A 57,671-nucleotide genomic window follows, 5' to 3' on the forward strand; every position below is an offset into this window, starting at 1 on the left:
CCCGCCGGACACCTCGACCGAGCCTGGCCGGGCGTCGGCCGTGGCACAAGTCTCTAAGTAGCCGATTATCGAGCGGAGGGTACTAATCGGACGTTGGTATCGTGGGGCAAGCGCTTGGCGGTAGGTGTCCATGGGAGGAGGGCGCGTGTGCCCACAGTGCGCCGGTTCTGGATCGAATTCGATCCAGACCACGGAGCAGAAGCACTCAACCAAGCGTTGCGATGACCGCCTGAACCCGCACCGAGTTGAGGATGTTCAAAGGGCTAGGGGCATGGGTGGCGAGCGCTACGACCCGAACAATCTGCATTCGCTGTGCCGCCCAAGACATGAGGCGAACACCATTGGCGAGGCCCTCGGCCCGCGCTGGGCGTACCTGAATTGCCGCCGATCCTGCTGCACTCGCGACGCCCTCTGAATGGGTTCGGGCTCCGCGACTTCGGAGTCTCCTGCCGGACCCACACGATTTCTCCACACTTGGTAACCGGATCGGACACAACTGGTCGATACAGTGACCGCGTGTTTGCTCGTGATACATCGCGGAATCGCTTGAACCTTCTCGCGTACATATTGCATGTCGTTGCCGTCGGCGCGCTGGCTGTGGCGTGGGTGGCGATCGGGCTCGGACTGTACTCGGAGCCGGGAGCGGATCCACGGTTCGAGCTCGAAGCGGGCGGCCGCTTCGCGGCCAACCTCATGGTCTATTGGCCGTTCCTGTTTGTGATTAGCCCGGTGCTGGTCGTCACTGGCATTTTCGGGCTGATGCCATACCGGTTCGCGCCTGGCGGCACCATCGCGGGTGGGGTAGTTGCCAGTTTGTTCGCTCAGTGGGTGGGAACCGAGCTGTACTTGTCCGATTACAAGCCGGCGTTATCCGGACACCTCGACACGAGCATCGTCGCGGCGTGCTTCGCACTTGCCGCAGCGTTCGCGGCAGCCTTCTTGCACTTGTATGGCAACCGATCCGGTCGGACGCGCGCCGCCTCGATGCGAGGCGGAGCAGTGCTGGTAGTTGCCATTCTCGTCGGTGTGGTGGTCACCATTCCGCCGCTGATCGCGGGCAGCGGCACGCCGTCCGGTGTCCTGGCTCGGCTCGTCACCGACCCCCATTGCGGCAGGAACTTGTCGGACTGGACCGACGAGGGACAGACGACCGTCTACACGGGCGGCGCGACACAGTCGTATCCGCCGAAGGATGTGCCCGACAACGTGTTCGGGGTCGTGGTCACACTGCGTAACGGCACAGGCAGCGTCGAAACTACCCCGCCGACCGCGATCTCGTTCCGAGACGAGCTGCCATTACGGTCGGGTCCGCCGGGAACCGAAGTGATGCTGTATCAGCCTGGTACAGGCAACGAGTTCGCGTTTACTCACCTGCGCGCTCCGAATTGTGAGGCTGGCAGTAGCCGGGTGGTTTCGGCGACCTACAAATATGCGGATTACGGCGGAACGAGCACGTCTCAGATTCAGGGCACGGTATCTCGTAGCGACTAACGCGCTGGCAGGGGTGTTTGATAGCCGTCGCTGATCTGGATGTCCGCACATGCCGCATACCGCGCGTACCTCTTCGCCCTCACTCGGGCAGCGGAGCTAGCTGCACACAAACTCTCGGTCCTACGCGGGTGTCGGGCTGGTGATGCGGTTTTCGGCCGTCCGCTCGCTCCGTCCAACGGGGAGACGAGCGGACGGCCTGCCGCGTGGGTCAGCTTATTTCTGCCGTATGGGGAAGATCCGCGACAGATGTTCCGACATGAATGGTGAAGACTCCGGCCTCGGTTTCCCAGCCGTGCTCGGTCCAGTGCTCGAAAGCGCGCTGTGGCACATCAATGTCGATGGTGCGTGACTGTCCGGGTTCGAGGGTGACGGTAGTGAAGCCGACGAGCCATCGGACCGGGCGGTCGATGGCGCTGTCCGGTCGGGACAGGTATGCCTGGAATACCTGCTTCCCGGTGCGGGCTCCGGTGTTGCGGACGGTGAGGGTGGCTGTGCGGCCGGAGACCGTCAGATCACTGGAGGACCAGGTGGTGTAGCCGAGTCCATGGCCGAAGGGATAGGCGGGTTCGATGCCGGCCCGCAGCCAGGCGCGGTAGCCGATATGGATGCCTTCGGTGTAGTCGAGGACGCCGTTCGTCGGCGTGGTGTCGAGGACGGGGACCTCGGCGACGGTCTTGGGCCAGGTGGTGGGCAGCCGCCCGCCGGGTTCGGCCGCGCCGGTGAGGATTTCGGCGAGTGCGGTGCCGAACTCCTGGCCGGGGAACCAGGCCAGCAGTACGGCGGCGACATCGTTGCGCCACGGCATCTCCACCGGTGCACCGGAATTGACCACCACGACGGTGCGCGGATTCACCGCGGCGACCGCGGCGACGAGTTCGTCCTGGCGGCCGGGCAGGCGCAGTGAGGTGCGGTCGCTGCCTTCGCTCTCGATGTACTCGGTGGTGCCGACCACGACCACCGCGGCCTCGGCGGTGCGTGCCAATTCGATTGCGGCCGTGAACTCTTCATCCTCGGGACGTTGCGGGCGCTTGATGCCGAGGGTGATGCCCATGACGACACCCAGACCCGGGATGGCCCCCTGGACGGTGACGGCGATCCGCACATCGACTTCCTGGCCGACGGTGAGGGTCCGGGTCACCGACCGCTGCGGTGGGTTCAGCAGCGCCGCGGCCGGATCGCCCCCGGTCAGGGTGACGTCTTCTTCGAGCGCCACCGTTGCGTCGATATCCAGTCGCACCGGGCCGGTGCCACCGAAACCGATCTCCCAGTCGCCCGCGACATCGGCGCGCACCCGCGCGTGCAATTCGATCAGCGTCGCCTCGGTAGCCAGGTCGTCACCAAGCATGACCACGGTGCCGGTCGCGCGGTGCCGGGTGCCTATCTCGGCCTCGCCTGCGAAGTACCGCACATTCATTCCCGGCGTTTCGGTTTCCGGGTCGGTGATCAGCTCGAGCGGGGCGGGGATCAATCCCTCGACCAAGCGGTAGCCCGGTGTATGGGTCACCGGGAGTACGGCCGCCAATCCGGCCAGGGGCGTGCTGAGGTGATCCGGGATCACCGTCGCGCTGCCGCCGCCCATGATGCGCGGTTCCGCTGCTGCCGGACCCAGCAATGCGACCGAGGTGTCCTCGCGCAGGGGGAGTGTGCCGTCGTTGTGCACCAGCACCATGGCCTGGGCGGTGATGTTGCGAACCACGTCGCGCACCTGATTGTCGGTGAAATGCATGGTGGGCCGGGGTGATTCGTCCAGCGCGCCGACACGGCCCGCGAATCGCAGGATCCGTCGCACCTTGTCGTCGATCGCGGACTCGGGGACCGCACCGGACCGGATCGCCGCCAGCAGCGGCTCACCCCACAGCATCGGCGGGCCGGGCATGCAGAGATCGGTGCCCCCGGCCGCGCCCTCGGTACTGCGGACGGCCCCCCAATCGGACACCACCACGCCATCGAATCCCCATGCGCCCTTGAGTGGTTCGTCCAGCAGCGGGTTCTCCGACATGGTGACGCCGTTCACGCCGTTGTAGGAGTCCATGATCATCCAGGAGCCGGCCTCGACGGCCCGTTCGAACGGGTACAGGTAGACCTCACGCAGCGCGCGGCCGCTGACACGGACATCGACGGTGAAGCGGTCGGTCTCGGAGTCGTTGGCCACGAAGTGTTTCGGGCACGCGCTGACCCCGTGCTCCTGCACGGCTCTGACATAGGCGGCGGCCATCTCGCCGGTGAGCACCGGGTCCTCGGAGAAGCATTCGAAGTGCCGCCCGCCCACCGGCGACCGGTGCAGGTTGATGGTCGGTCCCAGCACCGCGTACACGTTCTTGCGCCGGGCCTCGGCGGCGATCAGCGCGCCGACCTCGCCGAGCAGCTGCGGATCCCAGGTCGCCGCCATGGCGGTCCCCGAGGGCAGGCTCACCGAGGGATCGCGTTCGTCCCAGTTCTCCCCGCGCACACCCGACGGCCCGTCCGATACCGGCATTTCGGTGAGCCCGATGGCGGGATCACCCGCCAGCCGGAACAAGCTCGCTCCGGAGATCAGTCGTAGCTTGCCGGGCAGATCGAGCTTTGCCAGCAGTTCCTCGATGCGGTCGTCCATATGAAAGTCCTAGTCTTCGGTCAGTTCGTGATGTTGCTGGCCTGATCGGCCCAGTGCGCGTTGCGCAGCATTTCGCCGGTGCCGGAGACGAATGCGCTGTGCGCGTGGGAATCACCGCGCAGCCGGTCCATGAACCATGCGGTGAGGTAGCCGAGGTAGCCGTCGACACCGGCGGTGCACCCGTAGTTCGTGCATCCGGGCTGGCCCTGAATGTCATTGTGGTTGGCGTCCGCCAACGCTGCCTTGGCCTTGGGTAGCCATGCGGGCATCGCGTCGTAATAGCCTTGCATGGATTGCGGGCCGATCTGCTGCTGTGGCGCTATCTGATTCGACGGGGAGACGGGGTCGGCGGTGGCGTTGACCAGCAGCACCGAGCCCGAGGTCAGCGTGGCGGGGTCGATGCAGATGTCTTGTCCGGGCACGAGCGGCATGGCCTTGCAGAGGGCCTGCATCGGCATCTCGACGGTGACCGCAGTGGTGAGCGCGCCCCTCGAACGGGCGAGGGCGTTGAGCGCGCCCAATCCGCCCTGGGAGTGGCCCATCGCGCCCGCCGACCGGGTATCCAACTTCCCGTAGAAGACGCTGGCCGGATCATGGTTCTGCTCGGTCAGGTAGGTCACCGCGTCGAGCATTTGAGCACCGGTACCGGTGTTGGTCATGTCCGGGGCGATCACCACGAAACCCCAGGAAACCAGATGCGAAAGCAGGTAGTCGTATTCGCGAGGGTGCGCGTTCGTGCCGTTTCCCCAGGTGATGATCGGATAGCGAGTCCCGTTCGCGCCGAGATTCGCCGGGTGCCAGATGTCGTAGGCATCGCGGGTGGAGGTGCAGCAGTCGGTGCCGGTCCGTATTGCCACCGGATGCGGACCCGCCTGGTAGTACGTGGCTTCGACCGGTCCGGCGGGTTGATAGCCGGGAGCGGCGCTGGCCGGCGCCACGGCGGAGATCGCGGCGCAGGACAGCGCGATTGCCGCCACGACGCCATGGACACGGCTGCGCTGCCGTGTGGATTGTTGACTACGGTCTTTCACGATCCAAGACGTTAGGGCGGTCGCCTCCGATTCGAGGCCGTCCACATCGTTCTGCAGACAGTTGCAGACGGGTGCCGTCGACGGCGCAATCTGGCGAAAAAGCTCGACCGGGCATGACCGCCAGTGTGTGACCTGGACAATGGCGAAATAATGTAACAGGTTACTATGTAATGATGACCTCGGATGCTCAGCCACGTCCCGGGCGGCCGCGTGATGCTGATAAGGACCTCGCGGTGCTCGTCGCCGCCCGCCATCTGCTCGCCGAGGTCGGATACCCGCAGACGACCGTGGTGGCGATCGCCAAGCGCGCCGGGGTGAACACTCCGGCGATCTATCGGCGCTGGCCCACCCGGCAGGCGTTGCTCGAAGAAGCCATCCATGGGCCGGGGGGTCACGCCCTGCCCGAGCCGACCGGTGATTTGCGCGCCGATCTGGCCACCTGGGTGCGGATCTTCCTGGTCCGCGCCGAAAGCCCCGCCGCACGGGCCGGTGTACCCGGGTTGCTCGCCGATTCGCAGACCGAGGAGGCGCGCCGCCGGTTGCTCGCCATCGGCGCTCCGATACGCAAAGCGTTTGCCGAACTGCTCGGCGGCGCTGTGGACGATGGCCGGATCCCGCCGGGCGCCGACACTGGTTTGATCTTTGAAATCCTTTCCGGAACAACAACATTCCATGCGTTGGTGCGCGGCGGGGATAGTGGGTCGTTCGTGGGCGATTTGGCGGATGCCCTATATGTCATGGCGTCCCACGGGTCGCCGAATGGTCCGATATCGCGTTGACGTAACCCGCCGGTCGCGTTCCGGATATGCAACCCGAAGTTGGCGCGAGCTCGGGCGGCTGGCAATAACGTAACATGCTACTATGTAATTATGAGCTGGGAGTTCGAGCCATGTCAGCTGTTCGCCGAAGTCGAATGAAAGTCGATCTGCAGCTGGACGCACGGCCTGGCGAGATAGCGTCTCGGGCGAGCGAATTGGTTGCCTGCGGTGCCGATGGGTTGTTCACCTTCGAGGGTGCGCACGATCCTTTTCTGCCGCTCGCCTTGGCGGCGGGCGCGGAACCGGTCGACCTGATGACCAATGTCGCCATCGCGCTACCGCGCAGCCCGCTGCATCTGGCACATGCGTCCTACGATCTGCACTTGCTCAGCGGTGGCCGGTTCCGGCTGGGGCTGGGCTCGCAGACCCGACCGCACATCGAAAAGCGTTACGGCGGTGAGTGGTCGCGGCCGGCAGCGCGGATGCGGGAAGTGGTGCTGGCGGTCAAGGCGATCCTCAGTGCCTGGCAACACGGCACGGCACTGCGCTTCGAGGGGGAATTCACCCGGCACACCCTGATGCCGCCCACCTTCGACCCCGGACCCAATCCCTATGGGCTGCCGAAGATCTGCCTCGGTGCGCTCGGTCCGAGCATGACCCGGGTGGCCGCCGAAGTCGCTGACGGACTGCTGGTCATGCCGTTCAACAGCGCCCGCCACTTCCGGGAGCGCACTCGGCCCGCTATCGACGAGGGCCTCGAACGCGCCGGTCGTGACGCCGCGGAGCTGTCGATATATCCGCAGGTGGTCGTCGCGACCGGCCGGACCGCGGCCGAACTTGACGCCGCGGCCCGCGGCGCTCGTCGACTGCTTGCCTTCTACGGATCGACTCCGGCCTACCGTCCGGTCCTCGACGTGGAGGGGTGGGGAGATCTGCAACCGGAATTGAACGTCCTGTCCAAGCAGGGCGCGGTCACCGCGATGACCGCGCTCATCGACGACCGGATGCTCCGGACGCTGGCCGTCCATGGCACCCCCGAAGACTGCGCCGCCGAGATCGTGGCTCGCTTCGGTGGCCACGCCGACCGGATCTGCTGTTATTTCCCCGGATATGAGATCGCCAGCGAACACGTCATGGACCTGATCGCCGCGCTGCTGGCCAATTCATGAGCGACCTGCGCATCGAAATCGACGGCGGTGTAGCGGTTTTGACCCTGGACCGCCCGCAACGCCGCAATGCCTTCACCGGCGCGATGGGTCGCGCGCTCGGGCAGGCATACCGCGACCTCGACGCCGACGACGCGGTCCGGGTTCTCGTACTGACCGGGGCCTCTGCGGCCTTCTGCGCAGGAGCGGACCTGTCCGGCGGCGCGGACACCTTCGAAAGTCCGGATCACACCACCTTCTCCGCCTCCCCGGTCGATCCGCCTGCCTTCGCGCTACGGAAACCGGTGATCGCCGCGGTGAACGGCCATGCCATCGGCATCGGCATGACGCTGGCCATGCAAGCAGACATCCGTATCGTCGCCGCCGACGCGCGCTACGCCATCCCGCAGGTGCGGCTGGGCGTCCTGCCCGATGCCATGGCGCATTGGACGGTGGCCCAGGTCGCGGGCCTGGCGGTGGCAGCAGACATTCTGTTGTCCGGCAGGGCATTCGACGGCCGCGAGGCGGTTCGCCTCGGACTGGCCAGTCGCTGCCTGCCCGCTGCTGAAGTACTCCCGGCCGCGCTCGAACTGGCGCAAGACATGGCGGTCAATGTCGCCCCCATGTCCGCCGCGCTGAGCAAAAGACTGCTGTGGGACACCGCGATTCGCGGCTACCACCCCACCCGCGTCGCCGATCTCGAAACCGAACTGCACCTACAGGTCATGGGCCGCCCCGACGCCGCCGAAGGCGTGCGCGCCCGTCTCGAACATCGCGAACCGGTCTGGTCGGCGCGACTGTCGACCGAATGGAAGGACCTACCAGAAACATGATGATCTCTTCCGATCCTGGCGCAGCAACGCGGACTACCGACGAGGTGCTCGACGGCGTCGACCTCACCGGGCGCACAGCTTTGGTGACCGGGGCGACCAGCGGGATCGGGGCCGAGACTGCCCGTTCCCTGGCTGCCGCCGGGGCCACCGTCGTGCTCGCCGCCCGCGATTTCGACGCCGCGGTCGATCGCGCTTGCCGCATCCGCGAGCTATACCCGAACGCTGACCTGGACGTCATAGCTCTGGACCTGACCGATCTGAACAGCGTGCGCGCCGCCGCGGGCATTCTCGCGCTACGGCGCACCGGTCTCGATCTGCTCATCAATAACGCCGGGGTGATGTACCCGCCACTCATTCGGACCGAAAAAGGATTCGAATTGCAGTTCGCCACAAATCATCTCGGACACTTCCTACTCACCGCCCAACTGCTCCCGGTGCTGGCGGCCACCGGCGTGCGGACCGGACGTCCGGCGCGGGTGATCACCCTCTCCTCCGACGCGCACCGTGCCTATCCGATCGACCTGCAGGACCCGCACTGCTGGCAGCGCCCGTACGACAAGTTCGTCGCCTACGCCCAATCGAAGGCGGCGAATGTGCTGATGACCGCCGAATTGCAGCGGCGGCTGGCCGCGGCTCCGGTCGCCGCCTACACCGTGCACCCGGGTGTCTGCGTGACGGGGTTGGCCCGCTTCATGTCTCGCGGCGACTTCGCTGAGATGCGTCGGCTCAGTGCCGGCAGTCCGGATCGGCTGGCCAACCCGAAATCGGTCGAGCAGGCCGCCGCAACGTCGGTGTGGGCCGCGACGGCGACGGAACTCGATGCGCATCGGGGCGCGTACCTGACCGATTGCTCGATCGGCCAGGCGGCCGACCACGCCACCGATCCGGACACGGCCGTTGCGTTGTGGGAACTGTCCACCCGGCTGACTGCCTCGCATTGACGACGAGAGCGCTTCCAGTGCTTGCGAATTCAGATTTCAGGAGCCCTTCGATGTCCCTTGCTGTAGACGCCGATCAGCGCGCGCTGGCCGAGTCCGTCGCCGCGTTCGCCCGCAAGATCGCCCCACTGTCGCGGACCCGCGATCACCTTCATCATTACGCGGTCGGGAAAATGCCCGCCGAAGTCTGGGACGCGCTGTGCGAGCAGGGCTTGCACAATCTGCACCTGTCCGCGGCATATGGGGGCGACGAGTGCGGACTGGCCACGCTCGCGGTCGTCGTCGAGCAATTGAGCGCGGCATTGTTCCCCGGCCCGTACCTGTCCACCGTGACCGCGAGCGCGCTGACAATGCTCGCGCAGGCCGGCTCGAAACGGCTGCTGGAGGACTTCAGTGCCGGCATGACCGGCACGGTGGTTACCGGGTCCGCGCTGCGGGCAACCCGGCATCCGGACGGCTGGGTGGTGTCCGGGCTTTCCGATCCGGCACTCGGATTGCCGGGCGCACGACGTCTGGTAGTACGCGCCGAGATCGACGGCAATCCCGGTGTGACCATGTGGTTCTGGCTCACATCCGCCGAGGCGAACACCTCGGTACCGGTGATCGGGGCCGAAGTGGTCGACCTGACCCGTTCGGTCGGCCGCGCCGAATTCGGCGCCTACCCGGTGCCCGCGGCACAGGTGCTGGAGGGTATCGATACGGCCACGGCGGAGTTGTGGATGACCGCGCTGCTGGCGGCCGAAGCCACTGGCGTCTGCACTTGGTTCCTGGATACCGCCGTCGAATACGTCCGCATGCGACAGCAATTCGGCCGTCCGATCGGTAGCTTCCAGGCCGTCCAGCACAAGGCTGCGCTCATGCTGGTCCGCGCCGAAGTGACCGCTGCGGTCACCTGGGACGCGGCGCGCGCCGAAACCCAGTCCACCGATCAGCAGCGCCTCGCCGCCGCGCACACCGCAGTGACCGCCCTGCCCGCCGGAGTCGACCAGGCGTTGGAGTGCATCAGCCTGCTCGGCGGCATCGGATTCACCTGGGAACACGACGCGCACCTGTACTGGCGACGGGCGATCAGCCTCGCTGCGGCCGGCGGTGGCGAGGACCACTGGGCCCGCGAACTGGGGGAGCGGTCGCTCAGTGCCGAGCGTGACTTCTCCTTCGTCACACCGGAATCGCTGCCTGAGCTGCGCGCCAGGGCCGGATCCGTCCTTGACGAGGTGGCCGCCATGCTCGATGACGAAATGCCCTCCGCCGGTTGGGCGCCGGCGCGGGGCGCGGCTCGCCGGGCCCGGCTGGCAGCCGACGGCTTGGTCGCACCGCATTACGCGCACCCGTACGGACTCGGCGCGGGCCCGGCCGAACAGGCAGTAATCGCCGAGGAATTCGCCCGCCGCGATCTCACCCAGCCCGAACTGGCGATCGGTGGCTGGGTGCTGCCGACCCTGATCGAATACGGCAGTGCCGAGCAGCGTGACCGGTTCGTCTCCGACACCCTGTGCGGCCGCATCATCTGGTGTCAACTGTTCTCAGAACCCGGTGCGGGATCGGATCTGGCTGGATTGTCCACTGCCGCACGAAAAGTGGAAGGTGGTTGGCTGCTCACCGGCCAAAAGGTATGGAACTCCCAAGCGCAAGAAGCGGATTGGGCCGTCTGCCTGGCCCGCACCGACCCTACCGCGCCGAAACACGCCGGTCTGACCTATTTTGTGGTCCGTATGAACAGCGAAGGCATCGACGTACGACCGCTTCGGCAGGCCACCGGTATCTGGGAATTCAACGAGGTATTCCTCGACGAAGTGTTCGTGCCCGACCGCGACGTCGTCGCCAACCCCGGCGACGGCTGGCGAATCGCCGTCACCACCCTCTCCAACGAACGACTCACCATGGGATCGGCCACCTTCGGCCACGGCTCGAGCGCGCTGGTGCGCCGTCTGCTCGACTCCGGTGACCACGCGGGCTCCCGCGACGACGCGGTGCGCGTGCTCGGCCGGAATACCGCCCTCGAACTCTCGGTCGCGGCATTGAATCTGCGCAATGCCCTTGCCCGTATCAACGGCGTCGCCGACACCAACAGCGCGCGCACCAGCGTCCGCAAGGTCTGGCACGCTATTGCCCAGCGAGAAGCCTCCCGTGCGCTGATGTCGATCCTCGGTCCGCGCGCCGCCCTCGGCCACCCCGACCAGCCCTACATCTTCGATTTCCTCGGCCTGCCCGCCATCCTGTTCGGCGGCGGCACCATCGAGATTCAGCTCGACATCATCGCGCGACGCGTACTGGGACTGCCCCGATGACAGCGCGTTCAGCGCGTCGTAGTCGCGGCCACCGCGAGCAGGGCGTCGGCGATCTGCTCGCAGAATGCGTCGGCATCATCGGCGCCGTGCGTGAGCGCCCGGAACAGGGTCGCGCCGCGCAGTAGTTCGAACACCGCGTCGGCATCACAGTCGGGCGAGGCCTGACCCGAGGCCGCTGCGACGGACAGCAACTCTCGCAGTGCTTCGCGGGTGGGCAGCTCGCCGCGATCGAGCAGGCGGCGGTAGCTGTCGTGGTCGTTGTGATACTCCGAGAGCAGGCCCGGTATCGCCGAGCGGGCCGCCGGATGCGCGGAAGCGGCCAGGAACAGACGGGTCCAGGCCAGCAGATCCGCGCGCAGGTCCCCGCTCGGCGCGGGGTGGTTGAACTCGTCGAGGGCGAAGATGGCGTCCTCCACCAGTGCCCGCTTGCTCGGCCAGCGGCGGTAGATCGAGGTGGTCACCACGCCCGCCCGGCGTGCCACCGCGGCAATGGTTGTGGCTTGATAACCCGCACTGACCAGCAGCTCCTGCGTGGCGCTGAGCACCTGCTCATCCAGTTGCGGGTCGCGCGGGCGACCCGGACCGGAACGGGTGCGCGAGGGTGCGTTCACCGGAACTCTCCCATCGGGTCGAAAAGAAATTCTGCGATTGAGGTTACATCTAGAACGTGTTTCAAATACGCTATGACCCGTATTCTAAATATGTGGCCGCGGCCACGTGCACCGAGAGGTACTCGCCGATGTTGACGCCACAGGACGAACTGCTCTGCCACCAGCTGCCCACCACCTTCGACCACGTCCAGCAGAGCGATCTGCGCTGGACCGAGCGCGTAGTGATGTACGGCTTCGACACCACCGGCCGCGTGAGCGTGATGACCGGTATGGCGCGCTACCCCAACCGCAATCTCATCGACGCCTACGCGATGATCACCATCGGCGACAAGGCGCACGTGGTGCGCTTGTCCCGGCAGATCGACGGCCGCTACGACGGGCTCGGCTCCTGGCAGGTCGGCCCGTTCACCTACGAGATCGTCGATCCGCTGCACAAGGTGCGCGCCACCCTCGCCGACAATGCGCACGGCATCGAACTGCAGCTCGAATTCGACGCGCAGTTCCCGGCTTACGAGCAGGAGCCCGCCTTCTTCCGCACCCGCGGCCGCGTGCGCGAGGACGCCCGCCGCTACTACCAGAACGGCCGCATCTCCGGCTGGCTGGAGGTCGAGGGCGAGCGCATCGAGATCGATCCCGAAACATGGTGGTTCGGTCGCGATCACTCATGGGGCACCCGGCACGGCGGTGGCGGCGGCGCCATCAATGAGGGCGGCGGCAGCCTGCAACCCAATGAGATTCCTGACGGTGTCCTGTACTACATGGGAATCTTCCAATTCGAGGACGAGCTGGTGCATTTCGCGCAGCGCGAGACTCCCGAAGGGCACCGCTGGCACTTCGAAGGCACGGTGCTCGCACCTTTCGGCTCCGACGCGCAGCCGCAGCCGGTGCGCGACGCCGGGCACGACCTGACCTTCCGCGACGACTTCCGCATTGTCAGCGGCGGCACGTTCACCATCGTGGACGCCGCAGGCAAGACCCGGGAATTCACCATCACCCCCGTCTCCGACTTCTGGCCGGGCATTGCGGGATACGACTTCTACCGCGGCTACGCCTCCGGCCTGTGGAAGGGCGAGGACTGGAGCGACAGCTTCGTCGCCGACCTCACCGACACCAAGGACCTGAAGCAGGCCAGCATGCTCAGCGAGACCTTCTGCCGCATCGAGACCGAAGGCAAGGTCGGCTACGGCCTGGTCGAAATGGTCTTCCTGGGGCGCAACGAGCGCTACGGGTACGAAGGGTACTGAACTTGAGCACTACTCGACTGCCTGCAGAGCAGCTGGCGGCGGCGCTGGAGCCTGCTGTGCACCGGAACCTCCCGCTGTCCGGCGGTGCCCAGGTCCGCAATTTCCATCGCACCGATCGTGGATTCGCCACTGAGACATACACTTTCGAGCTCGTAGACGAAAGCAGGTCGCTGCCACTGGTTTTCCGGCGTCCACCGGAGATGGCGCTGTTTCCCGACTACGATCTGCTGCGGCAGGTGCTGGTCATGCGGCGGCTGGCCGACACCGATATCCCCGTCGCTACGCCGATCTGGCTGGACCGGGAAGGCGACGATCTCGGCGGCCCGTACTTCGTGATGAACCGGCTCACGGGCGAAGCGCCCAGCGACTATCCCTCATATCATGTGGCGGGAAACTACTTCGAGGCCACGCCCGAGCAGCGCGAACGCATGTGGTGGGGGTGCGTCGACACCATCGCCGATATTCACCTGTTGGATTGGCGGGCACTGCGGCTGGACTTTCTTGCGCTGCCACAGCACGGCAGCAGCCCGGTCGAACAGATCGTGAATTACCTGGACTCGGCACTGGGCTGGGCCGCTACGGGCAATCAGCCCGAGACCTATCGGCGGGCCATCGCCTATCTGCGGGCCAACCGCTACGAGCCCGAACACATCACACTCTGCTGGGGTGACGCCCGCATGTCGAACATTCTCTACGACAAGGACTTCCGGGTCAGCGGCGTATTGGACTGGGAGATCGCCTACCTCGGCGATCACGAGGCCGATCTGGCCTGGCTGCTGTTCCTGGACTGGGCAAGCAGCGAATTCGAGGGACGTGCGCCGCTACCCGGCACACCGACCCGTGAGGAGACCATCGCCTACTACGAGAAGCGCGCCGGGATGCCGGTCCGCAATCTCCGCTACAACGAGATCCTGGCCGCCGTGCTGCTGTCGGTTCCCCTGCTGCGCATGGCCAATCGCATACAGCTACCGCCGGAAATGAACATCACCGGCTTCTGCACCACCCGAATCGAGCAGCTGCTGTCCTGATCCGCGGACCGACTATTCGTGGCAAGACTCCGCCCCGGGACCGGCCCGGGGCGGACCCCCGTCTCTCGTGTGGTGACCAGGGGGTAGGAAGGCCCATGAAGAAGCACACAGCAGAGGCCGGAATCGCGCACCACATGCTCGGACTGCCCTGATGGCGACCCCACGGGTAGACACCGGGAAGCAACCCGCTCGGTATGATCCATCGGTGCAATCCGATCCGAGTGGCGACGTCGGCGCGGTGCTGCGCGCCGCTCGGCGCGCGGCCGGAGTCACCCTGGCCGGGATGGCGGCACGCACCTGTTATTCCAAGCCGTATCTCGGTCAGCTCGAAACCGGGGTCCGCACCGTTCGCGAAGAGCACGTCGCCGCCTACCAAACCGCTCTCGGTGTGCGTATCGGCGCGACCACCGCGGCGAGCGTGCTCGATGAGCTCGCGCCCCTGCTACAGGCGGTGTTCGTCCATTCCGCGGACGATTCGCCTGCTCCTGACGGCGCGGAGGCGCTCATCCGGTGGGCCCGCGCGCACCAATGGGACGACGCGACCACTGCCCGCGAAGTCGTCACGGCGTGGTTGGCTCGCCATCGAGGTCGCCTGGACACCGCGTCGGCGCGGGTTCACCTCGCCGCTGCCGAACTGGCCGATATCGCCGCAACGATGGCGTGGGACGTCGAGGACATCGCCGCCGCACACCACTACGGGATCCTCGCCGCGCGCTGGGCGCACGCCGCTGGCGACGACGCATTGGCGGCCGCCGTCCTGGCCTCGCTCGCCTACCAGTACCTGGACCGCAACCGTGCGGCAGAGGCCCTGGAACTGACCCGGTTCGCGCAATACGCGGCCAGGCACTCGCTGGGTCCTGCGTTGCGCGCGGCACTGGCCACCAGGGAGGCGTGGGCGCAACTGATATTGGGTGAGGAGAAGGAATTCCGTCGGCTGACCGCCTTCGCCGAGGACTGCCGACAAGAACCGGATCCGATCCACGCGACCGGCACCCCTGCCGGTCGCAGTCTGCGCGCCGCGGAGCTGGCATCTCTGATCGGCCCGCGCCGCCGGGTGCCAGGACCGGCCGACCTGCACCGGGTCGTCGGTGCGGGCTACCGAGGCCTCGACTGCGGTCGCCCACAGGTGCTGGATCGGGCACAGGACCATGTCGGCCGCTCGTTGCGCGCGTCGACGTCAGGGCGTGAGCAGGTGCTGCAGATGGTCACCATGGCCAGGGTTCAACTCCTGCTCGATGAGCCCGAACAGGCTGCGGGGCTGATCACCGCGTCGGTGCCACAGGTCGAGCCATGGGTGGGGGGTCGAGTTGGTTCACGGTTACGCGACTTTCGTCATGAATCCACCCGGTTCGCCTCGGTTCCCGCGATCCGCGAAGCCAACGATGCGATCGGCGCGCTCGTGCACCGATGACCGGTGTTGCCGGGCAGGTCTGCAAAGGTCTGCTGTTCGGGCCGAATGGCCGAAATGCTCCGTAACGTACGGCCTCATGATCAGACGGCCCATTCAGCGAGCGGTCCTGTCCGCGGCAATCGCGGTGTTGTCAGCGGTGACCTTGTCCGGCACTGTCGCGGGCGCGACGCCAGGGGAGGGGTTGGCGCCGCTGGGGTCGGACTTCCTGTGGGGCGTGGCGTCGGCAGGATTTCAGAACGAGGGCCATGCCCCGGATAGCAACTGGAGTCGGTACGCGGCAGGCGGCGCCGTCGAGTCGTACGGCGATTCGGTCGACTTCTACCATCGCTACCGTGAGGACATCGCGCTCGCCAAAAGCCTTGGCGTGCAGGTCTACCGGCTCAGCATCGAATGGGCGCGCATCCAGCCGCAACCCGGTACCTGGGATAACGATGCTCTCAGCTTCTACGACAATGTCGTCGCCGAGATCCGCGCCGCGGGCATGCGCCCGATGCTCACCCTCGACCACTGGGTCTATCCAGGGTGGGAGGTGGATCGGGGTGGTTGGAGCGCACCGCAGATGCTCGATGACTGGCTTGCCAACGCGCGTGTTGTCGTCGACCGGTATGCCGATGACAACCCGCTGTGGGTGACTCTCAACGAGCCCGTCTTCTACCCGTTGCAGGAGATGCGCGCCTCCGGACTGAGCCCGGCAGCGATGCCCGCGATGGTGGACCGATTGGTGGCCGCGCACAACACCATCTATGACTACATCCACGCCCGCCGACCCGACGCGATGGTGACCAGCAACGTCGCCTACTTCGCCGGTGCCGAGGCACCGCTCGATACCGTTATCGAAGACCGGATCGGACCGAAGCTGGACTTCATCGGTATCGATTACTACTACGGTGCGACACCCGCGACCGCGGGGAGCATCGTGAGTGCGCTGCAGAATGAGCCCTGGAAATCCCAGATCACTCCGGAGGGCATCTACTACGCACTGCGTTTCTATGCCCGGAAGTTCCCTGGGCGTCCCCTCTACATCATCGAGAACGGAATGCCGACGGAGAACGCGAACCCGCGCGCCGACGGCTGGACCCGCGCCGAGGTTCTGCGCGACACCGTCTACTGGTTGCAGCGCGCCAAGGCCGACGGCATGAACCTGATCGGCTACAACTACTGGAGCCTCACCGACAACTACGAATGGGGCAGCTACACACCGCGTTTCGGTCTCTACACGGTCGATGTGAAGACCGACCCCACCCTGACCCGCCGTCCCACCGATGCCGTACCGGTCTACCGCGACATCGTCACCGCCAACGGTGTGCCGAGTGGCTACCTTCCCACCCGCCCACCCGTCGTGTGCTCGATCGTGGACCCGCCGTCGAGCTGCACCGAGCCGGTGACATTTCCACGCTGATACCTGGCATGTGCCGGTTCGGGGCGATCTCGCCATCGGGTGCTCCGGCTGTCCTGCCCTCGATCTTGTCGAAGAACTCAGTAGGAAGGTGCCCTCATAGGCGAGGGCGGAATATGAGATCACTCCCCGTTCACCGCGTCCGGCGGTTCATTGCCCTGATCGCGGCTGCGACGCTGCTCCCGGTGGCCACCGGCGTGGCGCAACCACCCGAAGGCAGTACCGGTTCCATACAGGAACTGCACGACATCGCGAATACTTCCGCCGGACGCGCTGACTGTCGTGGCGACGCTATGCCCGAGCCCGGCCTGCAAGGCGATGTTTCGGCAGCCGACCGCGATAGCGGTCGCAGCACTCAGGGGTATCGCTGCAACATCACTCGCGTGGGCGGGTACGCGGGACGTGGCGGCGGTATCACCTCAACGAGTTTCGATCACTGCGTCTACCTGGGCAGCTTCTTCCCCGGTGATCTACTCGGCCCCTCGACCGGAGTGCAGGTGATCGATGTTTCGGACCCGACCAATCCGGTGTTGACGGCAACGCTGACCGAACCCGCGATGTTGGCCGGGACCTGGGAGAGCCTCAAGGTCAACCCGGTCCGAAAACTATTGGTGGGCACCGGAGCTCCCGCATTCACCGGTGCCGGCCTGATCTCGGTGTACGACGTCTCCGATTGCGCGCACCCGCGCTTGCTCAACCCAGGGCCTGGTACTGACCTGACGTTGCCCGTCCCGATCACAGCCCACGAGGGCGGGTTCTCCCCGGACGGCAACACGTACTGGGCCTCGGGTGTCCTGCCCGGCATCGTCAGCGCCGTCGACCTGACCGACCCGGCCACCCCGCGCGTCATCTGGCAGGGCATGCCCGGTACATCGATGCACGGTATGGGATTGCGTGCCGATGGCAACCGCCTGTACCTGGCGAACAATATGGGCGGACTGACCATTCTCGACACCAGCGCCGTACAGCGGCGCGATCCGGATCCGCAGGTTCCGGTCGTCGCCGAGATGACATGGACCGACGGCTGGGCAACCCAGCAGGCGATCCCCGTCGAATACGGGGGCAGGCCTTATCTTTTCGTTGCCGACGAAGCAGGCTCCGGTGGGGTCAAACTCATCGATATCGTCGACGACACCCACCCTCGGGTGGTGAACTCGATAAAGCTCGAGATAAACCTGTCCGAACATCGGGACAACGCCATCGCCTCCAGCATGGGCGGCTCGATATTCGCCTATGACGCGCACTACTGCGCCGCCGATCGTCCCTCGAATCCGACAGCACTTGCGTGCGGCTGGATCTCTTCTGGGATAAGGGTTTTCGACGTTCGCGATCCATTCCATGTCCGAGAGATCGCCTACTACAATCCGCCTGCAAAGACCGGCCACAACATCGAACTGTGGAATTCGCCGCACGCACTCGCCTCGATCGTCGGCGCTCCTCTGCTGAGCGGACCATCGGTGATGCAGGCACTCAATGACGGCATCTTCGATCCGGCCACCGCAATGAGTTCCCGCACCGGCGATCTGGCGTTCGGCGACATGTCCACCGACTGGTGCTTCTCCGCACCCGAATGGCACGGCACTCAGCTCTGGGCAGCGTGCGCCGACAACGGTTTCTCGACGCTGCAACTCGCGCCCGATGTGTATACCCCGCCTGCCGACCAGCGCTCGACGGGAGGGGCATGAAACGACGCAGCTGGGTCACGGCGGCCGTAGTCGGTTCGCTCGCACTGCTCCTGCTGGTGCTCGGCGCGGCGATCCGCCCACTCGTGATCCCTGATACCCCTTCTCCCACAGTGATTCTCACCGCGACTGAGATCGGGTTCGCACAGGATATGACCGCCCATCACCAGCAAGCGCTTGTCATGGTGCAACGCCTGCGGCAGGCTGACGATCCGACCGTGCTGAGGCTCGCGCAACAGATCGCCGACAGTCAGCGTCTCGAGATCGGCATGATGCTGGGCTGGCTTCGCCTGGCTGGTACCACCTCCACCAACCCACACCCGATGGCCTGGATGCACGATACCGATCATCGGGCGCAGTCCAGCCACCACCAGGCGGTCTCGACCACCACGGCATCCGCTACCGCCACCATGCCGGGAATGGCCTCCCGAGCCGAACTCGACGCATTGTCCGCGGCAACCGGCCGAGATGCGGACACCCTGTTCCTAAAGTTGATGCAACGCCACCACTACGGCGGTATCGCCATGGCTCAGGCAGCCGACGAACAGCTCGACGGTGGCCCCGTCGAACAGATCGCCCGGGACATGATCAGCACACAAAGTCAGGAAGCCGGCCTGATCGGGCTACTGCTCACTCAGCGCAGCACGCAGACCACCGAGTAGGTAGGGACCGGATCGGTGAGTGAGTGCGACTTCCACGGCGGCGGTACGTGCACGTGAAAGCGATGCTGGCCGATCTGTCTCCGCCTGCTACTCGTGGAGCGAGTCAGCGCCGTCAGGGCACATCCAACACGCTGGCCGGAACCCCATAGGGCAGAAATCGCACCCGACGGCGATCATCGGTGTTGTCGCGATGCGCGCGTAAGGCCTCGAGCTCGCTCGGAAAGACCTGGTCAACCCTGGCCTCGCCGGTGTCATCGATGCTGTAGATCGCCCACACCCCGCTGCCGGTCTCACCAGTGGTCTCGCCCTCGGATTTCGGTGGATGTGGCCGTTCCGGTTGGACGAACTGACCGAGCAGCGACGCCAGTGAACTGATGCTCGCATGATCTACGCGATCCAGGTATACGCCGGCTTTCCCGAGCAGGTCGCGGAGCTCGGTTCCCGCCCCACGTAGTGCGCGTTCGAAATCTTCCGGATCGATGCCGAAAGGCCCGTTGATTGGCATCGCATGTGCTCCTGGGGACGAGTTGGGCGCTACGTCCTCAGTGTCCTCGCGAAACGCCGACTTCGCCACGCCGACTTCGTCCGTCCTCGACGCCGTCACGCTTCCCGGTGTGCGGGGCGATCTGTCTCATCGGCCGGACTACCGGCGCGATCCCGGCGCCTGCCGATCAATCTGAAACTCACTGGCGCGCGAGCGGCCTACGCCCTTCAACCGGCTTCCGCACCTGCGAACGTCACGTCGGTTCGGCTGATTTCGGTCGTCGAGCCCGCTGCTATGCCTGCTCATAGGTAGCCGCTGTGCGCCGGCTCTCGCATCGGCCACTATGCCGTTCCGGCTGTCCGAGCAACGCCATATATGACCAGTTCAGGCCGATCGGCGTGCGGTGACCAAGAGGTACTCCCACTCCATCCGCCCGTCGCCCAGGTCGTGTTGGGAAGCGAGATCCGCAAGTTCCTGGTCCAACCGCGCGATCCGGTGGGGTTCCGCGCCAATAGCTTTGTACACGGCGACCGTCGGTCCGTAGTAGGCCTTGAAAAAGTCGCGGAACTCGGCGCCGTCGGCGAAACGATCGATGACCGCGGTTTCGCGTCGCAGCTCCAGGTCAGCGACGCGATCGCCCAAGAGCGACCGGACATGTGTCTCGTCGCCCCACATCGGGGGCGGCAGCGCACCGGGCGGGGGCGGCGGAGCGAACGGTTTCATCGTGGCGAACATCTGCCCGATGAATCCGGTGGGTGTCCAGTTGATGAGCCCGATCGTGCCGCCCGGCTTGGTGACCCGCACCAGTTCGTCCGCGGCCGCCCGGTGGAACGGCGCGAACATGATGCCTACACACGAGATCACAGCGTCGAACTCGGCATCGGCGTAGGGCAATGCCTCGGCGTCGGCTTCCTGCCACTGCAGGTCGACGCCCCGGGCGGCGGCGATACGCCGGCCCGCGTCGAACAGCTCCGGTGTGAGGTCGCTCGCGACGACGTCCGCACCGGTCTCCGCGGCGGGGATCGCTGCATTCCCGGTTCCGGCCGCAATGTCCAGCACGCGCTGACCCGGGCCGATGCGGCAGGCCTCGATGAGACGCCGGCCCAGCCCAGGGATGACTTCGGTGGCGACGGCCGGGTAGTCGCCCAGTGCCCACATTGCGCGATGCCGCGCCTTGAGATCAGCGGGTCCGGATTCGGTCATCTGATGCTCCCTCTATAATCGGGACGGCGGACGCTCCTGAACCTGATTTACAACGCTCCTGAACCTGATCGATTTACAACGCTCCCGAACCTGATCGATTTACAACAAGTCGCGAAGTCGGCTGTTGTGCGGGACAAGTGCGGCTGAACGGTGAGCGTGGTGTGCCAGGGAAAGGCCGCTGTGTTGGAGCGGCCGATGTGCGCGGCTGACACGACCGCCATTTCGGCCTGTGCAGGCCCGGCGTCGCGCTGCCGTGCAGCGGGTTCTGCTCATGCTCTTTCGATGCGGTGCCAGAATCGACAGTCGCCGAGGTCCTCATGCTCAATATGATCAGCACCCGGTTCGATCGAACCCAACCATTCTGCTGGCAAGCCGGTGAAAACGCGCCGGTACGGCCGCAGCTTGTCGTCGGGATCGAATGTGTCCATCTCGATACCGGTAATCTCCATGGCGACATGATCCTCCACGAGGTCCTCGAACAGCGGTAGGTTGCTGTGCACCGTGTTGCTGCCCGGCTTGTCTGATACGTGGTAGTGCCTTTCTCGGGCAATCAAGGCTGAGCATCTCGACATTCCCAAGGTAACGCCGCCGACAGAAGAAGGCGTGGCGCAGGCCACGCCAGGTGTAACCCGGCTGCGCTGGTCCCCGGCGGCGGTGGTGCGGGTGAGTCGTCGCCGGGCGTAGTCGGCAGCTGTTGGGGTCCAGCACGACGCACAGCGCCGACGGGCCTCGCGTTTGGGGTGGTGGACCACGTTCACTCCGGCGCGTTCGGAATCGACGAGTCCGCCGGTTTTACGGAGCTGGCCGACACCGCCGGAAACCTCGTTTGGGTGTCGTCATCGTCCTCGATTGGCGTGTCGGGACACACCGCCACGTCACCCCGTTACCGTGCGGGGGTCGACCACAAAGGATTGCCTGGCGGCTGGCGGGTAAGGGTTCCCTTGGCAGCCGGGTACTGGCGTAGTCCGATTGAGAGGATCTGGACCTTGAGCGATCTTTCTCGCCGTGACCTGCTCAGGACGTCGGCGGCCGCGGGCGTCGGAGCAGTTGTTGTCTCGGGCCTTACGGCCGCAGACACGCCGGATATTGCGGGTGCAAGCGCCCGGGGAATTGTGGCCGCGGACCACCCGAGTAAAAGCCCGGGATGCCCGCCCGCGACGCTGACCGGCCACATCGTCCGCCCCGGTGACGCGTCGTACACGGATGCGCGACTCGGCTGGGACCAGCTCTTTTCTCACTATCCGCTGGTCATCGCCTTCGCGCAGGAAACCCAGGACGTGGTGAACGCCCTGACGTGGGCGCGGCAGCACAACATCGCGCTGCGGGTGCGGAGCGGCCGCCACGCCCTCGAAGGCTGGTCGAACGTCGACAACGGCATCGTAATCGACGTCAGCCAGCTGAAGTCGGTACAGATCGACCCTGGCGCTCGTATCGCGACGGTCGGTGCCGGGCTGAACCAACTGGAAGCGGTGACGACGCTCGCGAAGCAGAACTTTGCGGTCACAACCGGGAGCGAGGGCAGCGTGAGCTTGTGTGGTGCGACGCTTGGCGGTGGCCTCGGGCCTCTCAACCGCTGGCTCGGCATGGCCTGCGACAGTCTGATGGCGGCCGAGGTCGTCGTCCCGTCGGGTCACGACTGCGCCAAGGTGATCAACGCGGACTTGCAGCATCACTCGGACCTGCTCTGGGCGCTCCGTGGGGCGGGAAACGGCAACTTCGGAATCGTCACACAACTCACCTATAAGGTGTATCCGCTCGAGCATCTCGCCTATGTGCAGGCGACATGGGATGGACTTGGGGACCTCTACGGGGTCTTCGAGGCGTGGCAGCGTACGGTACCGTCCGCCGACAGCCGTCTGGGATCCGAGCTCGAGATCCACAAGTCCCAGATCCTGCTGTCCGCGTGGCTTGTGGACGGGGCAGCGGCACAGGCCAGAGAGATGCTGGCTCCGATCCTGTCGGTCGGCAGGCCCGATGTCACGGTGCAGGTCGGTAACTGGGGCGATATCTTTGCGGGAGCCCAGGTCCCGCTCGCGCAGGAGCCCGCGAACTGGAAGTTCTTCTCGGAGTTCGTCAAAGAGCGGTTCCCGAAGGAGGCGATCGACATCATCGGCGACTTCATGCGAAACGCTCCCACAGAGGAGAGCAACTACTTCGTCGATGCCTTCGGTGGGGCGATCGAGCGGGAGCCCTCCGGCGGCACGGCGTTCGCGCATCGCGACGCGCTTTTCTACGGCGAGATCGGCGCAGCCTGGGGGACTCGTTCAACACAACCAGGCGTCGGCGACCCGCTGACCTCGCAGGCCCAGGCCTGGACTGCTGAGTTCAGCCAGGCGCTGCGGCCCTACGCGGACGGCGCCTACGTCAACGTGCCGAACGTCGGAATGCAAGGGTGGCAGACCGCCTACTGGGGGAGCCAGCGCTTCGAGCGGCTGCGCAGGATCAAGGCGAAGTACGACCCCCACAACGTCTTCCAGTACGAGCAGAGCATCCCGCCCGCGTCACACTGATCGACAGTTCGCCGCTGCTCCCCAACCCCGGGTGGCCGTCGGCGGCCCGGAGGGTTCCGGCACGTCATCGCCGGCCTCCGGCCCCTTGCCGACCACGCCACCCACCTTCTACCGCACCACCTCCCCATCACCCACAGCCGACCACGCCATCATGACCGACCTGACTCCGCCGGACGCGCTGCACCCAAACGCTCTAGACAACCCTCAGCAATCCGCATCAAACGCTCGGTACGACGCCACCGACAGGGCTGCAGAGCGCGACCCGGTTCCTGTCGGTGGGCTGTGTCGACACCGGTGAGATAGCATTCACCGGCACTGGCGGCTACACCACTGTTGCGTATGTTCCCGGCAGTGCGAACGCAGGCCGCCCCGCCATCATTCAGCACCCGGTCACCCAGCAGATCATTGGTGCGTACCAGAACGCTACTCACCTGCACTGGATCTCCGCCAGATCCGACGGCACAGGGTGGGTGGACGAGGGCCCAGTGGGCGTCGAGTCCGACATGGCGCCCGCGGTCGCCTACTTCAACGACAAGATCCACCTCGTCTATCGCGACAAGTCGGACGAACAGAATGCCCTATGGTGGATGACCCACAGCGACAACACCAGCAGCTGGTCGAATCCCGTACAGATCCCGAACACCGCCCCGAGCGAATCCGGTCCCGCCTTGGCCGTATTCGGCGACCTGCTCTACTGCGTGTATCGAGGACCTGAGAATTCGCTCTACTACTTGACGCTCGACAAGGGCAACGCGACGTGGAGCGCGCGGAGATATATCTACGGGGCCGCGTCCACGAGCTCGCCCAGTCTCGTTGTCTACAAGGGGAAGCTGTACTGCCCGTACACCCCGCCGTGGGACTGAACCCGGTTTTCGTTCACCGAGGGTTTGACGGACACACGGTCCAACGCTCAGTAGTGGGCGGAACCAGCGGGCCATCACTGGACCATATGCCGATGCCTGCCTCCCGACCCCGCGCCAGCCGATAGCCTCAGCCGCTGAGGGTGAGGCGGCTGGTGATGTTCAGCTTGACTTCGCCGTAGGACAGCACGTGCTCCCAGAACAGCGGGGTCACACCGCGTGGCCGCTCGAGTGGCGCTACAGCTGACCCTCCTGCGCGGTCCGAACTTCGGTTTCTCGTCGCCGACGTCTGCTGCCCCTTCGGGACTAAACGGGGGTGAGGGAGAACGGCCCTGAGGGCGCGGGTCTCGGTCATGGCGCGGAGTGTAGGAGAAACCAACAGGACTTGTTGAACACCAACCATTTTCGACACGTTTCATCGACACCGCATCGGCGCGGCCGTGCTAGCGATTCCGTTCCGGAGGGGTACCGGTAAAACGAACGATTATCAACACCCGTGTAGCGAAGGACGCTGGAGCCTGGCGCCGCCACGGTAAGAGCCAGGAGAGTCATCTCGAATCAAGCCGTTCCGGCGCGCTTACCGCCTGCTTGGGGACGTGATCGGCAGTACACCGTTGGCAACAGAGTGAGTACCAGGATCGTCCTCGGCGGGTCGGCCGAGGTCGAATGCATAATCCGATTACCGTAGTGGGGCAGGCGCTTTCGAAGGAGATGACGCATGGGCACAGGGGGTATGTCATCGCGGCGCGGTCCGGTCGCAGGCCGAGCCCGCTCGCTGAGACCCCCCACGCCCCCAGCATCCCGAGCTAGTCGATTGCTGCTTTGGCCGGGGTGGACAAGAGTAGCGGCAATGGCAACGACAGTGGCCACGCTCGGCGCGACGATCACCGCCACTGGTGCCCTGTGGTTCACAGCTCAGTCTCTGCGCGCGACGAACAGCCAGCATTCCCTATCGCAGCAAACAGCGGTGACCGACCGCTTCCGCCTGGCGGCCGAACAACTCGCCTCCGACAAGATCGATGTCCGCCTGTCGGGTATCTACCTGCTCGAGCGCCTCGCCAAAGACTCCCCCGCCGATCACCCGACCGTCTTCGCGCTGCTTTCAGCGTTCCTGCGCACCCACACGAACGCAAGCGAATGCCGGGCACAAAGCCCACTCCAACCGATACCCGCCGACATCCAGGCTGTACTGACTGTCATCACACGTCGCGTCCTCGGTCCCGAGGGCCTCGCCGACAAACTGGACTTACGTCTGACCTGCCTGGCGGAGGGCGATCTCGCCGACGTGATCCTCTCCCACGCGGACTTCACCCGCGCGAACCTCACAACGGTGAACCTCACCCGCGCCTTCATCCCGTACGCGAATCTCACCGATGCCGACCTCACCGGCGCGAAACTCACCGACACCGTCCTCGGCGCTGCGAACCTCACTGGCGCGAAACTCATCGGGGCCGATCTCACCGGCGCGGATCTTAGAAACGCGAACCTCACCCGCACGGACCTCGCCCGCACCACCCATGACCTCACTACACAATGGCCAGACGGCTTCACGCCGCCCTAGGCAGCGCCAGCCTCGCTGCTAACTGTCGATAAAGCGATCGATTCTCAATATCCACCTTCCGGCAGGGGCTATGACGCAGCCACAGCGGGTGGCAGGCTGCGTTACGAAAGGTGCTCACTCCCTCGGTAGGCCTCTGAACTGCGATACATTCGTCGACGATCCCCACTAGGGCTGCTATTCTGGTCGGCAGCGGGGCTGTTCGCGCCCTGGATGCCTTCGATCAGAGGATCGGGGGCATTTGTCGTTTCAGTCCCTCGATCACCTCGAGCCCCGGGCGTCGCCCCCGGGGCTTTTTCTATGTCCTGAAGGATCCGTCATGATCGTGCTCTCCTCTCTTATGCCGCTGGGGATTTGGCCGCTGCTGGCCATGATCCTGGCCGTCACCTCCGTGACGCTCATGGCATTGCTCAGGGCCAAACGTGAAGACATCCCCGGCGTGTTCGCCTCTTTCGCACGAGGTTTCGGTTTGCACCGAAGCGCAAACCGGAGTCCTTGCGGGGCATTGGAGGGCCGCGCGGACACCGACGGCGGTAGCGGCGGTCATCCTGGAGGGAGCAACCCTCACCAGGAGGAGTCGTGAACAAGCGCGGTGAGCACCCGGACCCGGTGCAGCGTCGTGGAACCAGTCAGGTGGCTCGCGATCAGCTGGCCGCGGCGATGCGCGATGCGCTCGACACCATTCCCGCCCCGGCTCGTGCGGCATTTGTCCTGATGGATATCGAGTACCTGACGACGCAGGAAGTGGCCGCGACGCTGGGGGTCTCCGCTGCGAGCGTCCGTCGACGGCGGGCGCAGGCGCTATCGATCCTGAGGACCCCGAGCCCCGTCCACAACCTCGCACAGTACCGAGTGGACTTGGCGGCCTACCTGCACGATGTCGACCTGAGCGCACTGCTAGGGCAACCGCTCGGCGGCGGAGCTCGTCGGTGCGATCAATGTGAACAATCGTTCGGGCGGCGCGCTAGATCGGGTCGTCCACCACGATATTGCAGCAACGCGTGCCGTCAGCGTGCCTACCGCCGCCGCACCGAGCAGCCACGCTGAGCTCACCGGTGTGTTGCCGCTGCACGTCTTGGCTGCCCACTGTGCGGCCGTTGCGGTATCGCTTGGCCTGCAACACGATCCGGCGTCCGTCCGGCGTCCGCGCGATCACGTCGGCGCCCAGATCGCCGGATCCGCCGACCACCTTGACATCGGTGCAGCCGTCCCGGCGACACAACGCGGCCAGCGCCTCTTCGAACTCGGAGGGACTCAGTGCGTTTTGCCGCAGCGCCAGTACTCGCGCGTCATCGCGAGCACGCACCCGGCGGCGATGCCACACCGCGAGCCCTGCCGTAAAAGTGGCGACGGCCAGCGCACACAACCCAACGGAAATGAGTACCACGGCCTGCTGTTCGGCTACGTGCGCGACCTTGGGCACCGCCACCATCGCCCGCCTTCTCGGCTTGCCCGGCGAGATGCCCTGTACCTCACCAGAAGAGGAGTACGAGGGCGGCACGGAAGCGGCGGGTGTTCGTTCTATGCCGTCGTGATGGCCAGCTGTGTTCAGCGATTGCGTTGCGGCACTCCGGCACCCGGGTGTCGATCGGGGGCGCGGAGGGGGATGCCGACGTGGTGCAGGTGCCTCAGCGCCTCGCGGTAAGAGGAGATCAGCCCGGTTTCGTGGTAGGGCACGCCGATTTCGGAGCAGTAGTCGCGGACGATCACCTGGGCGTGGCGCAGGTTCGGTGTCGGCATGCTCGGGAACAAATGGTGCTCGATCTGATAGTTGAGCCCGCCGAGGGCGAGGTCGGTCAACGTGCCGCCCCGCACGTTGCGGGATGTCAGCACCTGGCGACGTAGGTAGTCGGGGCGGTCTTCGCCGGTCAAGGTTGGCATGCCCTTGTGGTTCGGGGCGAAGATACAACCCATGTACAGGCCGAACAGGCCCTGGTGGACAACAAGGAATGCTAAGGCTTTGTCGGCGGGCAGAACCGCGAACAGTGCGGCCAGGTAGGTGGCGAAGTGGCCGAACAGCAGTGCGCCCTCCAATCCGCGGTGTTTGACCGATCGATTTCTGAGCGCACGTACGCCGGCTACATGGAGGTTCAGGCCCTCCAGCAACAGGAGGGGGAAGAACAGGAACGCCTGCGCCCTCCCGATGAGACGAGGCAGACCGCGGCTGGCCCGCGCCTGCTGTTGTGACCAGACCAGAATGTCGGGCGCGACATCGGGGTCGAGTTCCTCGTGGTTCGGGTTGGCGTGATGCCGGGTGTGCTTGTCCTGCCACCAGCCGTAGCCCAGACCGATGCCGGCGTTGCCGACGAGTCGTCCCACGAGCTCCGTCGGCTGCCGTAGCCGGAAGACTTGGCGGTGCGCGACATCGTGCATGACGAGTGCGATCTGAGCGAACGCCACGGCCATGAACGCCGCGACCAGCAGCGTCCACCACGAGTCGCCGATGAGGACGAACGCCGCCCAGCCGGCTGCGAACGCGGTCCCGACGATGCTGAGCCGGATGGCGTAGTAGACGGGACGCCGGCTCATCAGTCCCGCGTCGGAGATCCGGCGCAACAGGCGGGTGTAATCACCGTCGGCGCCGCGCCGCTGTGGCCGTGGAAATGACTTCGGGGCCAAGGCAGGTGTCGTCATAGATCTTCCTGGGAGCTGGGTCGGAGGAACCGCTTCCGCCCGTCGACGATGCCGGCCGGTCGATGTCGGAGCGGGCGCCGATTTCGATACCCCTAAGCTATCGGCCGGGTTCTCGTTACCTGTAATCCCTTGGTATGACATGGAATCGGACTGCGGTGTGATATCGGATGTCCAGCGCAGACCGAGGCCGCTGACCGGTTGTCGGCCAACGCATCCGGGTCGCCGGACCGAACGCACATGCCGCCATCCTCGGGCGTCGAAGCCTGACAGGTCGGCGCGATCGAGCAATATCCCTTGTAGGCAGGTGTTGCTGATGTCTATCCAGTCTCGGCTTGCTGTCGGCTTTCCGGGGATGGCGTGGTGGGCGAGGGCGCCGATGGTGGCGGTGACGTCCAGTGGGGCGAGATGGGCCGGTTTTGCGCAGAGCCGCTCTCGGGGGGAGTTCGGCAGGGCCATCAGGTCTGCGGTGGGATGATTTTCGCGCAGGTAGGCGGACACGATCGACACGACTGGAAAGCGCTGGCCGGGGAAATCGATGGCCAACGGCTATGAATCCGTTGGATGTTGCTGGCTGAGCGTGACCGCCTTCGCAGCGGGCTTCGGAGCCTCCGCAAAAACCCGTTGCCGGACCACGGCGACCACTGCTAGTTTTCCGGAGGCCGTGCGAGAGAACGAGGAGGTGGTACCCGTGAACGCAGTATCGACATGGGTGCTCCCCTCCGGGGTCATGGTCGGGTGATAGGTCGTCCGGGAGCGCCGTTCAAGAGCACTCCCGAAAGGCACGACCATGCAATTCATTTCTGAACAGCGCCTCGACGACGGCGTCCTCGAACGCGAATTCACCCTCGGCGAGATCCCTGGCATCCTGTGGACGCCCGCATCGGCATCCGCACCGGCGCCGCTGATCCTGGTCGGCCACCCCGGCGGACTGCACATGATGTACCCCCGACTGGTGGCCCGGGCCCGGCACGCCGCGGCGGCGGGATACGCCGCGGCCACCATCGAGCTCCCCGGGAGCGGTGACCGGCCCCGTTCCGCCGCCGCCGAGCAGGCCCGCGCCGACCTGCGCCGGGCGCTGGAGGCCGGCGAGCCGGTCGACGACGAGATCGTCGACCGGCTCGTCCTCCCGCTGGTCGAAAAGGCGGTCCCGGAATGGCGGGCCGCCCTGGACGCCCTCCTTTCGCTGCCTGAGATCGGCGGCCCGGTCGGGTACTCGGGAGGGGTGATCGCCATCGGCCTCCGGCTGGCGGTGGTCGAGCCGCGCATCTCGGCCGCCCTTCTGTTCGCCGGGAGTTTCGTGCCCCGCACCATGTTCGAGGAGGCCCGGCAGGTCACCATTCCGCTGCAGGTCCTGCTGCAGTGGGACGACGAAGGAAACGACCGGCAACTGGCCCTGGACCTGTTCGACGCCTTCGGCTCCAAGGAGAAGACGCTGCACGCCAATATGGGCGGGCACACCGGCGTCCCGCAGTTCGAGGGCGACGACGGGAACCGGTTCTTCGCCCGGCACCTGAAGTGAGGCCGACCCGTCAGGCCGGCAGCAGACGGTAGGAGCTGTCGGCCAGGATGCCGCTCATCGAGGACAGATCCCGGCCCTACTCGATGGCGATAGCCAGCAGATGCACAACCGCCCCGATCGCGGCGATACCGGCCATCGGCGGTACCGGCCGGTCGGGGCGGCGCGTCTCCGGATCGACGGCGGTGAAGGTCCCGCTGGTGTTGGTGTCATGGTGTCCAGCGGTCGGCGACCACGGCAGTCAATGCACTGTAATGGCGCTGGGCGCGCGGTCGTTCGAACGCACCCACATGGCTCCCCTCTCGTGTCAAGGCGTAGTCGGCAGGTCGGGGCTATTCTGGTTGGTGGTAAGTCCGGGTTGTGGCTTGTCCGAAGGGCCGGTGTGCGGGGTTGAGCCGGCCGCGCTGGAGTCAGTAGTCGCCCCCGATTGCCCTCCCGGGCTTGCCGTTTCCCGTCGATGTTGGTCGGCGAGCATGCGTGCGTAGACGACATTCGACAGGCGCCGTTTCAATGCCCGCATCGATTCCATCGAGGTCTTGCCCGCGGCTTTGCGGCGGTCGTAATAGGTGCGCCCCGTGCTGGGACGGCGCAATTGAACCACGGCCATGATGTGCGAGACCCGGTTGATCTTGCGGTTTCCAGCGCGGGAGAGCCGATGCCGTTGCTGCTGGCCAGAAGAAGCGTCCAACGGTGCGGTGCCGTTCCAGGACGCGAACCGGTCCCGGTCTCGGAAACGGCGGATGTCACCGACATCGGCGAGCAGCCTGGCCGCGCCAGCTGGTCCGATGCCGTTCATATCAGTCAGGGTGGATCCATGCTCGGCGACGAGCTCGCGCAGTTCTTTGTCCGAGGCTTTGATCTTGCGGTCGATGTTTTCCAGTTCGCCGATCAACTCGACCACCAGACGGCGCCGGACCTTGCCCGCCGGATCGCGGGGCTTGACGGTGGCGACCAGCTTGCGTGCTTGCATCGCCGACAGGAACTTCTTCGCCCCGCCTGGCAGCAATTCCAGCAGCAACCGGTGCAGCCGGTTGACGGTGTCGGTGCGGGCGCGGCCGAGCTCGTCGCGGCGATCGGCGAGCATGCCCAACGCGATCAACTCCGAATCCGCCTGCACGCGGCGCAGATCCGGTGACCGCAACGCCGCCAACGCCACCGAATGCGCATCGACCGGGTCGGTTTTGCGACCATTGCCTGTCGCGAACACCCGCACCTGCGCCGAGAGTTTCGCTGGCACGTCGATCACGGTCTCTCCGTCATGGACCAGACGGTGCGCGATATGACGGCCGATTCCATTGCAGCCTTCGATCGCCCATACCCGCTGCGGGTATCGTTTTCCGGTGGTGAGCATTTCGGCGTAGCCGGTGGTATCAGTGCCGTATCGACCAGTGGTCAACACCTTTCCGGTGGGGTCGATGATCTCGAGTGTGGCTGAGCGTTTGTGCGGGTCCATTCCGATGATGACCGTCACCAGTGGTGTCCTTCCCGTGTCGGCGTGTGAAGTCCGTGCGGGAAGGCACCGCTACTTCGAGCTGGGCAAACCCCTCTTCAGCCATTCCCGGCACGGCACCCGGTGAGAGGCAAGCCATGTGAGAGCCACACCAATGAGGCAGGTGGGCAGCCGATTTGGGAGCTTCTCACCGGGTACCTGGACCCGATCCTGGCCGGGATCAGGCCCTGGCACCAGTGTTAAGTAGCCGATGAGCGGGACCTACCCAGTCACGCTGCGCCTTACGGCTTCGAATAAGGGTGGCCGGGGGCGGTGGTCGACAGGGCCCATTCGTCGCCTCTATAGAGAACTCCGGAGGGGACTGATGTCCCGGTCATTCCCGGGTGAGGACGAGGACTTCACCGGGCGCCGAGGGTTCGTGGCGCAGCTGCATGATGATCAGATCGGTCACCAGGGTTCGGCACGCGGTCAACAGTCGCCTCGTGTCGCCGCTCACCATTGCTGTCGGCACCCAACCGCTGGGGTGGACGGCGATGGCCAGCGCGGTCAACCGCAGCAGCGTCCCGAGGGCCGGGGTCAGCCGCCATTCTCCGGCCAGAACGGTCCGGGTGGCGGTTGCGAGGACATCGGCCAACGCGCGCAGGCCACTCTCGTCGTGCTGCAGGATCTCCCGGATCAGATCCACCTCGCGGCTCAGCCGCTGTAGGTCGGCGTGCACGAACGGCCCGCGCGGCCCGCGTCCTAGACCCGGTAGCAGCGCACGCCATTTCGGGCGTCCAATGGGCTCGAGCGGCGTTGACCACCCCAGCGCGAGCACCCCTTCCTGGCCCTCCAGATACTGGGATCCGAGCGTTCGCCATGCGGCGGTCAACTCGTCGGCGACCTCGGCGGGCGCGCCGTCCGGTTCGAACTCCATCAACTTCTCGAGCGCCCACTCGGAGTCGTAGTCGGTATCGGTCGGCCACACCGTGCCGGGGTCGGGCACCCCGTTCTCGCTGACCGGGAGGAACATGGTCTCGAAGTCCTGCCGCAGGGTCAACGTTCGACCGAACTCAGCGGCCAGCCGGAGAATCATCTGATCGCCGAGTCGTCCCACCGGTACAGTGAATCGCCAGCCGGGCAACAGTTCCGCGCCGCGCCCCGCGTCGAAGTACGCCGACAGCACCGCGCGTGCTGCCAGGCTGCGACTGAAAGGCCCGCGCACCGGGCCCCACCACGCCACATAGCCCAGTACACAACCCAGGGCGATGTCGACGTCGCGGATCAACATGCTCGCGGCATCCTCGGCCGGAAACTCGTTTTCGTCCGAGACGCCCTCGGGTGTCCAGATCGGCCACGGGCGAAGCCGCTCCCCATGGGCGTTGGCCTCGTCCGGTGCAGCCACCCAGACCGGCGGCGGCTTCTCGCCGAGCAGACCCTGAGCGGCCAATTCCGTCATCTCGGGTCCGGTCGGAAGACGCACGCGCGCGCCGTCGGACAATGCGCCGATCCATTCCGCGAACCGTTCGGCGGCATCGTGACGCATGCCGCGCACCGGCGCGTCCGGTTCCGACGGCATCGGGAGCTCCGGTGTCCGAATCACCTCCCGATCGTGTTCTTCGTTCAGGAACAGCCGATACAGACTCGCGGGCACCGGGGGTGTGCATCGCCGATTTCCGGCGACCGGCAGCGCGGTGCGCAGAAATCGCTTCACCACGACCCGTGTCAGAAGCTGCCTCCGCTCGGATTCGATTGCGGTATCGGCGATCTCCTCGACGAGCGCGTTCATCCGTGCTCGCAACGACGTGTCCATCGACGTGCCCTGCTCGACGCAGTCGAACGCCAGATCCAGCGCGTCGATGGTTTGCGCGGCCAGGCAGGCTTCGATCACCTCATCGGCATTGTGCTCGGCGGTATAGAGCACGATGGTCTCCCGCCACCAGGCACTGTCGACCGCAGCGGCCAATCGGCCCGCTTCGCCCCGTACAGCGATCTCCACCGCCGCCAGATATTCCTGGAAAGTCTTGTGGCAGAAAGCGATCGACCCGACGGCAATTTCCACCAGCAATCCGTCATTCACAAGCTCACGCAAAACTCGACGCGGTTCCACCGCCGAGCCGAGCCGAGCCAGCGGAGGCTCGATCTCGGTCAATACCGCCGCCTCGGACAGTTCCCGCACCTCACCCAGCATCATGGCGTAGGCGAGGGCAGCCAGCAGACGCAGCTTGTCCGGGGCGGCAATCACCGGGGTGAGCCCCTTGGCGTTGTAGCGCCGCCACAGCAGCACATCGCAGATCTCTCGATACAGCTGAACCCGGTTGTCGGGCAACACGCCCCGCTCCCGATGCACGTTCACGATCATGGTCAGCAGCAGCGGATTGACCGCCATATCACCCAGCATGACGTGACCAGTCAACTGCGCGCGCAACCGTAACGCCTGCTGCGCCGCCGCAGGCCGTTCGGGTTCGACCGCCAGATACCAGCTGTCGACGAACTTCTCGATCTGTACGGTGGTCAGCTGCCGCACCTGTAGAACCGTGGCACTGTTGATGGCGGCGGCCTCGTACCCGTGCCGCCGCGAGGTGAGCACGAAGTGGTTGCGCGGATAGGCGGCGATCTGTCTATCCACCCACCGCACCACCGCCTCCCGCTCACTGTCACGAGCCACTTCGTCCAATCCGTCCAACAGCACCACGCAGCGACCCCGCTCGAGCATGGACGTGAACCACCCCACAGGCGGACGTCGATCCAAAGAGGCGGGCACAGCCTGATCCCCAAGCCGCACACCCGGATCCGCGGCAATCGTCTCGGCATGCTCGCGCAGCAACAACAAGATCGCAACGCGACGCCGGCCGAAGCGACGGCGACAAGTCTCGCGGGCCGCCTGCCGCAACAAGGTGGTCTTGCCGCTGCCCGGCGCACCCAGCACGGCGAGCACCTGGGGTTCGCTCACCGCCAGCAGACTCGAGATCGACAGCCGTTCGGCATTCGACGACGGCAGCAGATCGGTCAACGGGTGCGCGCTGATCTGGTGGTGCGCCCGCGGGACCAGACTCAGGTCGATATAGGTCTCGTCGAACGCGGGCGCTGCGTGTGGCGCGGTGGCCAACCCTTGCAGATCCATGCGCCGCAGATAATGCAGCAGCCAACGCCGGTACGCGCGTTCGAAGCGCGACAGCCGGGTGGTCAAAGCCGCGTCCACCTGCTCCACCAACTGCGGCTGGTGCCGGGTGGCGATATCGGCAGCGACACCGCTCACGAACCGCAGCACCGTCAATGCCACCCAGTAGGCGCCGACCAACCCGACGCTCCACCACGGATGCTGCTGCGCGAAATCCTTCAACGCGGCACCGACGATCGCCGGAACCCCCAGCGCGACGGCCAACCATCCGACCGTCGGCCATCCGACCGACACGCCCGTATTTTCACCGCTCACCAGACACCCCGCCGCTCTTCCCGGTTACCGCAGCAGAATATCGACGAAAACGCCTCTCGGCAGCGGATATTCAACTCTCCTGGAAAGCAGCGTCGCGGCCGAAATAAGAGACCAATTGGGATGTTCAATGGTGCATGACAACGTTCGAGCACACGCTGATCATCGACCGCCCGATCGCCGACGTGTTCGCCTATCTTGTCCGGTTCGAGAACGTTCCGGCCTGGAACTGTGCCATCACCGAGACGGTCAAGACCTCCGACGGCCCGGTCGGGGCCGAGCCGAGCAACTCGGGAGCCCCCGGGTGCGGTTGCTGGCGTGGAGCACCGGTGCGGTCAGTGTCCGAGGGCGACTTTGGCGCCGACGATCAATGCCGCGATCGCGGCGAGGATCAACCCGGCGACGAGGACGCGGGGACCGGCGGAGTTGCCGCGGATACGCGTGGTGATGATGGGGACCGTGGCGAGCCGGACGACAATGACCGATCCGGCCAGCAGTTGTGCCCATTGGGCCGACAGGACACCGAACCATCCGAGGCACAGCAGTGCCGAGGGAATTCCGGCCGACGAGGCGATCGGTACCGCATCGCGCAGTCCGGCCGCCGCTTCCGATGCGGTGCGCAGGGTCGGCGTTGGGCTCTCGGCCACACTCGTGTGGGCGACGAGCTCGGCGAAGACGTGGGCGACGAAGGTGGTGGCGCCTGTACCGGCCACGAGTGCGGCGGCGGTGCCGTCGCCGATCGTGGCGGTCGTCGCGATCGCGACAGAGGCGAGGGCGAGGATATTGCCGTAGACATAGGCCGACAATCGTGCGGTCGCGCGCTCCGGCGGCAACGGCCCCTGTGAGCGTCGCACGAGCAGGCGATACCAGTCTGCTTCCTTGACGCGGGCGACGAACCGTCTGCTGCTCATGTACGCATGCTCGCAGACCGTGCGAGGTGAGGTCCGGGTACGGCGCCGCATGTCGAGTTCGGGAGGACGAGGTCGCGCGGTCGCTCAAACACGGCGGCGACGGGCGATGCCGTTCTATCAACGCCGCGGTGTGCCCATCGATCTGGTGTGGACTGACGCTAGAAGGCGCGGGAACTGCAAACTCAGAACCACTCGCCCGCTCATCGCGATTAGCGTAAGTCGGAGCCTCGATGGAGCAGCCCGACCTGGCATCATCGGGATTCACTGATGCCGACTCGGTCGTGCAGTTTGGCAAGTGGTTTCGGGGCCCACCAATTGGCGCGGCCCATCACATGCATCGTTGCCGGTACCAGCACGGTGCGTATCAGGGTCGCATCCATCAGTACGGCCAGGGTGAGCCCGAGCCCGAACATTCTCATGAATGGCACCTGCGAGGCGGTCAGCGCGGCAAACGAGATCGACATGAGCAGCGCGGCGGCGGTGATCACGCGCCCGGTGCGGGCCACGCCCAGTGCCACACCCTCGTCGTTGGCTCGAGTGGTGCGTGCGGAGGTCAGCCAATGTTCACGGAACCGCGACACCAGAAACACCTCATAATCCATCGACAGGCCGAATGCGATGCAGAACAACAGCACCGGCATGCTGGCGACCAGAGTTCCGGTGGGTGTGGTTCCCAAGGCTCCGAGGTGGCCGTCTTGGAAGACCCATACGAGCGCGCCGAACGTGGCCGTCAGTGACAACACGTTGAGGATCAACGCCTTCAGTGGTAGCACGACGCTGCCGGTGAGCAAGAAGAGCAGTGCGAAGGTGAGGGCGGCGATCAACCCGAGTACCAGCGGCAGCCGCGAGGTGATGGCGTCAACGCTGTCGCGGTTGATCTGCGCGAGCCCGGATATCTGTACCGACCGGCCCGCCGGGCCCGTCACGTCGCGTATCTTGTTCAGCTGTGTATCGGAGGCCTCGGAACTCAACGGAGCGGTGCTGACGACCGTCAAAAACCCGCTGCCACCGGCCAGGCCGGCCGGAGCGGCCGGTGGTCCCACCTTCATGCCGCCGACAAACGTGCCACTCGGGGCGGCAACCGCCGCAACGTCGGGCACCAGAGACAAGTCGGCGGCGTAACGCTCCAGGTCGGCCTGGTCCAGACCTACTACGTCGGGGACGACGACCGGTATCGAAGCTGCGGGATCGATGGCGAAATCGTTGCGCAACTGATCGCCCACCTGATGAGCTGACGCGGAGCTCGGGAGCAGGCGGTCGTCGGAAAACCCCCACTTCACTCCGATGAAAGGAACTCCGAGCAGTAGTAGCAACGCAACCACGGCCAGACCGATCGGCACGGCGTGGCGCATCACCCGCTTGGTCGAGCGGTACCAGAACGACAGCTCGATCGGTTTGGGCACCGGATCGGGGCGCCGCAACAGCCGACGCGCCAAGCGCCGCACATCCAGGGCATTCAGCCTGTGCCCCAGCAGCACGATGGCCGCTGGAGACACCACGATCGCCGCAATTGCGGCGAACGCGACGATGGTCACTCCTGCGTAAGCGAACGACCTCAAGAAGTACATCGGGAACAATGCCATCACCGACATGGACAACGCGACGGTGACCGCGGAGAACACCACGGTGCGGCCAGCAGTGGCCATGGTCCGGGACAGTGCCGCGTTGCAGGAGGCACCGTTGGCCAACTCGTCGCGGTAGCGACTGATGATCAGCAGGGTGTAGTCGATCGCCAGGGCGAATCCCAGCGCGGTGGCCAGGTTGAGCGCGAAAGTCGATACCTCGGTGCCGAAGGTGATCAGACGGAGCACCGACATCGAACCGACAATGGCGATCAGTCCGACGGCGACCGGCAAAGCCGCAGCGAACAGCCCGCCGAACACCCACACCAGCGCGACGAAGCTCAGCGGAATTGCGATAGCCTCCATCAAAATCAGGTCGTGCTGGCTCTGCTCATTGACTTGCGCATAGGCCAGCGGGATGCCGCCGGCGCGCACGGTGACTCCGTCTCTGTCGTGCACCACTTCGCCGGACAGTGTTTTTGCGTGTTTCTCCGCGTCGTTCTCCGGGCCTTTGAGATTGGCCACGATCAATCCGGATTTGCCATCGTTGCTCACCAGCCCGGCGGCTGCCTGGTGAGTAGAGGTCCACGCCGACCACAGGTCCAATACGTACGGCGACTGTTTCAGGTGGTCAACGATGTCGGTGGCGACCCGCTGACCTTGTTCACTGCGGGCGCCATCGGGTGCGGTCACCACGATCAGCAGCTGCTGATCGCTGACGCCGAACTTGTCCGTCAGTAGCCGGGTGGCCTGAGCCGAATCCGACGCCGGATCGTTGAAGCCGCCCGCCGACAGGCTCCCCACGGCCGGGATGCCGAAAATTGCTGCCCCGACGAAAATCAGCATCGTGACGGCGATGACTCGCCGTGGTGCGGCGATGGCCAGCAGCACGATCCGGTGCAACATGTTGTGTCCTTCCGGGGGCTGGCATACCCCACTCGCTCTACCGGAGCTCCGCGAAGCCGTCATCCAGGACCCTGTTCTCGGTCGACGGCGAGACGTCGGTGCAAAATCAAGTCGGTGCAAATCAATAGGCAGGACTATCGGCGTGCGGCTACCTCGGTGCCCGCACGATCTCTCGAGGAGGAACCGCGCCGACCTCGTCGCGGATGCGGGCGATTGTCAATCGATCCGGACCAGGGGAGCCGGGCGCAAAAGACTCGCGGCATAGTTCCCTGTCAGCGGTCCGTTCAGTCACGTCCTCGTTTGGTTGCCGAAAAGTAAGCGATCGCGCCCGAACAATCGACGGTGATCTCGTCGAGATCAGCAGCTTCGAGCCACTGACGCAGATCGTTCTCCGGATAGACATCGGCGAAGATCCCGCGCCGTTGCCACAGCGACACGAATCGATCGTTTCTCCACCCGGTGCCGACGAGGACTGTGCTGCCTCGCAGTACGCCGCCGGGCCGAAGCGCACGTGCCATCGCGGATACCGCGCCCGCCGGGTTGGGCATGCAATGCAGACCCATGTAACTGAGGCACAGGTCGAATTCAGCATCGTAGGGCATCGTCAACACATCGCGTTCGACCAGCTCCAGGTTCTGGATCGAGGATTTCTGGGCTTCTTTGGCGGCGAGAGCAAGCATCGCCGGGGAGACGTCAGCGCCGACGTATCGCCGTGGCGCAGTGCCGGATAGGTGCGCGAACACTGCACCACCGCCGCACGGTACATCGAGGACCGCGGCACCGTCGATCTGGCTGCGAACTGCAGCCAGGTCGGCATACCAGCGCCTGTAGTCGGACCCGAAAGCGAGGTAGGTATAGGCCATCGCAATGGCGCGATGTTTTACCGTGAAATCCCAACCCGAAGTTATAGGTGTGCCTCGACGCCATTTCTGGGTTACAATTGTCATAATTCTATACTTTCCTTTTACTCAGCATATTGCACTATTAGGAGTGGCTCCGTGGTCGAGCCGTTCACGACGCTTGCGCGCTCGGCTGGGTAATCGCAGTGCTTCTGTCGGTCCGACTTCTCGAGAACCATTGCGATGGAACCGATTTCGGTGGCGCCGAGCCGATCCACGCGCTGTTGGGGGTCGTCGAGATGGACACCGCACCTCCAGTAGATCGCTGAACAGTTGCGAGGGCACCGGAGAGTCGAGAATCAACTGCGTTGGGGCGGAACTGCTTCGGGGTGCGGACGTCATCCTCCGCGAAGACGTCCCGGGGCCGGACCGGCCACGCTCCACGCGCGCCGACCATGCTCCGCAACACCGTGTCGGACTGCTCCGGCTGGTCACCGCAACACGCACAAGCGCTGCGCCACAACGCCGCCGACTCGGAGCGATCCCCCAACGTACTGCTGACATGCTGAAGACAACCTACTGCGACGATGACGGCCCCCTGCCGATCCGAGTAGTGGACGAGTGAGCTCAAGGCTTCACGGCGGCCGCGGTCACCTCAAGCGACTGTGATGCATCCCACAACAGCGAGTAGGCACGCCAGTCATGCGTGGCTGGTAGTTATAGTGGAATAGGGGACTCGGGTGCGACGGCGCATCAAGTCATGCGGGAGATTTTCAATTTTTGGTTCGGAGGGGATGAGTGTGGACGCTAATTCTAATCCACTGAATTGCGATATCTGTTCACGGCCTGAGGTGGCCACGACGGCTGCTGTCCGTCACGCTGTTCGGAGTTTGTGTTCGCGGCCGGGTTCGAAAACAATCAATTCCGGTGAAGTCCGCTGATGCAGACCGACGCGGACTCACTGATAAAAACGCTCTCTCCAGCCACCAGGGCTGTGCTCCGGCAGGCGCTCTCCATTGAGAACCCGAATATGCGCGAACCGGCAGAAACAGAAGCGATCGCGCTCGTGGGTGTCGGTTGCAGATTTCCTGGACAAGTTATTGATTGCGGTAGTTACTGGGATTCCCTGGTTGAAAAAAGGGATTCTATCACTGAAGTGCCGCCGGGACGCTGGAATATTCAGGAGCACTACGAACGGCACCCAGGTCTTCCCAAAAGCAGCTCCATGAATTGGGGAGGCTTCATCGAGAATCCCGCCGGATTCGACGCCGAATTTTTCGGCGTATCGATGGCTGAAGCGACGGCCATGGATCCGCAGCAACGAGTACTTCTCGAAGTCGCCTGGGAGTCGTTGCAGCACTCCGGGATCCCTTCCGATTCCCTTGGAAACAGCCGAACCGCTGTGATGATCGGAATGACGAGCTGGGATTATACGATAGTCAATCTCGAGCGGCGAAGCGAACCAGTCGCATATATGGCTACGGGAAATGCCCATAGCACTGCCGCCGGCCGCATCTCGTATCTCTTGGGTCTACATGGACCGTCCCTTACTGTCGATACAGCCTGCTCTTCTTCGCTGGTCGCCATCCATCTCGCGTGTCAGAGTCTGAGGTCGCGTGAATGCGATCTAGCCCTTGCCGGCGGTGTGCAGCTGAACTTGGCACCCTATACCGGGCTGGCGATGTCCCGATGGTCTGCTTTGTCGCCAACAGGCAGGTGCCGTGCCTTCGACATCGACGCTGACGGATTCGTTCGTAGCGAGGGTTGCGGTGTTGTCGTGCTGAAACGACTATCCGATGCGCTACGCGATAACAATCGTGTCATTTCCGTCATCCGCGGATCGGCGGTGAACCATGACGGACCTACGAATGGCCTGACTGCCCCGAGCAGGGCGGCGCAATCTGAACTCATCCGTCAAGCACTGGCAGCTGCTGACGTATCCCCTGGGACCGTGGGTTTCATAGAAACCCACGGTACAGGAACACCGCTCGGTGATCCCATCGAGTTCGAATCGATACGGAAGTCGTACGGCACTGCGGGTATTGGTTGTGCACTGGGTGCGGTAAAAACAAATCTAGGTCATCTCGAGGCAGCGGCTGGGGTAGCCGGGCTGATCAAGGCGAGTCTGGCGCTATACAACGGTATAATTCCTCCGAACAATCATTTCAACGAGTGGAATCCGGCTATAGACGCATCAGGGACGCGCTATTTTGTTCCTACCGAATGCACGAAGTGGCCCATCGCAAGTCACCCACGTCGTGCCGGGGTGTCGTCCTTCGGTATTTCGGGAACCAACGCTCATGTGGTCCTGGAGCAAGCTCCAGAAGTGCCGTTGAAAGTGGTCAGAGAACGTCCGGTGACGGCATTGCGCTTGACGGGAAAGACGGCGGACCGGGTCGTCGCTTCTGCCAATGCGCTCGCAGATTGGATGACGAACGAGGGAGCGAAGCTCTCGATCAACGATATTGCCCACACCGTCAATTGGAACCGGGCAGACTATCGGCATCAAGCAGTAGTCGTGGGAAGAGACCGTCCCGCGATTACTCGCCGACTTCGGCGCCTGTCTTTGCAGGACCCGGATGGTGTCGCGGTATACCCCCGGCTCCAGAGCGCACTCCGACCTGTGTGGCTGTTTTCGGGCCAGGGATCCCAATGGGCCGGGATGGGCCGTAGGTTGATGGAGGACGAGCCCGTCTTCGCTCAGGAAATATCGCGGTTGAGCTCGCTGATGTCCGCTGAGGTGCAATTCGATCTTCGTGAAATGCTGAGCAGTGGTGAAGAATTCAGCGGCATCTCGCAAATTCAGCCCGCATTGTTCTGCATGCAGATCGCACTCGCTGAGCTATGGCGTTCATATGGAGTGACGCCCGGCGCCGTAATCGGTCACTCTATGGGGGAGATCGCGGCGGCAGTAGTTGCTGGTGCCATCGACAAATCGGCTGGAGTGAGCATCATTTGTCGTCGCTCACTTCTGCTTCAGCGAAATGCGGGTCGGGGCGGAATGGCGATGTTATCACTCAGCTCGGCCGATTGCGCCGAACTGATCCGCAGCTACAGTGGCCTGGATATCGCGGTACTCGCGGCACCGAATCAGACGATTATCTCGGGTGACGAGTCCGAGCTTGCCGATTTGATGGCGAGAGCTGAGAAGGAGTCGGTGTCGGTTTGGCCCATCAAATGCGATGTCGCGAGCCACAGTCCGCAGGTAGACAATCTCCTCGCCGATTTGCGGCAGCGCCTCGAAGGGATCGAGAGACGGCAACAGCCGGTAGTCGGATACTATTCTGCAACCTTAGCTGATCCGCTGGAAACGCCGCTGTTCGATTCCGACTACTGGGTCAGCAACTTGCGGCAGCCCGTGCAATTCCACCGAGCAGTGTCGTCCGCAGCTGCTGACGGTTATCGGCTCTTCACCGAGATGTCACCGCATCCGCTACTCGAGTCGCCAGTCACCGATACCCTCGAATCCGCGCTGGCGGGAGAAGAGTTCATGGTGACCTACTCCATGAAGCGTGATCGCGATGAAACTGAGGAGTTTCATTCTCAACTCGAGATAGTTTTGTCCGCGCTCAAGGCGACATTCGGAAGACTCGGGCCCGACACGGGCCGGTTCGTCGACGTCCCTGCGGCGCCGTGGTTGAAGTCGAATTTCTGGGCAGCCGACCGGGCACCCATACTGGATGCCGGCGGCCATCCGCTACTCGGACGGGACGTCCGGATCCCGCGAACCAATACCCACGTATGGAGTGTCGATGCCGGCACTGAACGGAATCCGTGGCTCAACGATCACCGGGTGCACGGAATGCCGGTCATGCCGGCCGCAGTATTTATCGATATGTGCTTGGGTGCGGCGAGTGAAGCATTCTGTCTCGGCATCGAAGAATTAGAGCTGCGCGATTTCAACATCGACCAAATGCTCGTGCTCGACAAGAACGTGAGTCTGACCACGCACCTGGAGTGGCAGGTCGCTGGTCGAACCGCCGAGATCGAGATATTTTCTCGGTCAGGTGAAGACGACTGGCTCCGACACGCAGGTTCGGTGGTGAGCCGTGTCGACAATTCGGACGGCGACTGCGACAGAGTTGCCCGCACTGCAGATAGGAAGCCCGAGACTTCTACGACAATAGTCCCGGTGGGGACATACTATTCCCTATTGAGGCAAACCGGCCAACTGCACGGGCCCAGTTTCGCGGCGCTGACCAGTGTCGAACGGCACGGCGGGGGAAGGGCTTCCACCGCGATCGAACTTCCGCCCGCGGCGCCGCAACACCTTCATTTCAAAGCGCATCCGGTCGTCCTCGACGCTGCTCTGCAGAGCATCGGCGCAGCGCTGAGTGACACCTCCTTGACGCTACTGGCAGATGCTACCTATCTGCCGGAGTCGATCGAGTCCATCCGAATCTTCGAACCAATCGACGGCAAAATTGGGTGTCGAGTAGACCTACGGCAGTCGGACGACGTGGACCGAAGCATACAAGCGTCGGCCCAACTGGTGAATGATGCCGGACGGGTGGTGGCGGAATTCGCTGGTATTTCTTTGAAAAGAGTGGAGTCCCGGAGGCTGGATCTCCCGATCGGACAAAAGGTTTTCGACACGAGGTGGACAGCGGAATCACTGTTGCCTGCACCCGTGAGCCCGTTCGACGGGCGGTGTTGGATCTTTCTGACCGAAAGCGACGATCTGCCGTCGATCGCGTCGAGCGCGGCCGCCGCAATCGGCGCGGACCAGGGGCGGGTTTTCACTTCTACGCTCGCGGACGAGCGATCATTGCTTGCGGCATTCGAGTCGGCCGCGGAGGGTGAGGGCACACCGCTGGCCGGGATAGTGGTCTTCATCGATCCCAGTGGGCCACGTGAGGCAGCCACCACGGCGGGGATTGCGCGCACGCAGGAGACGATCCTGCGCTTGTCCTCCATCGTCCGGGCAGTCGTTCAGCATCCGAACAAGCAATCGCCACAGCTATGGCTGGTAGGTCGAGGCGGCCTTGCTGTCCATGAAGGCGAAGCCAGTGAACCCGGCGTCGGTGCGTTGCGAGGGGTAGTCCGAACGCTCGCGTTCGAGCACCCGGAGTTGCGCGCGACGCTCATCGATCTCGACTCTGGTGTCGACGGTACATCGGAGCTGTTGGCCGAACTACGAGCAGGTGCTGGAGACGACATGGTCGCCTTGCGCGGCGGCCGCAGATACGTGGAAACGCTCACGAGAGCGCAACTGGGTCCAGAAGTTCTGAGCGACACGGTACGGGCTGACGGTTCATACATAATCAGCGGCGGACTCGGCGGACTGGGACTCAGTATCGCGCGGTGGCTTGTAGAAAGGGGCGCGGGCCGTGTGGTTCTGAACGGTCGGTCCGCGCCGTCCGCTGAAGTAGAGGCGAGACTACTGGAGCTCAATGGCGTCGCCGAAGTAGTCATCGAACTCGGGGACGTATCGACTGCCGGAATCGCGGAGAGGCTCGTAGAGGCTGCCGAAAAGACCGGTCGGCAGTTGCGGGGTCTGGTTCACGCGGCCGGCGTACTCGATGACGGAATTTTCACCTCGTTGGACAACGAGAGCTTGACCAAGGTCTGGAGACCGAAGGCTGCCGGCGCGGTGGCGTTGCACAACGCCACCGCCGGCAGAGAACTGGATTGGTGGATCGCATTTTCATCGATGGCGTCGATGATCGGCTCACCCGGCCAGGCAGCATATGCCAGCGCAAACGCCTGGCTCGATGCTTTCGTCCAATGGCGCCGCGCACAGGGCTCACCGGCATCTGTGATCAATTGGGGCCAATGGTCAGGTGTCGGATTGGCTACCTCGGTAGTCCTTCCCGTTGTCGACCCCCTCGCACCAACCGAGGGTGTCGACGCATTCGGAACACTCCTGGCTCGTAACCCGGCGCGCATCGGAATTGCGCGGCTACGGCTGGACCGTGCCCTTCCGGAACTGAAGCAGATGACCTACTTCAGGGAGGTGATCCAAGAATTCGATCATGCGGAAGGATCGGAGGAATGGATCGGGCCGGACGGTCTTCGACAGCTGAGTCCCGCCGAAGCCGGTAAGGCGATATCGGAACGATTGGTCTCTCGCTTGAACGCCATAATCGGCGCTACTTCGTCAGCGGGACTGGATGTGAATGCTTCACTATTTTCGGTGGGTATGGATTCGCTGATGGCCATGCGAATCAAGAATGCGTGCCGCTGGGACTTCGGAGTGGAGCCATCGGTTGGACTGCTATTGCAAGGCGCGTCGTTGCGTGATCTGGAGAAAGATATCGGTATTCAGCTCGGCTTGAGCCTTGTGGAGTATTCGGACGAAATCGGCGAACTTTACAATCGGCCAGTAGAACGTGCACACGCGCGCCGAAGCGCACGGGCGCGCCGGTCGCGTGGTGAAGAATAGAATTACGTGAGTAAGGTGACGATGACGATGACGGTGGACTCTGGTCTCGAGAATTCAATAGCAATCATCGGTATGGCGGGGAAGTTCCCTGGCGCCGCATCACTGGAAGAATATTGGGACAATCTTCGCCACGGCTACGAATCTATTGTTGATATTTCAGACGAGATGCTGGCCGAGTCGGGAGTTCCCGAGAAGGTCTTCAAGCGCCCCGCTTATGTACGGCGCGCTCCGATTCTGGCAGATATCGACAAGTTCGACGCCGAATTCTTTGGGTTCACGCCGCGGGCAGCACGGATCATGGATCCGCAACATCGGATGTTTCTGCAGACCGCCTGGAGCGCTCTCGAGGACGCCTGCTGTGACCCATACCAGTACAGCGGCGCAATCGGAGTTTTCGGAAGCAGTGCGGCCAGTGGCTATCTGCTGCACAACCTGCTCTCGCATGGCGATCTGCGCGAATCGATCGCTCAGGGCGCGAATGCGGAACTGCTCAACTTGTTGATTCACAATGACAAGGACTATCTGGCGACCCGTTTATCTCACCAGTTCAATCTCCGGGGCCCCAGTCTTACCGTACAGACGGCGTGCTCTTCTTCCCTTGTAGCTGTACACATGGCGTGTCAGAGCCTGTTGTCGAATGAATGTGACGTGGCGCTCGCGGGTGCCGTCTCAATTCGGATCCCGCACCACGTAGGATACTTCTACGAACCAGGATCCATGATGTCGGCGAGCGGACGTTGCCGACCATTCGATGCCAAAGCCGACGGTACCGTATTCGGCAGCGGCGCTGGCATTGTTGTTTTGAAGAGGCTGGACGACGCGCTAGCGGCGAAGGACATGGTCCGCGCTGTGATTGTCGGGTCCGCCATCAATAACGACGGGTCCCGGAAGATAGCGTTCTCGGCACCCAATGTTGCGGCCCAGGCAGACGTCATCGCAGAAGCACACGCTGTCGCCGGTGTCGACTCGGCCGACATCAGCTACATCGAAGCCCATGGCACCGGTACACCCCTGGGTGACCCCATCGAGTTGGAGGCACTGAGAAGGGCTTTCGAGATATCGAAAACACCACGATCGGCGCCTTGCTATATAGGCTCTGTCAAGTCCAACATCGGACATCTCGAGGTGGCGTCGGGCGTAGTCGGCTTGATCAAGACTGTGCTGAGCCTCGAGAACCGCGCGATTCCTCAGACGCTGCACTTCGAAAAACCCAATCCCGAACTGAAGCTCGATCGCAGTCCTTTCGTGCCGCAGACGGAGTATCGGCCCTGGGATTGGGATGGCCCGCGATACGCCGGCGTGAGTTCGTTCGGAGTAGGGGGAACCAACGCACATGTCGTGGTGAAAGAGGCACCCGCCGCTACGTCCCCGTCGACCCGGCCGGGGCCGCAGGTATTGTTGCTGTCAGCGCAAACCCGTGACGCGATCTCGGAATCAAAAGACCGTCTGGCCGCACATCTGAATTCGAACCCGGAACTCAATCTCCTCGATGTGGCGTATACGCTCGACAAGGGGCGAAAACCTCACCAATTACGAGTAGCTACCGTGGTGAATGACCTGGACCGGGCTGCGCAGGCCTTGGTTGGTCGCGGAAATGAGCCGAAGGCCGTGCTTGACCCGGACGCAAAGGTCGCCTTTCTGTTCCCGGGCCAAGGTACTCAATATCTCGGGATGGCCCGTGACCTGCTCGCATCGGAGCCGGTATTCGCCGAGAACTTCAACCATTGCGTCGACGAATTCCACACGTTGTCGAATCGCGACATTCGCTCCGCGGTGTACGGCTCGGACGCAACGCGATTGAATCAGACCGACTACGCTCAGCCAGCAATCTTCAGTGTCGAGTATGCCCTGGCGAAGCTCCTGGAGTCGTACGGCGTGACGCCTGCAGCGTTGGTCGGACACAGCATCGGTGAATATGTGGCGGCTACGATAGCTGGCGTCTTCGATCTCGACACAGCGATCAGGGCGGTGGTTGCGCGGGCTGATCTGATGCACGCCTCGCCGAGGGGTGCGATGCTTGCTGTCGCGTCCGCCGTTGATGATATCGAGCACAAGCTCGGGCCGGAGTTGGATATAGCCGCGATCAACGACCCGCACCAATGCGTGATATCGGGTGCGATGCAGCACATCGAGGAGTTCGAACACTGGTCAGCCGGTCAAGGAATTCTGACCCGCCGATTGGATGTATCGCATGCATTTCATTCGGTCTCGATGGAACCGGTCGTGCCGATGTTCCTGGATGTACTCCGGGAAATGCCGCTCGCTGCGCCGAAGATCCCGCTCTTGTCGAACAAATCCGGTTCGTGGATGTCCGCAACGGAGGCTACCGATCCGGCCCTGTGGGCACAGAGTATTCGCGCCACAGTCCGGTTCAAGGACAACGTTGAGAATCTGCTGGATGCGGCCGGCTATGTGTTCGTCGAAGTCGGACCCGGCGGATCGCTGAGCGCGTCCGTGAAGCGGCATCAGAGCTGGACTGATCACAGTCGCGCTGTGCGCCTCATGCGTCGATCGTCAGAGGGTGAGGACGATCGTGACGTCTTCCTCGGCGGGCTCGGTCAGCTTTGGACTGCCGGAGTGAATGTCGATTGGTCACCGCGATATTCGGGCATCTCGCCTCGCTGGACTTCCTTGCCGACATATCCGTTCGCACGCGACCGATATTGGATCGACGCGGTCCCTGCTGTCCCGGTCGAGCCGGAAGAGGCTGACGCCACGGAGCCACAGCGGGAGCGGACCGGGCGGCCTTCGGGCCGGAGTGAGAATGCCGAAGACAGCGGCGGCGTCCGGGAGATCGAGATCATGCTGAGCGAGATTGCGAATGAGGTGCTGGGCGTAGAGCAACTTGATCTCGACACGAATTTCTTTGATCTTGGAGTCGATTCCCTCATGGCAGTCGGATTTGTCCGGCGAGCGCTGGAGTCCGGGGCGGATATCGAACCCCAGGATCTGTTGGAGAATCAGACGATTCGATTGTTGGCGAGAGCCGTGTATGAGAGGTCGTTGTTGGGCGAGGGTGGCGAGGGTGGCGAGGGTGCGCTTGCCAGTGCCACGCACGAGGTGCGAGCAGCGGAGTCGGTCGCTGACACGGGCACCCTTGCGGAGTTTACCGCCGACCAGCTCACCGAAATCGCTGATCAGCTGAGTGGACCTCAGCCGGGAATGTCCTTGACCGGTATCGAGATCGAAGATATCTATCCGCTGTCCCCGGTACAGAATGACGTTCTGCTACACGTCCTCGAGGACGGAGGCGCCGGCATTTTCCTTGAACAGCTGGTGGCGACGTTGGTGGGCCCACTTGATATCGAACTGTTTCGCGGCGCGACACAGATGGTGGTTGATCGGCATCCGGCCCTGAGGACAGCGATCGTGTGGAGAGGACGATCCGAGCCCTTGCAGGTTGTTCGCCGCCGCGCGACGATACCTTTCATCGTCGAAGACGCGACGGCGTTGGACAGCAGCGATGCGGCGAAGCGCGAGCTCGAGTTCATAGCGCGGGATCGCCTGCATGGCTTCGACCTTGCGTCGGCTCCTCTCACTCGGATGACGGTCGTCAAGGTGTCCGAAGATAGACACCGAATAGTGTGGACACATCATCGAATGATCCTTGACGGCACATCTTTTGCGATGGTTGTTGCGGAAACGGCCGCCCTGTACCAGGGCCTGAAATCGGGTAGGCAGAGTGTGCTGAACGCCGCTCGACCGTTCCGGGAATATATTTCCTGGGTTCACGAACTCGACCGCGGTCCTGCTGAAGCGTTTTGGCGCGCGGAGCTGCACAGCACAACGCCCAATGTTTTGAAGGCGATTCGCCCCGGACGAACGTCTGTGGTCTCCGAAGAAGGTCACACCCAGCCGGTCGCTGCTGTCGAGCTCACCGGCGAGCAGACCACAGAGGTGATCGAAAGCTTGCGCTCTCAGCGCGTTACCTTGGCGACGGTGGCCTACGGGGCGTGGGCTGGTGTCGTCGGTCGCCAATGCGGTGAATCAGACGTCACGATCGGCGCAGCACTGTCCGGGAGATTCGGTCCCACAGCCGGCATGGAGCAGATCGTCGGTGCGTTCTCGAATGTGCTTCCGCTGCGCGTTCACGTCGATCCGTCGGTCTCCGCCGGAGAATGGCTGAAGCAACTCCAAGCACGTGTCACATCGCTCAGAAGGTTCGAACACGTCGCACCGCTCGACCTGGCGAATTGGTCGGACGTACGCGGTGAACGTCCGCTGTTCGAGACCGCAGTGGCAGTCGCAGTCCATACTTTCGGAGGTATGGACGTGGGCTTCGCTGACGTTTCGTTCGAGGATGTCGACGTTCACCTACGGTCGAATTTTCCCATCTGGGTGATGGTGATTCCCGGCGCCAGACTTTCTTTCCGGCTGATCTATCACCCCACACGAGTCGATGCGGCGGACGCCGAATCGCTGCTCGAGGATTGGGTGTCGATTTTTCTGGCGTTGACGCAGGCCTCAGATCGTTCGCTCGCCGCGCTCGAGATTTTGGGTCAGCACGAGCTCGATGCTGCTGCGCGCGGAAGTCAAGGCACAGCAGCCGCCGAAGCATGCAACATGCGCTAGCAAGATTTCGTCGGAGAGGGTCCTTCAAGCCAGGTGTAGCCGGTTGCCTTGCAGCTACATCTCCACCTGCACGAAACCTCCGGGCATCTGGAAAGTATTGGTAGGAGAAGTTGTCGATGGCGAATGTAGACGAGCTTGAACAGGCCCTTCCCGAAATCTCCGTTGAGGCAACAGTAGTCGGTACTGTCGATTCTGTAGTGGGGTCGGTTGCGGTGTCGGTCATTCCGTGGGTGATTTCGGCGAAGAGCGCTGCGGGGTTGGTGGCGCAGGCCGCGAAGCTGCTCGATCACTTGGAGCAACACCCTGGGTTGGATCCGGTCGATATCGGTTATTCGTTGGTGACCACGCGATCCATGTTCGACCACCGGGCCGTTGTCTTGGGTCGGGACAGAGACGAGCTCGTTGCCGGACTCACCGCATTGGCGCAGGACACTACCGCGCCCGGATTGGTGACCGGTCGTACCGTCGTCAATGGCAAGACGGCCTTTCTCTTCCCGGGGCAAGGTAGTCAATCGACGGGTATGGGGTGGCGGTTGTATGAGGAGTATCCGGTCTATGCCACGGCATTCGACGCTATCTGCGCCGAGTTCGATGGAGAACTCGACATTCCGCTACGGGATGTGATCTTCGCCGATCCCGATTCCGGCACTGCCCAGCTGCTGCATCAGACCGTGTACACGCAGGCCGCGTTGTTCACTGTCGAGGTGGCTCTGTTCCGGTTACTCGAATCTTGGAACGTGCGACCGGATTTCGTGATGGGCCACTCGCTGGGCGAGATCACCGCTGCCCATATCGCTGGTGTGTTGTCGCTGAAAGATGCTTGCACACTCGTAGCCGCACGCGGCCAACTCATGCAATCGGACTCGAGCACCGAGGACTTCGTCGGCGAATTGCGTACGGTGATGGCCGGCCTCGCCCTCTTCGAGCCGTCGATTCCTCTTGTCGCCGCTGCGGACGAACCGTTCGTGGTACCGAACCAAGGGAATTCGAGCATCCGCGAACCGGGCGGGCCGTTCGGTTCCGTTTACGCTCCTGAAACAGCGCAGGAAGTGCTGGAACTCGCTGGTGCCACCCTTATCGAGATCGGACGCGACGCGGCGGTTGTATCCAGCGAATCGATGAGCCGAAGAGATGGAAACGCAATTGTGTTCGGATCATTGGAAATCGACGCCCCACGTGCGCTGCTTCAGGTCGTCGCGAACGGCTGGATTCGAGGGATCCGAGTCGAATGGGGGGTTGCCTTCAGAAGGCGGCGCACAGTGGCCTTGCCCACTTATGCATTCCAGAGGCAGCTTTATTGGCTTGGCACAAGTGATGTCGGAGAGTCGGTTGGTCAATCGAAGGTTGCTATCGGAGACAAGGAATCCAATTGAACCGTGATACTTCGGGTGCCTCCTCCGGCTCGCGGCCGGCGAATTCCCCCGGCGAGCAAGTGATCCGTTCCTGGTTCATCGACACGATCGCGGGGATGCTAGCGGTACAACGAGCAGAGATCGACATCACCGTGCCGTTCGCGGAGCTGGGGTTGACGTCCAAGCAGGGAGTGCAGATGTCGGCCGATCTCAGCCAATGGCTCGGCGTGCGCATACCGACCGGAGTTGTGTTCGACTATCCTACAATCGATTTGATGGCGCGATATCTTTCGAGTGCGGTCACACAGGGGGGCGAAGACCCGACGGAGCTGACCGAAGAGTCGGATCTCCACGATCAGAGTTTCGATGAAAGCATGGAGGAACTGCTCCGTCTGATCGATGAAGATGTCGGCCGAGGCACGGTCGAGCTCAATGGTTCTGATGCCCGAGACGACAACGGGGCGCCCGAGTGAGTGCCGGTTCCTTCGATCGGTACAGGTATTCGGGATTCTTCGACTCTCTCCGGTCAGGTCCGGTCAGTTCTTCTGCGAGGCGCTATTCGCGGCGCGATTTGGATGGGTTCGCATATGTTCGATTCATTTTTGGATCTGTTGGTGCTCCGGAAGGCGGAGAAAGGGTCTGGCATCGCCTACCGATTCCTGGAAACGGGTGATATCGGCGGTGATATCGATGAACTGACCTATGGCGAACTCGAGCGTCGGGCCATGGCGATCGGGGCATGGTTGCAGGCCGAGGGGTTCGTGCATCGGCGAGCGTTGCTTCTGTACCCGCCGGGGCTCGAGTTCATCTCGGGGTTCTTCGGCTGCCTTGCTGGTGCCGTTGTGGCGGTACCGGCGCCGCTGCCACGACTGCACGAAGTCGATCGTGTATTACGCCGGCTGCGTCAGGTCATTTCGGACGCCGACATCCAGGTGGTGTTGACTACCCGATCGGTCATCGACGCGTTCGGCGCGGTGGTCGAGCAGGTGCCAGAGCTGGCGACGTTGCGATGGATCGCGACCGATGAAATTCCCGGCGATACCGCGTCGAGTTGGGTCGACCCCGGGGTAGGCCCGGAAACGGTCGCCTTTCTGCAATACACTTCGGGCTCCACGAGCGCACCGCGGGGCGTCGTGGTCACACACCGCAACCTCCTGCACAATCAGCAGGCGATCGCCGAAGCCATGGACCACAACCCCGAACGGGTGGCGTCGTGGGACGGTTCGATGTTCGTCAGTTGGCTGCCGATGTATCACGACATGGGTCTGATCGGGCCGGTGCTGCAGACGGTGTATGTAGGGACCAGCTCGGTTCTGTTCTCGCCGTTGCACTTTCTGCAGAAGCCGGAGCGATGGCTGCTCGCGGTATCGCACTTTCGGGCGCACAGCAGCGGTGGTCCCAACTTCGGCTACGAATTGTGCGCACGGAGGGTCACCGCTGATCTGTCAGGGCAGCTGGACCTGAGCCGGTGGCGCGTAGCGTTCAACGGGGCGGAGCCGGTGCGCGCCGGCACACTTCGCCGCTTCGCGGATGCATTCAAGCCGTCGGGTTTTCGGCCGGAGGCATTCCAGCCGGTCTACGGCTTGGCCGAGGCTACATTGCTCGTGGCGGGCACTCCGGTCCATCGCGCACCGACAGTGACGAATCATCCCACTGATGCCGACCCCGCAGTGTCTCGTGAGGTGGTGGGAGTCGGGATCCCGCCCCGCGGTGTCACCCTCGCGATCGTCGACCCGGAGCGCCGCGTGGAATGCGGCGACGGCGAGCTCGGCGAGATCTGGGTGGCCGGCGACAGTGTGGCGGCAGGGTATCTGAACGACGAGCACAAGACGGCCGAGGTGTTCGGCGGTGTGCTCCTCGACGGCCGGGGTGGCTTCCTCCGGACCGGCGATCTCGGGTTCCTTTCTCAGGGCGAATTGTTCGTCGCGGGGCGGAGCAAGGATCTACTGATCATCGACGGCAAGAACCATTACCCACAAGATATCGAGTTGACGGCCGAAGCCGCTCACGGCTCGGTGCGGCGGGGCTGCATCGCGGCGTTCTCCGTGGAAGTGGCCGATTCCGGGGAACGGCCGGTACTCGTCGTCGAGGTAATGGCGACCGAGGCGGATGAGCTGGACGACATCCGGGCAGCTATCCGGTATGCCGTCAGTGCGGAACACGCCATCGCCATTCACGATGTCGTGCTGATTCGACCGCGGACCATCTTGAAGACGAGCAGTGGCAAGATTCAGCGCCAGGCTTGCCGAGCGGCGTATCTCGACGGGGAACTGGAGACGCTCGGGCTCCCGCCCGGTGCTGTGGCCGCGGAGAATCAGCCCATCGCCGAGGCAGCTTCGGCGTCGGAGATCGAGGCATGGCTGGTGGCTACGGTGGCGAGTGAGACCGGCCTGCACTCGGACCGGATAGATGTCGACCGTCCGCTAGCCGAATTCGGTTTGGGCTCGAGCGGTTTAGTTGGGTTGACTGCGAGGTTGGCCGAAATGATCGGCCGGGATGTCGATCCGAGTCTGGTCTTCGAGCATCCGACGATCGCGGCCATCAGCGTCGTGTTCGGCGAGGTGAGTTCGCCACAGGCCGGCGAGCGGCCGAGCACTGGCGACGATGCCGTGGCGATCGTGGGGATGGCATGCCGATTGCCCGGCGGCGCGGACGATCCGGAAGCGCTGTGGCAACTGCTGGCCGACGGGAGGGATGTGGTCAGCGAGGTGCCGGCGGGTCGGTGGCGCCTCGATGGGCTGTACCACCCGGACCCCGACGTAGCGGGCACGGCATACACGCTGCGCGGCGGATTTCTCGAGCGGATCGCCGAGTTCGACGCCGCCTTCTTCGGCATCACGCCGCGGGAAGCGGCGGCGATGGACCCGCAGCAGCGGCTGCTGCTGCAGACCAGCTGGGAGGCGATCGAACGTGCCGGACGTGATCCTCGCACGTTGAGTGGCACGTCGACCGGTGTATACCTCGGGTTGTACGGCAGCACTTACCTCGCCGGTGCGGAGCTGGCTCAGCTCGATGGTTATGTGGGCACCGGCTCGGCGACCAGTGTGGCGGCGGGCCGTATCGCCTATCAGTTGGGTCTGCACGGTCCGGCAGTGACCATCGACACGGCGTGTTCGTCGTCGCTGGTGGCGCTGCATCTCGCGGCGCAGGCACTGCGTGCGGGCGAATGCGATCAGGCCCTCGCGGGTGGGGCTACGGTGCTGGTGGGCCCGGAGACACACGTGGAGTTCAGCAGGCTGCGGGCGATGTCGCCGTCCGGGGTGTGCAGGCCGTTCTCCGCGGACGCCGACGGCATGGTGTGGGCCGAAGGCTGTGGCGTGGTCATGCTCAAGCGTCTGGACGATGCCATACGGGATGGCGATCCGGTGATGGCGGTGCTGCGGGGCTCGGCTGTCAACTCCGACGGCCGCAGCCAGGGCCTCACCGCTCCGAATGGCATAGCGCAGGAACGGGTGATCCGCGCGGCGCTGGCGGCAGCGGGACTGGATCCGGCCGACATCGACTACGTGGAGGCACACGGCACCGGCACGAGTCTCGGCGATCCGATCGAAATGCGGGCGTTGGCCAGGGTTTTCGGACCTGGTCGCGAGCCGGGACGCGCAGTCGGCGTGGGTTCGGCGAAGTCCAACCTCGGGCACGCGCAGGCAGCGGCCGGGATCGTCGGTGTGATCAAGACTGTGCTCGCTTTGCGGCACGAGACGTTACCGGCGTCGCTGCATGCCGACCGCCCGATGGCGCGGATCGACTGGGCGACCAGTGGCGTCGCGGTGCAGAATCAGCCTGCGCGGTGGCTTCGCGGTGCTCGACCTCGGCGGGCCGGGGTGAGCTCGTTCGGAATCAGTGGCACCAACGCACATGTCGTCCTCGAGGAGGCGCCACCTGCGGCCGTCGAATCGGACAGCGCGGGCACCGCGACGTTGTTCCCTGTCTCGGCCCGAAGCGATGCCTCGCTGCGTGGTCAGCTCGAGCGCCTGATCGGCCTGTTGGAATCGGATCCGGACCTCGCATTGCAGCCGGTGGCGCGGTCACTCGCCCTGCACCGCACGCACTTCGAGCGCCGGGCAGTAGTAATAGCTGCCGATCGTGAGGAGTTGCTCGAGGGGCTTCGGGCGGCCTCGCTCGGTGAGCAGACGCCGGGCTCGGTGGGTCCCGAAGACGCGGTGATCTCGGGCAAGGTGGCGTTCGTGTTTCCGGGGCAAGGGTCGCAATGGATACGGATGGGTCGGGATCTGTGGTCGGAATCCCCGGTGTTCCGAGCCGAATTCACTCGTTGCGACGCGGCATTGCGCCCACGAACCGGCTGGTCCGCCGTGGGTGTGCTGTGCGGCGATGCGGACGCGCCCCCGCTGCGAGACGACGATGTCGTGCAGCCGATGCTGTTCGCGGTGATGGTGTCGTTGGCCGCGATGTGGCAGGCAGCCGGCGTGACACCGGACGCCGTCATCGGCCACAGCCAGGGTGAGATCGCTGCGGCTTATGTCGGTGGTGCTATCGGGCTGGAGGCGGCGGCAGCTGTGGTCACCCGACGGAGCCGGGCGCTCGCGACCGTCAGCGGCGGTGCGATGGCGGCGGTCGGTTTGTCGGCCGCGGCGCTGGGGTCGAGGCTGGGCAGCCGGGTGTCAGTGGCCGCGGTGAACAGTCGCGCGTCCACCGTGTTGACCGGTGACCGCGAGGCCTTGACAGCCCTACTGGCCGAACTGGAGCAGGAGAATGTCTTCGGCCGGCTGCTGGCTGTGAATTACGCATCACACAGCCCGGACATGGATCCGCTGCGGGAGCCGTTGGCGGCCGAGTTGGCCGGGATTGTCACTGGTCCGGCCGCGATCACGTGGTACTCGACGGTCTCAGGTGAGCCACTGCCTGCCGAACCACTCGCAACAGACTATTGGTATCGCAATCTGCGAGAGCCGGTCCGTTTCGCCGACACGATCGAGCGGATGATAGCCGATGGCTACAGGTTCTTCGTTGAGTCGAGTCCACATCCAACCTTGACCACGGCCATCGAAACCGTCGCCGCGGATTGCGGGCGTGCGGTCGTCGCGGTCGGCACACTGCGCCGTGGCGAAAGCGGTCCCCGTTGTCACGATAATGCTTTGGCGCAGCTGCATGTCGGTGGTCTCGGGCTGGAGTGGACACGACTGATGCCCGCAGTCGGCCGCGCGGATCTGCCCACGTATGCCTGGGATCCGCGGCCGTACTGGACTGAGCCGAGGGGAGTCGGCGGGAGCAGGTCGGGGCTGTCCACAATCGGTCATCCCATACTGGATGTGGTGGTGGCACAACCGGATTCCGGTGGTGCGGTGGTGACCGGCAGGTTGACCATGGCGTCGGTCGGTTGGCTTCGCGACCACACCGTTGGGGGCTCGGTGCTGATGCCCGGTGCGGCCCTCGTCGAGCTGACCATGCGAGCGGGCGACGAAGTGGGCTGCCCGGTAGTGGCCGAACTCGTGCTTCACGCGCCGTTGGTGGTGCCCCCTGTGGGAGGGGCGCAATTACGTGTCGTGGTCGGTGGCCCCCAGCAGGGTGGGGTGCGTGCGGTGTCGGTGTATTCGCGCGATGAGGCCGGGGCGGCAGCCGACGAGCGACTTTGGGTGTGTCATGCGTCGGGTGAGTTGTCGCCGCGTACGGCGGCGGTGGCGATGCCCGAGTTGGTGTCGTGGCCGCCAGTTCACGCGGTCGAGTCCGATATCGAGCACCTCTACGCAGACTTCGCCGAGCGGGGATACGAGTACGGTCCGGCGTTCCAGGGCGTGCGCGCGGCGTGGCAGCGTGGCGCGGATGAGGTGTTCGCCGAGGTGGTGTTGCCGGAGTCGGAGGACGCCGGCCGGTACGGTCTGCATCCTGCCCTGTGGGACGCGGCGGTGCAGGTCATCGCGTTGGCAGGGTTCGAGCTGGCCGACGGGCTTGTGCTGCTGCCATTTTCCTGGTCCGGGGTGTCGATACACGCGGTCGGCGCGACAGCGCTGCGGGTGCATCTGACCCGCGTCGGCGACCGGCAGGTGAGGGTTCGGATGGCCGATCCCTCGGGCGCGCCGGTGGTCTCGATCGAGTCACTTGCAGTGCGGGACGTGTCGTTGTCGCAGTTCACCTCGACCGCACCGGGACACAGATCGCAGTTCGCGGTGGAATGGCTGCCGTTACCGTCGCCGGACGGCACGCCAACGCCGTGGGTGGAAATCGATGACTTGGGTCGCGCCGAGACCGCGGGGCAGCCGGTCTTGACGGTGCGACCGGCCGGCGTGCCGCACGGCACCCAAACCAACCTGGTGGCATCGACACGGGCTGCGGTCGCCACGGTGCTCGGACGGGTACAGCAGTGGCTGTCGACTGGTTCGGATACCCCACTGGTGGTGGTGACATGCCGGGCGGTGTCGGTCCGCGGCGAGGACGTCGGCGATCTGTGCCA

At 64.3% G+C, this 57,671-nt stretch carries 35 protein-coding genes and 1 pseudogene (1 of these 36 running past the window's edge); 23 read left to right on the plus strand and 13 right to left on the minus strand.

Annotation, left to right across the window (positions count from 1 at the left end):
* Positions 1-546 precede the first annotated feature (546 nt).
* Positions 547-1,491, plus strand: coding sequence for a hypothetical protein (locus ACFQZZ_RS31715; protein ID WP_378688079.1), 945 nt, complete (start codon positions 547-549; stop codon positions 1,489-1,491).
* A 208-nt stretch (positions 1,492-1,699) separates the two neighbouring features.
* Here the strand turns inward: ACFQZZ_RS31715 and ACFQZZ_RS31720 are convergent, their stop codons facing one another.
* Together ACFQZZ_RS31720 and ACFQZZ_RS31725 are read right to left on the minus strand one after the other, a co-directional pair.
* Positions 1,700-4,084, minus strand: coding sequence for a glycoside hydrolase family 3 C-terminal domain-containing protein (locus tag ACFQZZ_RS31720; protein WP_378688082.1), 2,385 nt, complete (start codon positions 4,082-4,084; stop codon positions 1,700-1,702).
* 20 nt (positions 4,085-4,104) lie between these two features.
* Positions 4,105-5,115: a hypothetical protein gene (locus ACFQZZ_RS31725; protein ID WP_378688085.1), complete on the minus strand. Its 1,011-nt coding sequence runs from the start codon at positions 5,113-5,115 to the stop codon at positions 4,105-4,107.
* A 170-nt stretch (positions 5,116-5,285) separates the two neighbouring features.
* Between ACFQZZ_RS31725 and ACFQZZ_RS31730 the strand changes: the two genes are divergently transcribed.
* The 5 genes from ACFQZZ_RS31730 (at position 5,286) to ACFQZZ_RS31750 (ending at position 11,077) form a co-directional block, all read left to right on the plus strand.
* Positions 5,286-5,894, plus strand: a complete 609-nt coding sequence (locus ACFQZZ_RS31730) for a TetR/AcrR family transcriptional regulator (RefSeq protein ID WP_378688087.1) — start codon at positions 5,286-5,288, stop codon at positions 5,892-5,894.
* A gap of 134 nt (positions 5,895-6,028) precedes the next feature.
* Positions 6,029-7,042, plus strand: a complete 1,014-nt coding sequence (locus ACFQZZ_RS31735) for a TIGR03617 family F420-dependent LLM class oxidoreductase (protein WP_378688089.1) — start codon at positions 6,029-6,031, stop codon at positions 7,040-7,042.
* Entirely contained in the window at positions 7,039-7,851 is an 813-nt protein-coding gene (locus tag ACFQZZ_RS31740; RefSeq protein ID WP_378688092.1) for an enoyl-CoA hydratase/isomerase family protein, read from the plus strand. The genes ACFQZZ_RS31735 and ACFQZZ_RS31740 overlap by 4 nt, the downstream gene beginning before the upstream one ends.
* On the plus strand, positions 7,848-8,792 hold the full coding sequence (locus ACFQZZ_RS31745; protein WP_378688095.1) for an SDR family NAD(P)-dependent oxidoreductase: 945 nt from the start codon (positions 7,848-7,850) through the stop codon (positions 8,790-8,792). Before ACFQZZ_RS31740 ends, ACFQZZ_RS31745 begins: the two co-directional genes overlap by 4 nt.
* A 50-nt stretch (positions 8,793-8,842) precedes the next feature.
* On the plus strand, positions 8,843-11,077 hold the full coding sequence (locus tag ACFQZZ_RS31750) for an acyl-CoA dehydrogenase (protein ID WP_378688097.1): 2,235 nt from the start codon (positions 8,843-8,845) through the stop codon (positions 11,075-11,077).
* A gap of 8 nt (positions 11,078-11,085) precedes the next feature.
* Here ACFQZZ_RS31750 and ACFQZZ_RS31755 read toward each other — a convergent pair whose 3' ends face one another.
* Complete coding sequence (locus ACFQZZ_RS31755) at positions 11,086-11,688, minus strand: TetR/AcrR family transcriptional regulator (RefSeq protein ID WP_378688099.1); 603 nt, start codon at positions 11,686-11,688, stop codon at positions 11,086-11,088.
* A gap of 128 nt (positions 11,689-11,816) precedes the next feature.
* Between ACFQZZ_RS31755 and ACFQZZ_RS31760 the strand changes: the two genes are divergently transcribed.
* The 6 genes from ACFQZZ_RS31760 to ACFQZZ_RS31785 all read left to right on the plus strand — a co-directional run bounded on the left by ACFQZZ_RS31760 (position 11,817) and on the right by ACFQZZ_RS31785 (position 19,111).
* On the plus strand, positions 11,817-12,932 hold the full coding sequence (locus ACFQZZ_RS31760) for a hypothetical protein (protein ID WP_378688102.1): 1,116 nt from the start codon (positions 11,817-11,819) through the stop codon (positions 12,930-12,932).
* Between the two features lie 2 nt (positions 12,933-12,934).
* Positions 12,935-13,960 (plus strand): phosphotransferase family protein, encoded by a 1,026-nt coding sequence (locus ACFQZZ_RS31765; protein WP_378688104.1) that lies wholly within the window; start codon positions 12,935-12,937, stop codon positions 13,958-13,960.
* A 205-nt stretch (positions 13,961-14,165) separates the two neighbouring features.
* Positions 14,166-15,371: a helix-turn-helix domain-containing protein gene (locus ACFQZZ_RS31770; RefSeq protein WP_378688106.1), complete on the plus strand. Its 1,206-nt coding sequence runs from the start codon at positions 14,166-14,168 to the stop codon at positions 15,369-15,371.
* 76 nt (positions 15,372-15,447) lie between these two features.
* A complete protein-coding gene (locus ACFQZZ_RS31775; protein ID WP_378688109.1) occupies positions 15,448-16,770 on the plus strand; it encodes a glycoside hydrolase family 1 protein in 1,323 nt (440 codons plus the stop codon).
* Positions 16,771-16,883: 113 nt separating this feature from the next.
* The gene (locus tag ACFQZZ_RS31780; protein WP_378688112.1) at positions 16,884-18,452 is read left to right on the plus strand and encodes an LVIVD repeat-containing protein; all 1,569 of its coding nucleotides are present in this window, start codon (positions 16,884-16,886) and stop codon (positions 18,450-18,452) included.
* The gene (locus ACFQZZ_RS31785; RefSeq protein WP_378688115.1) at positions 18,449-19,111 is read left to right on the plus strand and encodes a DUF305 domain-containing protein; all 663 of its coding nucleotides are present in this window, start codon (positions 18,449-18,451) and stop codon (positions 19,109-19,111) included. The genes ACFQZZ_RS31780 and ACFQZZ_RS31785 overlap by 4 nt, the downstream gene beginning before the upstream one ends.
* Before the next feature lie 112 nt (positions 19,112-19,223).
* On the opposite strand, the gene ACFQZZ_RS31790 is transcribed toward ACFQZZ_RS31785, so the two are convergent.
* The 3 genes from ACFQZZ_RS31790 to ACFQZZ_RS31800 form a co-directional block, all read right to left on the minus strand.
* Positions 19,224-19,616, minus strand: coding sequence for a hypothetical protein (locus ACFQZZ_RS31790; protein ID WP_378688117.1), 393 nt, complete (start codon positions 19,614-19,616; stop codon positions 19,224-19,226).
* Between the two features lie 363 nt (positions 19,617-19,979).
* Positions 19,980-20,798, minus strand: coding sequence for a class I SAM-dependent methyltransferase (locus ACFQZZ_RS31795; protein WP_378688119.1), 819 nt, complete (start codon positions 20,796-20,798; stop codon positions 19,980-19,982).
* Positions 20,799-21,067: 269 nt separating this feature from the next.
* The gene (locus tag ACFQZZ_RS31800) at positions 21,068-21,556 is read right to left on the minus strand and encodes a hypothetical protein (protein WP_378688122.1); all 489 of its coding nucleotides are present in this window, start codon (positions 21,554-21,556) and stop codon (positions 21,068-21,070) included.
* A 354-nt stretch (positions 21,557-21,910) separates the two neighbouring features.
* On the opposite strand from ACFQZZ_RS31800, the gene ACFQZZ_RS31805 reads away from it, so the two are divergent.
* From ACFQZZ_RS31805 to ACFQZZ_RS31825, 5 genes are all read left to right on the plus strand, one after another.
* Positions 21,911-23,308: an FAD-binding oxidoreductase gene (locus ACFQZZ_RS31805; RefSeq protein WP_378688125.1), complete on the plus strand. Its 1,398-nt coding sequence runs from the start codon at positions 21,911-21,913 to the stop codon at positions 23,306-23,308.
* A 275-nt stretch (positions 23,309-23,583) separates the two neighbouring features.
* Complete coding sequence (locus ACFQZZ_RS31810; protein ID WP_378688127.1) at positions 23,584-24,171, plus strand: hypothetical protein; 588 nt, start codon at positions 23,584-23,586, stop codon at positions 24,169-24,171.
* Positions 24,172-25,018: 847 nt separating this feature from the next.
* Positions 25,019-25,729, plus strand: a complete 711-nt coding sequence (locus tag ACFQZZ_RS31815) for a pentapeptide repeat-containing protein (RefSeq protein WP_378688130.1) — start codon at positions 25,019-25,021, stop codon at positions 25,727-25,729.
* Between the two features lie 316 nt (positions 25,730-26,045).
* Positions 26,046-26,309: a hypothetical protein gene (locus tag ACFQZZ_RS31820; protein ID WP_378688132.1), complete on the plus strand. Its 264-nt coding sequence runs from the start codon at positions 26,046-26,048 to the stop codon at positions 26,307-26,309.
* Positions 26,310-26,386: 77 nt separating this feature from the next.
* Positions 26,387-26,773: an RNA polymerase sigma factor gene (locus tag ACFQZZ_RS31825; RefSeq protein WP_378688187.1), complete on the plus strand. Its 387-nt coding sequence runs from the start codon at positions 26,387-26,389 to the stop codon at positions 26,771-26,773.
* Here ACFQZZ_RS31825 and ACFQZZ_RS31830 read toward each other — a convergent pair.
* Together ACFQZZ_RS31830 and ACFQZZ_RS31835 are read right to left on the minus strand one after the other, a co-directional pair.
* Positions 26,691-27,158, minus strand: a complete 468-nt coding sequence (locus ACFQZZ_RS31830; RefSeq protein WP_378688135.1) for a restriction endonuclease — start codon at positions 27,156-27,158, stop codon at positions 26,691-26,693. The two genes, ACFQZZ_RS31825 and ACFQZZ_RS31830, sit on opposite strands and share 83 nt — an antisense overlap.
* Positions 27,159-27,274: 116 nt before the next feature.
* The gene (locus tag ACFQZZ_RS31835) at positions 27,275-28,360 is read right to left on the minus strand and encodes a fatty acid desaturase family protein (protein WP_378688138.1); all 1,086 of its coding nucleotides are present in this window, start codon (positions 28,358-28,360) and stop codon (positions 27,275-27,277) included.
* A 787-nt stretch (positions 28,361-29,147) separates the two neighbouring features.
* Here ACFQZZ_RS31835 and ACFQZZ_RS31840 point away from each other — a divergent pair.
* Positions 29,148-29,879 carry an alpha/beta hydrolase gene (locus ACFQZZ_RS31840; RefSeq protein ID WP_378688140.1) on the plus strand — a complete coding sequence of 244 codons (732 nt, stop codon included), beginning with the start codon at positions 29,148-29,150 and terminating at the stop codon, positions 29,877-29,879.
* A gap of 304 nt (positions 29,880-30,183) precedes the next feature.
* On the opposite strand, the gene ACFQZZ_RS31845 is transcribed toward ACFQZZ_RS31840, so the two are convergent.
* From ACFQZZ_RS31845 to ACFQZZ_RS31865, 5 genes are all read right to left on the minus strand, one after another.
* Positions 30,184-31,347 carry an IS110 family transposase gene (locus tag ACFQZZ_RS31845; protein WP_378688143.1) on the minus strand — a complete coding sequence of 388 codons (1,164 nt, stop codon included), beginning with the start codon at positions 31,345-31,347 and terminating at the stop codon, positions 30,184-30,186.
* A gap of 352 nt (positions 31,348-31,699) precedes the next feature.
* Entirely contained in the window at positions 31,700-34,720 is a 3,021-nt protein-coding gene (locus tag ACFQZZ_RS31850; RefSeq protein WP_378688145.1) for an NACHT domain-containing protein, read from the minus strand.
* Between the two features lie 353 nt (positions 34,721-35,073).
* The gene (locus ACFQZZ_RS31855) at positions 35,074-35,649 is read right to left on the minus strand and encodes a hypothetical protein (protein ID WP_378688148.1); all 576 of its coding nucleotides are present in this window, start codon (positions 35,647-35,649) and stop codon (positions 35,074-35,076) included.
* A 251-nt stretch (positions 35,650-35,900) separates the two neighbouring features.
* A complete protein-coding gene (locus ACFQZZ_RS31860; protein WP_378688150.1) occupies positions 35,901-38,117 on the minus strand; it encodes an MMPL family transporter in 2,217 nt (738 codons plus the stop codon).
* A 284-nt stretch (positions 38,118-38,401) separates the two neighbouring features.
* Complete coding sequence (locus tag ACFQZZ_RS31865; RefSeq protein WP_378688153.1) at positions 38,402-39,064, minus strand: class I SAM-dependent methyltransferase; 663 nt, start codon at positions 39,062-39,064, stop codon at positions 38,402-38,404.
* An 832-nt stretch (positions 39,065-39,896) separates the two neighbouring features.
* Here ACFQZZ_RS31865 and ACFQZZ_RS31870 point away from each other — a divergent pair.
* The 5 genes and pseudogenes from ACFQZZ_RS31870 to ACFQZZ_RS31890 all read left to right on the plus strand — a co-directional run.
* A complete protein-coding gene (locus tag ACFQZZ_RS31870; RefSeq protein WP_378688156.1) occupies positions 39,897-45,341 on the plus strand; it encodes a type I polyketide synthase in 5,445 nt (1,814 codons plus the stop codon).
* A gap of 6 nt (positions 45,342-45,347) precedes the next feature.
* Positions 45,348-49,913 (plus strand): type I polyketide synthase, encoded by a 4,566-nt coding sequence (locus tag ACFQZZ_RS31875; protein ID WP_378688159.1) that lies wholly within the window; start codon positions 45,348-45,350, stop codon positions 49,911-49,913.
* Positions 49,914-50,029: 116 nt separating this feature from the next.
* Positions 50,030-51,286: an acyltransferase domain-containing protein gene (locus ACFQZZ_RS31880; protein ID WP_378688162.1), complete on the plus strand. Its 1,257-nt coding sequence runs from the start codon at positions 50,030-50,032 to the stop codon at positions 51,284-51,286.
* On the plus strand, positions 51,283-51,738 hold the full coding sequence (locus ACFQZZ_RS31885) for an acyl carrier protein (RefSeq protein WP_378688164.1): 456 nt from the start codon (positions 51,283-51,285) through the stop codon (positions 51,736-51,738). Before ACFQZZ_RS31880 ends, ACFQZZ_RS31885 begins: the two co-directional genes overlap by 4 nt.
* Positions 51,739-51,852: 114 nt before the next feature.
* Positions 51,853-57,671 (plus strand): annotated as a pseudogene (locus ACFQZZ_RS31890) (beta-ketoacyl synthase N-terminal-like domain-containing protein) (its annotated part continues 574 nt past the right edge of the window); the annotation flags it as partial.

The organism is Nocardia sp. GCM10030253 (genome assembly GCF_042675075.1).
Taxonomy (GTDB): Bacteria; Actinomycetota; Actinomycetes; order Mycobacteriales; family Mycobacteriaceae; genus Nocardia.

Coding starts and splice junctions, on each gene's coding strand:
- ACFQZZ_RS31720 (WP_378688082.1), bottom strand. CDS start 4,084: ATGGACGACCGCATCGAGGAACTGCTGGCAAAGCTCGATCTGCCCGGC.
- ACFQZZ_RS31730 (WP_378688087.1), top strand. CDS start 5,286: ATGATGACCTCGGATGCTCAGCCACGTCCCGGGCGGCCGCGTGATGCT.
- ACFQZZ_RS31735 (WP_378688089.1), top strand. CDS start 6,029: ATGAAAGTCGATCTGCAGCTGGACGCACGGCCTGGCGAGATAGCGTCT.
- ACFQZZ_RS31740 (WP_378688092.1), top strand. CDS start 7,039: ATGAGCGACCTGCGCATCGAAATCGACGGCGGTGTAGCGGTTTTGACC.
- ACFQZZ_RS31745 (WP_378688095.1), top strand. CDS start 7,848: ATGATGATCTCTTCCGATCCTGGCGCAGCAACGCGGACTACCGACGAG.
- ACFQZZ_RS31750 (WP_378688097.1), top strand. CDS start 8,843: ATGTCCCTTGCTGTAGACGCCGATCAGCGCGCGCTGGCCGAGTCCGTC.
- ACFQZZ_RS31760 (WP_378688102.1), top strand. CDS start 11,817: ATGTTGACGCCACAGGACGAACTGCTCTGCCACCAGCTGCCCACCACC.
- ACFQZZ_RS31775 (WP_378688109.1), top strand. CDS start 15,448: ATGATCAGACGGCCCATTCAGCGAGCGGTCCTGTCCGCGGCAATCGCG.
- ACFQZZ_RS31780 (WP_378688112.1), top strand. CDS start 16,884: ATGAGATCACTCCCCGTTCACCGCGTCCGGCGGTTCATTGCCCTGATC.
- ACFQZZ_RS31785 (WP_378688115.1), top strand. CDS start 18,449: ATGAAACGACGCAGCTGGGTCACGGCGGCCGTAGTCGGTTCGCTCGCA.
- ACFQZZ_RS31790 (WP_378688117.1), bottom strand. CDS start 19,616: ATGCCAATCAACGGGCCTTTCGGCATCGATCCGGAAGATTTCGAACGC.
- ACFQZZ_RS31795 (WP_378688119.1), bottom strand. CDS start 20,798: ATGACCGAATCCGGACCCGCTGATCTCAAGGCGCGGCATCGCGCAATG.
- ACFQZZ_RS31815 (WP_378688130.1), top strand. CDS start 25,019: ATGGCAACGACAGTGGCCACGCTCGGCGCGACGATCACCGCCACTGGT.
- ACFQZZ_RS31820 (WP_378688132.1), top strand. CDS start 26,046: ATGATCGTGCTCTCCTCTCTTATGCCGCTGGGGATTTGGCCGCTGCTG.
- ACFQZZ_RS31825 (WP_378688187.1), top strand. CDS start 26,387: ATGCGCGATGCGCTCGACACCATTCCCGCCCCGGCTCGTGCGGCATTT.
- ACFQZZ_RS31830 (WP_378688135.1), bottom strand. CDS start 27,158: ATGGTGGCGGTGCCCAAGGTCGCGCACGTAGCCGAACAGCAGGCCGTG.
- ACFQZZ_RS31835 (WP_378688138.1), bottom strand. CDS start 28,360: ATGACGACACCTGCCTTGGCCCCGAAGTCATTTCCACGGCCACAGCGG.
- ACFQZZ_RS31840 (WP_378688140.1), top strand. CDS start 29,148: ATGCAATTCATTTCTGAACAGCGCCTCGACGACGGCGTCCTCGAACGC.
- ACFQZZ_RS31855 (WP_378688148.1), bottom strand. CDS start 35,649: ATGAGCAGCAGACGGTTCGTCGCCCGCGTCAAGGAAGCAGACTGGTAT.
- ACFQZZ_RS31860 (WP_378688150.1), bottom strand. CDS start 38,117: ATGTTGCACCGGATCGTGCTGCTGGCCATCGCCGCACCACGGCGAGTC.
- ACFQZZ_RS31865 (WP_378688153.1), bottom strand. CDS start 39,064: ATGACAATTGTAACCCAGAAATGGCGTCGAGGCACACCTATAACTTCG.
- ACFQZZ_RS31870 (WP_378688156.1), top strand. CDS start 39,897: ATGCAGACCGACGCGGACTCACTGATAAAAACGCTCTCTCCAGCCACC.
- ACFQZZ_RS31880 (WP_378688162.1), top strand. CDS start 50,030: ATGGCGAATGTAGACGAGCTTGAACAGGCCCTTCCCGAAATCTCCGTT.